Below are 57,671 nucleotides of genomic sequence, written 5' to 3' on the forward strand. Positions count from 1 at the left end.
GAGCCCGGTTCGGTGTGAGCTGGAAACGGGATATGGCCCCGGACTCCAGCTGCAGTTCCGCGTCGAGAGAGTTGAACTGCAGGGCTCCCGATGGCATGTCGGCATAGACGTGCAGATCCGGCCGGGCAATGGCGTGGAAGGCCCAATCCATGCGGGCCGTTCCGAGCCCGGAGGCCACGAGCCCTTCCCTGGCAATGGCCAGGCGGGGATGGGCCCCACTCCATTGCAGGCGCACTCCCCAGCCCGGAAGTTCGGCTGCGGCGTCCGGTCCGGGGAGGCGCCGCATTTCGGTGTCTGCCGCCGCGAACGGCAGCCATTGCACGTACTGCAGCCACTCCCGCGATGCGGAGTCCGCCCGCAGGAACGGCCCGCCCATCTTCTCCAGTTGCCTGCGAACGCCTGCGAGGAACTCGGGCTCGGGTCGCGCGCTTTCCGGCCTGATCAGGCTGGCGCGGAAGATGCCGTTTTCGCAACCCTGCGGAACATGCAGGAGCATCCCCGCGAACTGCTCAGCATTCCCTGGCGTCCTGTCGATACCTTCCGTGGGGAAGTACCGCCGTTGCAGGCGCTTGCCCGATGCTGCGTCTGTCAGGTGGTCGATCCGCGCAGATGGCGAAGTGACGCTGTCGCGCGTGGGCTCTCCCAGGACACGCATGCTGCGCAGGGGCCTGGCTCGGGCCACGTCCGCTTCGTTGCCCTGATAGGAAATCAGGATTTCCGAGAGATGGGGCGCATCGCCCCATCGCGCCCTGTCCGCGAGCGCACTGCCCAGGTGCAGCGATACGCGCGTGCGTGTTCCATCGTCTTCGGTGCGGCTGGTGAATTCGCCACCCGACAGCAACTGATGGGCCTTTCGCCCGGGGCCTTTGGAGATCGACAGGTTCACGCCGCTCAGCACGGTTCCGCCCGGGAACTCCAGTTCGATGGTGTGGGCATCGCGCAGCGGTATGTCCAGGCGCCGCTGGATGACGGTGAACCCTCCGTCCTGTGCGTACCGCCAACGCTGGTCGGGCGCCAGTCCGAGTTCCCGCCTGAAGAGATAGCCGAGGCCCTTCCGGACCCACTCGAGGTGGTCCGGCTGCTCTGCCATGATGACCGTTGCGTCTGCAGCCTGCAGGTCGTCATCGCCGAGCCGAACGATGCGCCGGCTCTGTCCCGGCCCGGCAGACTGGAACTCCATGGACCAGTCCGCTCGGCAACCACGCCGGTCCTCGGTTTCCGCCAGCAGTTCGGTGAAATCCTGCAGTCGGGTGCCGCTGGGTGCCAGGAATTCCTGGGTCACGCCACTCTGGTCCGGCCGGGCAGCGCCGGCAGGTACGAGTGGAATTCCGTCGTCCGGCTTCCCCGCACCGGATATCCTGGGAACGATCTCCGCCCTGACGCGGTAGCTGCCCTGTGGCAGGGGCTCTGCAGGAGCGAGCTGCAGGATTTTCTGCCCCCAGTAACTGGACACCAGGGGATCTCCGAACGTGATTTCCCGCCGCGGTAGCGTCGTTTCGCCGGCAGCCCACGCCATGCCCGCGGCGAGGCCGAGGAGGGCGCCGGCCGCCCGCAGGATTTTGCCCGCCCGCTGCCCGTGGGCCCTGAGGGAGTTCTTCATGCGGGTTTGCGGGACCGCCATTCAGGAGACGACGAAGTTCTCGATGGCAAGGGTGTCCACGCAGCCTTGCCTGAAGGCCCGGATGGCATCCTCGGGTGTGTTCACGATCGGCTCCTCGTGCATGTTGAAGCTGGTATTCACCAGGATCGGAATGCCGGTCAACTTCTCGTAATGGATCAGCACGTCGTGATAGACCGGATGCTTTTCCTTCTTGATCAACTGCGGGCGCGCCGTACCGTCTACATGCACCACGGCCGGTGCGAGCTGCCGGTACTTTTCCTGGACGTCATACGTGATGGTCATGAACTCTGCGGCGAACTCCGAGCCGGCCAGCTTGCCTGCCAGGACATCCCCCGCCCGCTCATGGGGCAATACCGGTGCGAAAGGCATGAATTCGGAGCGCTTCATGCGCTTGTTGAGCGTATCGTTGATCGCGTATTGCTTGGCGGACGCCAGGACGCTTCGGGCGCCCAGGGAACGCGGCCCGAACTCCATTGCGCCGCTGAAGAATCCCACGACCCGGTCCTGCGCGATCAGTTCCGCGATGCGGCGGGCCCGGGCGGAGGGATCATCGATGCGCTCCATTTCCTGGATACCCGCCTGCTGCAGTGCCTGCTCCACCCGCTCGGTTCCGTAGGAGGGGCCGAGGTACATGGTGTCGAGAGTCCTGCCAGCGAAGGCCGGGGAGCGCTGCTTCAGATGAAGGTAGGCCGCACCGACACACAGGCCTTCGTCGCCCATGTAGGGGGCCACGAAGATGTTCTGCACGCCTTCGATGTTGAACAGGCGCTGGTTCAGCTTGACATTGGCCACCACCCCGCCCGCCAGCACCAGGTTCGAGCAGCCGGTCTGCTGGAGATAATGGCGCACGAGCTTCAGCACACTGTCCTCGAGCACGGCCTGCGCTGCCGCGGCCATGTCTTCCTGCGTGTACTGCCTGCCCCCGAAATGCTTCCGGAACGCGGTGCCCGGCCGGTAGTTGTTGAGGGCATCCCTGAACTGCTGCAGCGTGACCTTGCCGCTCAGGAAGCGGGCATAGTTCCTGGCCAGGAACAGGTGCTCGGCGGGGAAGTCCGGCTTGAACATCGCTTCCACCAGGGCCGAACGGATTTCCACATCCCCACCCTCCGTGCTGATCTGGAAAAGGTCGCTCAATTCGGAATACAGCCGGGACTGGTCGCCATAGGCGGCCAGGCCGGTGAGCTTGCCTTCGTGGCGGAAGATGCGGAAGCCGAGGCCGCTGGTGACGGCGCCGTAGAAGAATCCGAGGGAAGCATCCTCCTTGAATTCCTTCAGGCGGCGCAAGGTGCCCTGGCGCCCATGGGATATGGTGAGCGACAGACCGTCGCCGCCGCCATCGATGGTGACCACCAGTGCGTCATCCATGCCGCACGCGTAATACGCACTTGCCGCATGGCATTCATGATGGTCATACCAGTTCGGGGCTGCCGCTATGCCCAATCCCTTGAGGACGCCGTGCCATTCGGTGCGCCCGTCCTTCTTGGAAAGGAAACGGGGAAGCAGCAACGGGTTGCGCAGGCTTCTTTCCTGCTGGTCCGAAGGCAGGAAGTCGATCTTGCGGAACCGGTGGCCGCCGGCGATCGCCACCCCTTCGATGCGCGAGACATCGAAATGGCGTGCCACATGAGAGAGCGCATCCAGCGGGATCGAGTTGTAGCATTTGATCCGGTTGAAGCGCTCTTCCGATGCCGCGAAAAGGATTTTTCCTTCCATGTCTGTCACGCTGACGGACGACGTGTGCTGGGGCGAAATGCCGAGGATGAGTGCGTTGCTGTTCATTTTTCAATAAGCAGGTGCTTCAAGGGCGGCCGACCGGCAAGGGAACGCTTGCGGGCGCAACAACGCCATTGATTCGGTAGATGCTGATGTCGAGTGATTTGCAGACGAGGGAGATGCCGCAATCGCGTTCATCGATGGAGTGGCGGCCCATGAAGGCGACCCTGGGGTTCGAGGAAAGCAATTGGTGGACTGTTTCCGCTCCGTCGATCAGCCGGTTGTACAGGACGATGCGGTTGATGCCGTGGCGCGCCAGCGTTTCGACGGTACGGGGATCGGATATGTCTCCGAACAGGGGGCGCGCCTCGGGATCGCTCTCGAAAAGGCGCAGGTCCTTGGCGCCGGCCAGGGGTTTTTCATGGACCACCTGACCGATGACCTCGAAGAGGGGGGCCGTACCCCAACTCTGGTTGTAGTAGGTCATGGGATAGCTGGCGACGGCGGTCGCCTCGCCATCCAGGGCCAGGCTGCCATAGACGGCAGCCACCTGCGCGAAATCGGTCTTCTGGCGCAGCGTGGGCGACCCGGGGTACACCTCGGCAAGGTACCAGGCCAGCACGGCGGCGACACCCAGCCAAAGACGCGCGGAGTGCTTCCGGTACGTGGACAGATAGATGGCCGCGATGATTCCGCCGAAGAAAGCGGCGAGCTGCACGACCCTGGAGACCCCCCGGAACATGTCGAAGACTGAGAAATACAGGAAATTCACGGCGGTGAGCGCGGGAATGTAGCTCGAGAGGACGACGGCGCCGGCGAAGCACAACAGGCCCGGCTTGAAGAGCGGGTGGTTCCAGGCCGCCTTTCTGAAGCAGGCCAAGGTGAGCAGCAGGAGCAGTGAGTACCCGAGGAATGCCCCGACGTCCATCGGGGCGGAAAAGGGGTAGATTGCCGGAGCAATGCCCGGCATGAACTCTGCGCCTTGTTCGAATATCGCGGACAGTACTTCACCCGGCGGTCGCACCAGTCCTGCCATGGCCGGATTGGTGATCAGGTACCACTGCTGCTGTATGAACTGGATATTGAGCAGGAAAAGGCCCAGACCGCTGAGCGCGGAATACCTGAGCAGGTCCAGGGCTTTTGTCTTCCATGGAAATGGCGTGAATGCAAGGAATACCGGGGTGAAAAGCCATCCGTAGAACGACCAGTACGGATTGATGCGGAACTGTATTCCGGTAAGGATGCAGGAGATAAGCAGTTCGTGCCAGCGTCGGCTCTCGCAGTATCGGATGAAGAAAAGATATACCAGGGGCAACAGCCAGAAATGGTTGTTGGCCATGGAGCCCCGCGACAGCATGATGAAGTAGCCGGAAAAACCGAAAACCACCGCACCGGCCAGGGCCGACAGGTGCCGCCGGGTGATGTGCCAGCAGAGCAGGTACATGGTCATCGCGGCCAGCGGATACGCCACCAGCGCAGACGCGTTGATGACGAATACCGCAGAGCGCCAACCGCCCCCGGACCACTTGACCGCCGCGGAGCGCAGATCGTCGATCAGGTTGTCGAACGGGAACGGGCTCAGGTCGAAGCCGAAGGGGTAGGTGAGCAGCGGCGTCAGCTCGACACTGGTGAAAAGGTGGCCCGAATGGGCTTTCAGCCAGATGAACCACAGCGTTCCGTCCGTATCCACGTCGGGCATCGAGTACACGGAAAAGGGATCGACGCTCCACCAGCGGTGCGAGAAAAGCAGCAGGGTCAGGCAGGAGAAAAGGACCAGCGCAGAGCCGTACCTCCGCAATGCGGAAGGCTCCCGGCCGTAGTTTTCCAGTGGCGCCATGTCTCGATCGATATGCACCATTGATGGTGCTCCCTGTGGCAGGCGGTCCCAGAGCGTCGCCTGCATTGGAATGCATGGTGGAAATCGGAACTCCCACCCCCTCCCGGGGTGTGCCCGGCGCAAAGGCATGCAATGTAACATCCTGTGTTTGCGGTGAGGTCCGACAAGAACTGTGAATTCGGGCTTTTCGCCTCCGTTTTCCCAGGAATGCAGCTGGATCGGCGGCCGTGCCGGCGTGGCCGGGGCCAGGGAGGCCGCCCGTGGATCGGCTGTCTTGCTGCGCGACTACAATCGCTGCCTCCAAAGGAGCGGCGGGGAGCGGTTGCAGCGTTGCGGATGGCCGGCTGTGCGCTCGCCTGCTGGCAGGCCTGCGGTCGCCAGCCGGGGCTTCGCGCTCGAATAAACAACGGAAACCGATGGCTTCACTGCAAGTAACTACCGCTCTGCTGGGCATCGGATTGGCAGCGCTGATTCTCTACCTGATTCGTAGGGACCATCTCTATCTGATGCACGGCCTTTTCTGGGTCGTCGTCGCCTGCGCGGCTGCGCTGCTGGGCGCATGGCCCGGGCTCATCGACCGCCTGGCGCTGGTGGTGGGCATCAGCTATCCCCCGGCATTGCTCCTCCTGCTCGCCTGCATGGTTCTGCTGGTGAAGGCATTGCATGCCGACATGGTGAACACCAGGATCGAAAGGGATGTGCGCAGGCTGAACCAGCGCCTCGCCCTGCTGGAAGCCGACAACGAAAGCCTGCGCCGCGGGTCCGTATCCGATTCTTCGTTTTATGAATGACAAACTGCTTGCCGTCATACTGTGTGGCGGCTCCGGTACGCGCCTGTGGCCCCTGTCCCGGGAAACCTATCCCAAGCAATTCCTCTCGCTCGCGGGAACGCGCACGATGCTCCAGGAAACCGCGTTGCGGCTCGACGGGCTTCCCGCCGGGTGTCCCGTGGATCCAGCGCCCATCGTGGTGTGCAACCGGGAGCACCGCTTCCTGGCCGCCAGCCAGTTGATGGCCGCAGGTATCGGGCAGGCCCGGATCCTTCTCGAATCTTCGGGGCGCAATACGGCCCCGGCCCTCACGCTGGCGGCCCTGCAGGCGCTGGCGGACGGTGGCGACCCGGTCATGCTTGCCATGCCCGCGGACCATGCGATCGCTGACCTTCCCGCATTCCAGGCCGCCGTGGCCTGCGCTTTCCCCCATGCCTGTGCCGGGGCCATGGTCACTTTCGGCATCGTGCCGAGCCGTCCCGAGACGGGATATGGCTATATCGAGCGTGGCGCGGCGCATGCGCCCGGCATCGACCGTGTGCAGAGCTTCGCCGAGAAACCCGATACTCCGCGGGCGCTGCAATACATGGAAGGGGGGCGCCATCTCTGGAACAGCGGCCTGTTCATGGTGCGCGCCAGCGTCTGGCTCAAAGCGATGCGGCATTGCAGGCCCGACATCACCGCTGCTTGCGAAACCGCCATGCAGGAGGCCCAGCGGGATCTGGATTTCGTGCGGCCGGACGGTGCGGCGTTCGATGCCTGTCCTTCGGATTCCATCGACTATGCCGTGATGGAGCGCCTTCCCGCCATGCCCGACCTGGGCATCCCGGCCTGCGTGGTGCCGATGAGCGTGGGGTGGTCGGATCTCGGCGCATGGGACGCCGTGTGGGAAACGCTGTCGCGCGATGGCGAGGGCAACGCCCGGGTAGGCGATGTGGTCGCGCACGACTGCAGCGGCGCACTGCTGTTGTCCAGCAGCCGGCTGGTGGCCGGCGTAGGCCTGGAAAACATCATGGTCATCGAAACCCCCGACGCGGTTCTGGTGGCCGACAAGCGGCGCACCCAGGACGTCAAGCAGATCGTCGCGCTGCTGCGCAAGAATGGACATGCTCTTGCACACAACCATCGCAAGATGCACCGACCCTGGGGTTGGTACGACGCCATCGACAGCGGCGACCGTTTCCAGGTCAAGCGCATCGTCGTCAATCCGGGGGCCAGCCTGAGCCTGCAGAAGCACCACCATCGCGCGGAGCATTGGGTGGTCGTGAAGGGAACGGCTGAAGTCACCAAGGGCGAAGAGACCTTCCTGCTCGGCGAAAACGAATCCACCTACATTCCGCTGGGTCACGTGCATCGCCTTGCCAACCCTGGCAAGGTGCCCCTCGAGATCATCGAGGTGCAGTCGGGCAGCTACCTGGGAGAGGACGACATCGTCCGCCTCCACGACACATACGGCCGCTGAGGCTTCCTTTCCGGGACGGTGGCTCCCGGCCATTGAATTGCGTCGACGAGATGCCTGCAGGAAACGGGTGAAGGGGTTTGGAGCAATGGTGAAAAAAATAGCGATCGTGGTGCCGGTGTTCTGCGAGGAAAAGAACATCGCCAATCTCCACAGAAGAACGGCGAGTGCGGTGGAGAAGATTCCCGACATCTCCGTGGAATTCATCTTCGTGAACGACGGCAGCTCCGATCGTTCCATGGATGTCCTGCGGGAAATGGCCGCGGCCCACGACAACATCAAGGTGATCGATTTCTCGCGCAATTTCGGCAAGGAAGTGGCACTGACGGCCGGAGTGCATTCCACGGATGCGGATGCAGTGATCTGCATGGACGCCGATCTGCAGCACCCTCCCGAATTGATCCCCACGCTGGTGGAGACCTGGCGCAGCAGCGGGGCGGACATCGTCGCCACGATCCGGACCGGCATCGACAAGCAGCCGCTGCTGCGCCGGATCGGCTCGCACGGCTACTACTGGCTGATGTCCAAGATCTCCGGGCTGGACATGGTGTCGCAAACCACCGACTTCCGGCTGTTCGACCGCAAGGTGGTGGACGCATTCCGGACCGTCACGGACCGTCAGCCGATGTTCCGGGGAATCATGGACTGGATGGGGTTCCGCAAGGTGTACGTCGAATTCCATGCCGGCGCGCGCGAGGCCGGCGTGCCAGGCTATTCGTACATGCGCCTGATGAAGATGGCGGTATCCAGCATCACCTCCTTTTCACTGTTTCCCCTGCGGCTGATCGGTTACATCGGCGCCTTCATCACGCTGCTCAGCGGGGGATTGCTGGCGTGGATGCTGACGTCCTATTTCCTGTCCGAGCAGCATGCCTATACGCCGCTGGCCATCGTGGTGGTGGCGAACACTTTCTTCATCGGCCTCGTCCTCATGGCGATGGGGTTGATGTCCCTCTACATCGGCGCCATCCATACCGAGGCGATCCACCGGCCCGTCTACATCATCCGGGAACGGTTGAATTTCGAGCGCGGGTCTGCCGATGAGCGCCAGGGCTGAAAGCAGCTACGTGGCTGAAGGCGTCCTGCCTGCGGCCCGCATGGCTCCTGCACGGGTGCCTGACGCCATGGGGTGGCGATGGCATGTGGCCGTTCTGGTGCTGTTCACCGCCTTCACCGCTGCGCTGTTCGCCCATCGCTGGGTTCTGGTGGACCCTTCCTCCGTCTATTCGATGCCCGATGTGGACACGGACGGGACGCTGTGGTTCATCTGGCTGAAGGTGCATACGGGGCATATTTTCTCGAGCATCGGCATCGCGCACGACCTCAGCTACCCGTTCGGCTACGACCTGTCGCCCTTTCCGTTCGACAACCTGCTCGATGACATCCGCGCATGGATCGTGCAGGTCTCGGGTGGTTCCTGGCGCGACCTGATCCGCGTCATCAACGTGTCGGCGCTCCTTGCCTATCCGTTGTCTGCCTATGCCATGTACCTGCTGTGCTGGCACCTGACCCGCAGGCATGCCGCGGCCTTCGCGGGCGCCGTCGTCTTCGCGTTCTCGGGATACTTCCTGATGCTGTCGCGGGGATCGATGTCGAACAACCACTTCTGGCTGCTGCCGCTGGTGTACCTGTTCTTCCTGAAATACCTGGAAGGCGGTGCCCTGAGGTACCTGCTGGTGTCGTGCGTGTTGAATGCCATCCAGTTCCGCATCAATCCCTACTGGGCGTTCTACGGCTGGCTGTTCACGCCCCTCATCCTGATGATGCAGCCCTGGCCGCTGCGGCAGATCGCGGCTCGCCTGGCGCTTTATTGCGTGCTCAGCGGCGTTTTCCTGTTCGGGCTGAATATCCAGTTCATACAGCAGCAGTGGTTCCTCGTGACGAACCCGGTGCAGTCCAATCTCGTCCGCCCCGCAGGCGGGCTCGAAAGCGCCATCTTCCAGCAGGGCGTGCCCCTCGTGCCGGGAGTGGCTTCCAAGCTCTATCCGTTCTCGGCGCCCGTGGACGTGGGGGCCTTCCTCGGATATTCCCTGGTATCCGTGCTGATCATCGCCTGCCTGTCCAGGGACAGCTGGAGGCACCGGTACTGGGCGCCCTTCCTGCTGTGCTTCCTTCTGGCCGTGGTGCTCTCGTCGGACTTTCCGGCCCTGCGCTTCGTCAATCACGCGTATTTCTTCTTTTTCGACATGTTCCGCGGCGTGTCCCGCATCGTCCAGCTGGCTTCCTTTTTTGCGGGATTGCTGCTCGCGATACTCTGCGCGGGATTGCGCTGGAGGTCTTCCTGGCATCTGCCGGCAGTGGTGGCCGTTTTCTGCGCGTTCTATGTGTGGGAGGTCTTTCCGGGCTCGCCCACCGTCACGCAGAAGACCGACTTCAGCCAGGTGGCCAGCGTCTACAAGTCGCTGGAGGCGGACGAGGATGCGAGCGCGGTGGCGAGCTATCCCATGGTGTATTCGAACCTGAACTGGGGAACGGCCCCGCTGTTCGAGGCGCTGGGACAGGTGGTGCACCGCAAGCCCATCGCGGGTGGGAAGGATCTTCGCCTGTTCTCCAGGGATTCCGAGGCCCGCCCCATTTTCGGAAATATCGGGGATCCCGAAACCGTGGCAAATCTGGCTGCGAACGGCATCAACCGGATCGTCATATACAACCGCATCCTGGAAGATGCCGCCGCCATCAACGAAGGGCTGGCCATGGATCCCCGGCTGCAGTTCCTGGGCACGCACCGCGTGCCTGAACGGGAGTGCGGCAACTCGCTGCTCTGCCGGTCCCTGGACATCAGCGTATACGCCATCAAGGGTGTTCATGCCCGAGCCGTTGCCGGGAAAGGTTGAAGCCGCCGTGAATACTGCCGAACCGGATCTGCACCATGACTGACAACCTGCCGCTCATTACGGTGGTCATCGCCACGTTCAACTCCACCAGGCTCCTGCCCATGGTGATCGGCGCGCTGCGCAAGCAGACCTATCCCGGCGATCGCATCGAGATCCTGGCCGTGGATGGTGGATCGACGGACGCGACCAGGGAGTTGGCACAGAGCCTCGGATGCAGGGTCATCGACAACCCGCAGACGGAACCCGTGCATGCGAAGTTTCTTGGATTCCAGGCGGCTCGGGGCAAGTATCTGATGTACCTCGACCATGACGAGGAAATCGTCAACCCGGAGGCGTTCGAACAGATCGTGGCGACCTTCGGGAAATTCCCTCAGGTGAGGACCATCGACAGCTCGGGATACATCAATCCGCCCGGATATCCCCTCGTCAACGAGTACATCAACGAGTTCGGGGAACCCTTCTCCTTCTTCATGTACCGGCAGTCGAGGGGAATGGGGTTCCACCTGCCGGCGGTCCGCAGGAAAGCCCGCATGGTCGCGGAGACCGAGCATGCCTGCGTGTTTGCAGCGGGAGAGTCCAACAGGGACCTGTTCATCGAGAACCTGGCTGCGGGCGTGGCGACGGACATCGAATACGTGAAAGCCCATCGCCTGATCGAACGGCCGCAGGATCTTTGCCACCTGTTCTTCCTGTTGAACGCCCGGGGCGAGTCCTTCGCCGTGGCCAGGAACAATCCACTGCGCCACTATTCCGGCGATACCTGGTCCAAATTCCTGGCCAAGATACGCTGGAGGATCAAGAACAACATCTTCCATACGGACGGCGTGGGTGCCGCCGGCTTCACGGGGCGGCAGTCGTTCCAGCCGCGTGGTCTCGCGCTGCGCAAGTACCTGTTCCTGCCCTATGCGTTTTCCGTCGTGCTGCCGCTGGCCGACGGACTGTGGCTGGCCATCACCCGCCGCCAGGTGCTCTATCTCTCCCATCCGCTGCTGACGCTCTATACCGCCTGGAAGATATGCTATTACATGGCCCTGAAAGTCGCCGGCCATATTCCTGCCATGAGGAGCTACGATGAAAAGTCCGTCATCGGGAGGAAGTGAGGCCATGCTGTTCTCCCCGCTCGACAGCCACCGGTTTTCCAGAAGGATCGGGAAAGCCAGTATCTCCGATGTTCAGGAGGTGGACACGGCGCTGGCGGCGGCCGAGTCGGAACAGCTCGAACTCCTCATCGCGAGGTGCCCAGCCGATGCGGTCAGCGTATTGCATGCCATGGAGGAGCGCGGCTTCCGGTTGATGGACACCCTGGTCTATCTTCGCCGGCCCGTCGATGCCGGCAACCTGGACGGTGCGCCCAGGTCCGTGCGGCAGGCGTGCGCCGCGGACGCTGCAGCCGTCGAGGACGTTGCGCGCGCGGCGTTTCGCGGCTACGTGGGCCATTATCATTCCGACGCCCGGCTGGACGGGCATGCTGCCGACCAGATCTATCCGGACTGGGCCCGCCGGGCCGTCGAGGAGCCTGGCGTCGCCGACAGCGTCCTCGTGTACGAGGACGAGGCTTCCCGCATCTGTGGATTCGCGGCCATGCGCCGCCTGGATGATGCGCGTTGCGATGGAATGCTTTTCGCCGTGGACCCTGGTTTCCAGAAGCGCGGAATCTTCGGGGCATTGCTGCGGGCGTCCCTTTCGTGGACGGCTGCGAATGGCTATGCGCAGATGGAATATTCCACCCACCTGCGCAATGCCAGTGCATTGCGGGGCGTGGCAGGACACGGGTTTTACATCTACAAGGCAGTGCACACGTTCCACTGCTGGACCAAGGCGCAGTAATGGAATCGATCCCCTTCAACAAGCCGTTCATGACCGGGCGTGAACTGGATTACATCCAGCAGGCGGTCGCGTCCGGCAAGATATCCGGCAACGGCGGATTCACGCGCCGGTGCCATGCATTCATGCAGGAGCGGTTCGGCTTCCGCAGCACCCTGCTGACTTCCTCGTGCACCGACGCCCTGGAAATGTCTGCGCTGCTCAGCGACATCGAGCCGGGTGACGAGGTGATCATGCCGTCGTTCACCTTCGTGTCCACGGCCAATGCGTTCGTCCTCCGCGGTGCCCGTGTCGTCTTCGCCGACAGCGGCTCGCGGGAGCCCAACATGGACTGCGCGACGGTCGAGGCGCTGATCACTCCCCGGACCAAGGCCATCGTTCCCGTCCACTATGCGGGGGTTGCCTGCGACATGGACCCGTTGCTGGAGCTGGCCCGCAGGCACGATCTGATGATCGTGGAGGATGCCGCGCAGGCCATCGATTCCTACTACAAGGAACGGCCGCTGGGAGGGATCGGAGACCTGGGGGCTTTTTCGTTCCACGAAACGAAGAACATCATTTCCGGCGAAGGCGGCATGCTTTGCGTGAACAGTGCCGCGCTGGAACTGCGCGCGGAGATCGTGTGGGAAAAGGGCACCAATCGCTCGGCCTTCTGGCGGGGCGAGGTGGACAAGTACGGCTGGGTGGATATCGGCTCTTCGTTCCTGCCGTCGGATGTCACCGCCGCGTTCCTTTTCGCGCAGCTCGAGCAATTGCGCACGATCCAGGACAGGCGCCTGGCGATCTGGGCGCAATACCGCGACCAGTTGCAGGTCCTGGCGGAGCGGGGCATCCTGTCGTTGCCTTTCGTGCCCGGGTATGCCACCAACAATGCCCACATGTTCTACGTCGTGTGCGGCAGCCTGGAAGAGCGCTCGCGGCTGATCGAGCACCTGAAGTCGGCCGGCATCCACGCCGTCTTTCACTACCAGAGCCTGCACCGCAGTCCCTATTACGCAGGCCTCCACGATGGACGGCCTCTGCCGAATTGCGATCGCTACACCGATGCCCTTCTGAGGCTTCCCCTGTTCTACGAACTGGAAGATGCGCAGGTGGCCCGGATCACTTCCGCGATCCGCGATTTCTATCTCTGAAGCCCAGCACGTGCATTACAAGAACATCTATTTCTTCATTGGAACCACGGCCGAGCTGATCAAGATGATGCCCGTCATGCAGGTGTGCTGGCGGCGCGGCATTCCGTTCCAGTTGGTGGCTTCGGGCCAGAACGACATACGGCACAGTGAACTGCTGGCCCTCGTCGGCAAGAAGGCGCCGGATCTCGTCCTGTTCGAAGGGGAGATCCGCAAGAGCGCGGTCTCGCTGCTGCTGTGGTTCTTCCGCACGCTCCTGCGGTCGGTGGGGCGGCTTCGGCGCCACATGCGGCAACTGCCGGGGGCGAGCGTCGTCGTCGTGCATGGAGACACGGTATCGACGGTCATGGGGGCATTGCTCGCGAAGGTGCTCAGGACGGACGTCGCCCACGTGGAGGCCGGCCTGCGTTCATTCAACTATCTCCATCCGTTTCCGGAGGAGATCGACCGGGTGATCACGTCGCGGCTGGCGGACATCCATTTCTGCCCCAACGACTGGTCGCTGCGCAACCTCGGCCGCCTGGGTGGAGAGAAGATCGACACGGGCGACAACACGCTGCGTGATGCGCTGGCGATCGCGCAGTCGTCCGGCGGCACCCAGGAGAATCCCCTCCAGGAGCTGGAAGGGCCGTACTTCGTTTTCGTGCTGCATCGGCAGGAGAACCTGTTCAACGAGCGCCTGGTCAGGAGTCTTGTCGAGAAGGCCATCCGGCAGTCGCACAAAACGCCCTGCGTCTTCATCCTGCACCACCTCACCGAGGTGGCTCTGGTACGCCTGGGGCTTCTCGACCGGCTGAAGGCGGAGCCCCGTATCCGGCTCGCCAAGCGCATGCCCTACATGGACTTCATGAAGGTGCTGGGCGGCGCGGAATATGTGGTGACCGATGGCGGCTCGAACCAGGAGGAATGCTACTACCTCGGGAAGCCGTGCCTCATCCTGAGGAACGTGACGGAGAGGACTGAAGGCCTTGGGGAAAATGCCGTGCTCAGCAAGCTCGATGAAGCCACCATCGACCGGTTTCTCGAAAATCCTGCGGCCTACGCGCGTGTACCCACGCCGGTGCTGGTCAGCGCGAGCGAAGTGATCGTCAATCGACTGTCATTGCAGGAAACGGATGCCGGCGCCGAGCGCGGAAAGAAAAGCTGATGGCCGATTCACCGGAGCAGGCGCCTCTCGGGCGGAAGCTGCTGAGTTCTTCCGGTTATCTCTTCATCACGTCCATCCTGGGCGGGGTCCTCGGGTATGCCTATTCCGTCGCCATGGGTCGGATGCTGGGGCCGCAGGAGTATGGCCTGCTCGGCGCGCTGATGGCGCTGGTCCCCATCCTCAGTGTGCCGGTCTCCACGATGAACATCGCCATGGCCCGGCTTTTCTCGCGGCATTTGGCGCTCCACGGGAGCGGCGAGGTGCGCGCGATCTTCTGGAGGAACCAGCTGTGGCTGCTCGGATTGGGGCTGTGCGGAATCGGCGCCTTCGCGTTGATGGCGCTGCCCCTGCAGAAAACGCTTCGCTCTCCGAGCCTGCTGCCCGTGGTCTTCATCGGGCTGAACCTGTTCCTGATGCTGCTGCTGCCCGTGGCGAATGCGCTGGCCCAGGCGCGTCACCATTTCGGGTTCATCGCACTGCTGAATGTTCTGGGGCCGCTCGCCAAGCTGATCGGCAGCGCGGCCCTGGTGGCGATCGGCTGGGGCGTGCAGGGGGCGGCGCTGGGCCTGGCGCTGGCCAGTGGATTCCTGGCCGCCTACAGCATCGCCTACTGCTGGCGCAGGCTGGACGTGCCCCTGAGCCTGTCCAATCCCGTGGACCGGGTGGGGCTGGGGGAGTTGTTCCCCGTGCTGCTGGCGACCCTGTCCTTCAATTTCCTGTTCCAGGTGGACGTGCTGCTGGCGAAGGCCTTCTTCGATCCGGAAAGGGCCGGGTACTATGCGGCCGCGGCCACACTGGGCAAGGCCGTGATGTACCTGCCTTCCGCGGTGGTGGTGCCTCTGCTGCCCATGGCCGCGGCCGGGACGGCCCTCAAGAACGAGACAGGCCACCTGCTGGTGAAGGCCATCGGCATGACGCTGGTCATGACGGTGGCCGGGGCCTTCTTCTACTGGCTGTTCGCGGAGCAGATCACGGTGCTGCTTTTCGGCGAGGCCTATCGGAGCGCGTCGGGCATTCTGCGCTGGTACGGATGGGCCATGGTGCCGGTCGCGCTGATCATGGTGCTGGAGCATTACCTGCTCGCACAGGGGCGGCTGCTTTTCGCCTATCTGGTGTTTTCCGCCGCGCCCTTTCTCGCCTACGCGGCGTGGCATTTCAGGAGCGATCCCATCCATCTGGTGTGGGTGATGCTCGTGACCGGCGTGGCGATCCTGGTGCTGGCGGCGGTGTTCTGGATGGCCGCGGGCCGCTCCGGGATCGGCCGGACCGTGGTTTCAATGTTCAGGGGTTCATCGGATGCATGACTTCGCCATAGTCGTCCTGTCGTGCGACAAATACAGCGATCTGTGGGCGCCTTTCATGTCGCAATTGCGGCGGCAGTTTCCCTCCGCGGCCGGACATCCCGTCTATTTCGGGAGCAATGAAGTGGCCTGCCGGGAGGAGGGCGTGATTCCCGTCCTCTCGGGCGAGGATCGGGACTGGTCGTCCAGCTTCCGGTCCATCCTGCAGCAGGTACCTGCCCGCAAGGTCATGGTGCTGCTCGAGGACCTGATGGTGGCCACGCCTGTGGATCCGGACGTGTTCCGCCGTTGCGTGGATTTCGTGGAGCGCCACGACGCCATGCACCTGAAGTACTGGAATCACATCAAGACGGATTCCGAGGCGGACGATCCGCTGTTCGGCATATTGCGGCGCGGTGCGCCCTACCGAGCCACCGTCGCGGCATTCTGGGACCGCGAATATCTGCTCCGATTGCTGCTGGACGGCGAGAATCCCTGGAATTTCGAGATCATGGGTTCCTATCGGACCTCCTACAGCGACGGCTTCTATGGAATGAAGCAGCCCCTTTTCGAGTTCGTGAATCTCGTGGAGAAGGGGCACTGGATCGCCGACTCGCTGCGCTGGGCGCAGAAGGAGGGGGTGGCATTGGAGGTCTCGCGGCGTCCGGCCCTTGCCGGCAAGCGTGGCGCGCTGGCTTCCCTCCAGATGGCGTATTTCGGCTGGATGATCCGTGTCCCCTGGCAGAAGCGCCTGGGATGGATGCAGAAACTGCGCCGTGCCCTGATCTGCTACTGAATCGTATTTCTAGAAAACCAATGGATTGCCAATGAAAACTGCACTCATCACCGGAATCACCGGCCAGGACGGGGCCTACCTGGCGGAGCTGCTGCTCGAAAAGGGATACACGGTCCACGGGATCAAGCGCAGGACCTCGCTCATCAACACGGAGCGGATCGATCACCTCTTCCAGGACCCGCACACGCCCGATCCGAGGTTCATCCTCCACTACGGCGACATGACGGATTCGCTGTCGCTGGTGCGCATCATCCAGAAGATCCAGCCCGACGAGATCTACAACCTCGCGGCGCAGAGCCACGTGGCGGTGTCTTTCGAGGAGCCGGAATACACGGCGAATTCCGACGCGCTCGGCCCGCTGCGTATCCTCGAGGCCATCCGCATTCTCGGGCTGGAGAAGAAATGCCGCTTCTACCAGGCATCCACTTCCGAGCTGTACGGACTGGTGCAGGAGATCCCGCAGCGCGAGAGCACGCCGTTCTATCCGCGCTCGCCCTATGCGGCGGCGAAGCTCTATGCCTACTGGATCACGGTGAATTACCGGGAGGCCTATGGCATCTATGCCTGCAACGGCATCCTGTTCAACCACGAGTCGCCCATCCGGGGTGAGACGTTCGTCACACGCAAGATCACGCGCGCCCTGGCGAGGATCAAGCTCGGGATGCAGGACCAGCTGTACCTCGGCAATCTCGGCGCCAAGCGCGACTGGGGCCATGCCCGGGACTACGTCGAAGCCCAGTGGCTGATGCTGCAGCAGGACCGTCCGGAGGATTTCGTGATCGCCAGCGGCATCCAGTACAGCGTGCGCGATTTCGTGGATGCCGCTGCGAAGGAAATGGGCATGTCGTTGTCCTGGCAGGGCGAAGGTATCGATGAAAAGGGCTACGACGAGGCCGGCCGGCTGCGCGTGAGCGTGGATCCGCGGTATTTCCGGCCCACCGAGGTGGAGACGCTGCTGGGTGACCCGTCCAAGGCCCGCGAGGCGCTGGGCTGGGCGCCTCGCACTTCGTTTGCAGACTTGGTGCGCGAGATGGCCCAGGCGGACCTCAAGATGGCCGAGCGCGACCAGCTGTGCCGGGACCAGGGGTTCCTGCGCGGTGGCAGGGCTTGAGGCGGCCGTCCGGACATCTCCATGCGTATTCTTCTGACCGGATCCACCGGCATGGTGGGGCGCAATTTTCTGGAGCATCCCGCCATCAAAGAGTTCGAGGTCATCGCACCCGGCCGTGATGCGCTGGACCTGCTGGACTACGCCGGTGTCGAGCGCTTCGTCGCCGAGCACCGGCCCGACGCCGTCGTGCATGCGGCGGGCGTGGTGGGAGGCATCCAGGCCAACATGGCCGATCCGGTGCGCTTCCTGCTAGGCAACCTGGACATGGGGCGCAACATCGTGATGGCAGCCCGGGCTGCCGGGGTGCCGCGGCTGCTCAATCTCGGCAGTTCCTGCATGTTCCCCCGCGGGTGGGATACACCGCTGCGCGAGGACATGGTGCTGACCGGCGAACTCGAACCCACCAACGAGGGTTACGCGCTGGCGAAGATCATGGTGGCCCGGTTGTGCGACTACGTCAGCCGGGAGCCGGGCGGCCTTTCCTACAAGACGCTGATTCCCTGCAACCTCTACGGCCGCCACGACAAGTTCTCGCCGAACGTGTCCCATCTGGTGCCCGCCATCCTGCAGAAAATCCACCAGGCCCGGCTCGACGGGGCTGCAGAGGTGGAGATCTGGGGCGATGGCAATGCCCGCCGGGAATTCATGTACGCGGGCGACCTGGCGGACTGCATGGTGGAGGCGCTCCGTCGTTTCGACAGCCTGCCCCCCGTGATGAACGTGGGACTGGGGACCGATCTCACCATCAACGACTATTACCGCGTGGGCGCGGAGGTGGTGGGCTATGCGGGCGGCTTCCGGCACGATCTGACCAAGCCCGTGGGCATGAAGCGCAAGCTCGTCGATACCTCACTGGCCGGGCAGTGGGGCTGGCATGCGTCCACCTCCCTGCAAGAGGGAATGCGCAAGGCCTACGACTACTATCTCGGCCTTTCCTGAAAGAACAGCACGCACCGGGCCGGTGGTCGGGTGCGGCATAGCAGACGAACAGAAGCAAATGACAGCAGCAAACAGCTATCCCCTGGCGAGCACGACCTGGGACGACGAGGAATATGCCTCCCTGCAGGATGTGATCGCGTCCGGCATGTTCACCATGGGCCCCCGGGTGGCCGCCTTCGAGCGGGAGTTCGCGGAGTACGTCGGCAGCCGGCATGCCGTGATGGTGAGCTCCGGATCCGCGGCCAATCTGATCATGGTGGCGGCGCTGTTCTACCGCAAGCAGGGGCGGCGGCTGTCCCGGGGCGACGAGGTGATCGTGCCGGCCGTGTCGTGGAGCACGACCTACTATCCCCTCTACCAGTACGGGCTCAGGCTCAAGTTCGTGGACATCGACAGGGAGACGCTGAACTACGACCTGGAGCAGCTGGAAGCCGCCATCACGCCTGCCACGCGGCTGGTGATGGCCGTGAACCTGCTCGGCAATCCGAATGCCTTCGACCGGATCGCCGGGATGCTGGAGGGCCGGGATATCGACCTGATCGAGGACAACTGCGAATCGATGGGCGCCGTGTTCCAGGGGCGCCAGGCAGGTACCCACGGCCTGATGGGGACGTTCAGTTCGTTCTTCAGCCACCACATCTCCACGATGGAGGGAGGACTGGTGGTGACGGACGACGAGGAATTGCACCACCTGCTCATCTGCCTGCGAGCGCATGGCTGGACGCGCAACCTTCCGAAGTTCAACCATGTCTGCGGCGAGAAGTCGGACGACCCCTTCCAGGAGTCCTTCCGCTTCGTGCTGCCCGGCTACAACGTCCGGCCGCTGGAGATGAGTGGTGCGCTGGGCTCGGCGCAACTGCGCAAGCTGCCGGGCATGGTGCAGGTCCGCCGCGAGAATGCGCGCAAGTTCCAGGCCCTGATGGCGGAGTTCCCGATGCTGGGGACGCAGAAGGAGATCGGTGACAGCAGCTGGTTCGGCTTCAGCATGGTGCTCTCGGAAGACGCTCCGTTCGGGCGCGAGCAACTGGTGGCGGCATTGCAGTCCCACAGCATCGACTGTCGCCCCATCGTCGCGGGCAACTTCGCCAAGAACGAGGTGATGTCGTGGTTCGACCATGAGATCCACGGCCGGCTGGTCAATGCCGACTGGATCGACCAGCACGGGTTGTTCATCGGCAACCACCACTACGCGCTGGATGCGGAATTCCAGCTGCTGCGCGACGCACTGCGCACGCTGGTGCGCTGAGGCGTGCCGTGTCGGGGTCGGCCGAGGTGACGGACCGGCGGGTCGGGGCGCTCCTCTGGGCCCTGGCGGCGACGCTGGTCGGCATGTCGCTGCTCAAGTACCAGGCGCTGTCCAGTAACTGGTTCGACCTGGGGCTGTTCGAGAATGTCTTCCATGCCTACCTCGGGCAGGAGGGCGGCGGGGGACATGCGTTCTTCGGCCATGCCCAGCCCTTCATGGGCGCGTACGCCTATCTGTACCGGTGGACCGGTCCGCTCGGCCTGCTGGCGCTGCAGGGGCTGGCGCTGACCGCTCCGGCCTGGCTGGTCTGGCGCCAGTACGGCGCCTGGCCTGCGGTGGCGCTGCTGCTGTACTACCCGCTCTGGGCCAACGCCCTGTTCGACTTCCACTTCGACCATCTTGCCGTCCCGTTGCTGGCGGGCTTTTACGTGGCGTTCGAGCGTCGGCGCATGGCCTGGGCCATGGCCTGCGCACTGCTGCTGGCTGGTGTGAAAGAGCCTTTCGCGTTGCAGACCACGGCCTGCGGCCTGTTCCTGCTGTGGCAGGCCTGGAGATTGCGCGGAGCGGATGCCCTGCCACGCCGCTGGGTCGCAGCCGGCCTGGTGCTGGCCTGCGGCGGGGTGGCCTGGTTCTATGTGGCCACCCAGTGGCTGATTCCGCGATTCACGGGAACGAGCGGGGGGCTGGATGCGGATGCGTTCACTTGGCTGGGCCACGGCATCGGAGGCATGCTGCGGAACCTGCTGTCGCACCCCTGGCTGCCGATCACCGAGGCGCTGGCGACGCCCGGGAAGCTGATTTATCTGTTCGTCTGTTTCGGCATGCTGGCCTTCGTTCCCCTGCTGAGCCCCGCGTGGCTCATTCCCGCCCTTCCTCCCCTGCTGATCGCGATGCTGGCCCGGTCCGAAAACTACTACAGCTACGGCAACCACTACACCGCAGGGCTCATTGCTCCGGCGATCGTCGCGTTCGCCCATGGGCTGCCCGCGTTCTGGAGGCTCTGCGGGCGCGTCGGCGTGCCTCGGCAAGCGGCCGCCCTTGCGCTGGGCGTCGCGCTCCTGGCCGGCCATGTCCTGCTCGCGCCGTCTCCGCTGGGGCGCCTTTTCTGGAGCGACAAGGTCTGGAGCTACAACTGGCGGGCCTATTGGCCGGATGACCGTACCCGGCGTATCCAGGCGGCTCTGGAGCGGTGGGTTCCCCGGGACGAGGGGGTGAGCGTTGCGACCCAGAACACGGTGAACTGGGGCCACCTGCCCTTGCGCGAGGCGTATTTCGCATTTCCCGATGGTGTGTTCTCCGCCAAGGCCGTGCCTGCATGGACTTCGGACGGCGTTGCCGGGGCGCCGCCGCGTGCGCGCCATGCCGACTATGTGGTGCTGGACGAGCGCCGCCCCTGGTTCCTGCTCGACAAGGGCTGCCTCTGGTTGCGCGGGCAGTGTTCCGACGAGGTCGCCGCCGCACGCTACCGGAGCGCGGTGGCGCAAGTCAGGAAGCTCTATAGCGTCGTTTACGAGGACGACGGCTTCTCCATTCTCCGACGGAGGGAAAACCCATGAAGCGGCTCTGCTTCCGCCTTGAGCGATGCTGCTGGCGCGCGTGGCTCGCCGTCGCGCTGTGCATTCCGATGGCTGTCCCGGCCGCCGATGTGGCGACCGATGTCGCTTTCGGTCCTTCGCCCGTTCCCGGCTATCTGGGCAAGGTGCTGCAACCGTTGTCCGCAGGCGATCCTCTGTTGCCTGGGGCATTCCAGTTGAAGGCACAGCTGGGATTGAAGCAGGTTCCGGCGATGGAGCTGGACTCCAGCGCGCCGCTGGAGCCTGAAGCTGCACCCAGCCGTGCCGCGGCGCCGGAGCACGGCATCCGGCTGAATGCCTCTGCCGGCACGGATCTTTCCGCTTACGACGAGCTCTGGATCGACCATGCCACGCTCGGGCAGTGTTCGGCACAACTGACGCTGCAGACCGATGAGGGATTGCGCGAGGGGCGTCCGAGCAGCACCACCATCATCGGCATGGAGGAAGGCCGCAGCGTGCTTTTTTCCGAGCAGCCCGCGCGCATGCCCTGGGTCGCCAAGGACATGTTCTACCTGCTCGCCCGGCAGTGGGGCAGCCGCGACGATGGCAAATGGCGATATGCCCAGGACGGGGATGCCACGGTGCTTCAGCGGCGCTTGCAGGTATCCCTGGACCGGGCGCAGACCATCGAGATGGAGTTTCCCTCCGGAGCCAGGCTCAATGGCGTGAATCTGTTCATCAGCGTGGGCCATCACCATCGCCCCAGCCGTCTGCTGACGTCCGGGGATTTCACCAGCGAGGTGCAGGACGACGGCCAGCGGACCCGCTTGCGCATCCGCCTGGACCGCGTCCTCGCGGAGTACCGGCAGCGCGGGCAGACCGTGTCGCTTGCGGAACTGCTGGTGTTCTACCGCGGGGCGAGGGAGCGGACGGTGGCCGAACAGCCTTTGCGCCGGCTGACGATCTATAGCCTGGCAGGCACGGGCAGGGCCCCGGATGGGGAGCGCGTATTGCAGGTTCCCATGACAACCGCTCCGTTGACAGCCACCGTCTGGCGCACCAAGCTGGATCTCAGGGACGTCACCGGTCGCTGGGTGGCCCGGATGCCGCTGCGGTCTGCCGAATGGCAGGTTTCGGGAGCCCCTGGCTGCAGGACCGACCTGGTCTCGGCCCATCTGGTAAAGCTGCGGCGCTCCAGCACACCTGCGTTCCTGGACGAGGCCGCTTCCCGCGTCCGTTCTCTGGGAGGGCCCTTCCTGGTCCGGCCCGAAGACCGCAATGGCGTGGAGTGGCTGGATTTCGCGGCCCAGTTGCCGTTGGCCGAGGCGCGGGTGCATGCCAGATTGCCGCGCGGGCAGGGGGGGGAAGTGGAGTTCCCTGGCTGGGGACTGCGCGTGGCGTCCAGCGGCGGCACGGTCCAGGAGCGGGGCGTGGCCGAAGGCATGCTGTTGCCCTCGGGCGCCATGGTGGATATGGACTGGCAGGTGGATTTCCGGGTCCGCCCAGGGCAGCGCCTTTATGTGGGTATCCACACCACGGGCCGCCGCCAGCCGGAGGTGGAGGTGCGCGCCGTAACGGACGACGGACGCGACTACCGCTTCAGGGCGATGCCGAGCCAGCCCGTGCTGCTGGATCGCAGGATCCCCGAAGGGGCGCGGGTGCGAAGCCTGTCCCTGCGTTTCGATGCCCTGGAGGTGGCTGCGCCCTGGACGGTCAAGGACATCTCGGTGTTCCGCCCTTACCGCCTGGACGCTGCCCAGGCCGCCACGGCACCCCGGTTCGGCTGGGGCGTGGTACCCCTGGTCCCACGGGCCGAAGCGACCGATCCGGGTGATGTGTGGCGCAGTGACGGCGTGCGCCTGACAGGCATCCTGCGGGCGCGGCCCGAAGCGGCAGGCGCCACGACGCTGCGCTGGTCCACGCCTGTCGGGCTGCCTGCCAGGGATCTGCTCGAATTGCGCCTGGAATACGACGTGCGGGGCGCCGAGATGGACAGCTGCTGGCTGCAGGCGGAAATCCTCGGCAGCGACGGGCATCGGCTGGAACGGCGGCTCTGTCCACGCGACGGCCATGTCCGCGAGGGGTTGGCCGCAGAGCTGCGGGAGCGGTTCGGCGAGAACGAACGCGTCACGGAGATCCGCTGGAAAGCCGCACTCTACATGGACAGGCCCGTGCAGTTGAGCTTCCTGGCCGAGGCCGGCGTGGGTGCACGTCCCTCCGCGATGGACTCGCTGTCCCGCGGTACCGGACTCCTCGTGGAAGGATCACTGCACATGCCCGAGGCGCTGCCCGGTTCGCTTCGGGATGCCCTGGTGCAGGGGCGTCGCCCGGTGTGGCTCGACTATGGGGTTCTGGAGGTGGGGCAGAAACAGGAGATGACCCCGGTGCTGCTGCAGGATGACGGCCTCTTCGAGTTGAGGCATGTCACGCTGGTGAGCAACCAGGACGAGAAATCGGAAGCCGTGGTGGAGTGGCGCGACATGCTGAGGCCGCCGGCACCCCCTCCCGGAATGGGAAAGCTCAAGAAGCTGGTGCTGGCATTCGCCGCCGGCGCCGGGGCCTGGCTTGCCTGGCGGTTGCTTTCTCCGCATTGGCGCAATGGACGGGTCCGGCTGCGGGCCTTGGCGGTACAGGGGCGCCTCGCGGCCGAGACCGCATGGGGGCTGGGTGAGCGCGTCGCGGCGGGCGTCGGCCGCCATCGCCGGGTGTTCCATCTGGCCAGCATGGTGGCCGCGTTGCCGTGGTTCTGGTGGGCCGGCAGGGGCGACGAAGGGGTGCCCTGGCTGCTGGGTGCGGGTGTCGCGCTGTGGATGACGTCTGCCCTGCACCTGTGGCGCGGGCTGCCTGCCTGGGGCAGGTTCTTCGCCGTCTATCTCTGGCCCTGCATGTGGTTCGCATGGCTGGCATGGGCCCTGGGTGCGTATCCCGCACCTTCTTCGCCGCTTTCTTCGCTGGCGGTTGTTGTGGGATGCCTGTGGCCTGTCGCATCCATGCTGCACCGGTCGCTGGGATGGATGCGGCGGGGGGCTGGCCTGTGGCTGGGCCTGATGCTGCTGCTCGGGGTGGCGAGCTATGGGTTCGGTTTCATGCGCACGGCAGGCTGGGGCGAAAATGTGTTCATCACGCTGGGCGGGCTCTGGATGATCGCTGCGTGGTGGTTCGCCACAGTCAGCGCACGGGATACCCTGGCCCGGCGCCAGCCCCGCCTTGCGCGCTGGATCTACGGTGAGCGTGGAGGCCCCTTTCTCGTCGGCTCCCTGCTGGCGCTTGCGGCCTCGATGGCGCTGCTGATGCTCGGCATGAGCCAGATGGCAGCCCACGTGGTGACGCTCTGCTTCTACCAGCTGTGCATTGGTGTGGCGCTGCAGGCGTCCGTCCACTGGTGGCGGAGATCGTCGTAGATGTGGCTGCGTGGATGGATCAACCAGACCGCCGCCAGCCTGTGGGTGGCGGTGGTTTCCATGGTCCTGGTGTTCGCGCTGGGCCGCCTGCTCGGACCGGAAAGGTTCGGGGAGTACAACTATGTGCTGACCCTGGCCTCCCTGATCGCCATTCTCCAGGACGGCGGTTTCAAGACCCTTCTGCAGCGTGAGTCCGCACATCGCAGCATGGATCTGGATGCGGGCGGGCTGACGCGCTATGCCCTCGGGCACATCCTGTCGGTGAGTTTGGTGGCGGTATGCCTGGCTGCCGTGCTGGGGGCGGATCGGCGGGGCGCGATGGTCTGGGCCATCGTGGCGATGGCTTTGCTTGCGGCGGCCAACATCCTGTCCGCGCGGTGGCGGGGTGTGGGGGAATATGCCAGGGATGCCTTGTGGCAGGCAGGCGTGCGCAGCATCACGGCGATGCTCATCCTCGGCTGCGTGATGCTGTGGAGGCCGGACAGTACGGCGGTTTTCGTGGGCTGGGCCTGCGGTCTGGCGTTGGCGCTGGCTGCGGTGCGGTTCACGGTCCTTCCACGGTGGAATCCTCCGGGAGTCGTCTACAGGACGGCGGCAGCCTTCATGCTGATCGATCTGGCGACCACCATCTATTTCCGCATCGACATCGTCCTGATGGAGCAACTGGGCGTCGCGCCTGCGGACATCGGGCGGTATGCTGCCGCTTACCGGCTCTTCGAGGGGGGCGTGCTGCTGCTGGCGCCCGCTGCCACGGTTTTCTTCCGGGAGCTGCGCCTGCGGTGGCAGGACCGGGATGCGGCCAGGGCGTTACTGCGCCGCGCCCTCGGTGGCGTGCTGCTGCTGGCCGCCGCCGGATCGGTCGTGGTGCACTGGTTCGCCGAGCCCCTGCTGGTGCTGGCATACGGGGATTCCTATGCTGCCGCAGCGCCGTTGCTGTCCTGGCTGCTGGTCGCTTTCCTCTTCCTGGCACCCAACTATGTGCTGACGCAGGCAGCGGTGGCCCTGGGGCGGGAGCGATGGTATGCAGTGACCGTCTGCATCGCCGCTGCCGTCAACGTGGGTTTGAATTTCTGGCTGCTTCCGCGTTTCGGAGCATTGGGTGCGGCGTGGGCCAGCATCGCGACCGAAGCCGTCTTGATGGTGCTTTTGTACAGAGGGGTGCGTTCATGGCTGTGAAGGGCGTGGTGCTCTATGACTTTCTGCATGCGAAAGGCGGTGCCGAGCGCCTCACGCTCGATCTCGTGCGGGGCCTGGAAGGGGCCGAGCTGTGCTTCGGCTACCGGCAGCCGGACGTCTTTCCCGCCAGCGAGCTGGCAGACATCGCCTGCCATGATCTGGAGGCCACCACACCCGTGCCCGGCTGGCGCACGCTCAAGGTACTGCGTGCATTCTCGGGCCGACAGGCACGGTTCCTGGATCAATACGACTGGGCGATCTTCAGTGGAGTGCTCGCCCCGGTCGCCGTGCGGCACCGCCGGGGGCGGCGCAATCTCTACTATTGCCATACGCCGCCGCGCTTCGTGTATGACCTGCGCGCCTATTACCAGCAGAAATTCGCGCCGCCGCTGAGGCCGGCTCTCGCCGTGCTCGCGGCCTACCTGAAGCGGCGCTACGAGTCGTCGGTGGCTGAAATGGACATGGTGATCGCGAATTCGGAGAACGTGCGCGGCCGGCTGCGCGAGTACCTCGGGGTGGACGCTACGGTGGTGCATCCGCCCATCGACGTGGAGCGGTTCCGCTGGCGGCATCGGGGGGATTACTTCCTCTCGCTTGCGCGGCTGGAAGACTTCAAGCGGGTGGACCGGATCGTGGATGCCTTTCTGCGCATGCCGTCCCGGCAACTGGTCGTGGTATCCGGCGGTTCGCAGTTCGAGGCCCTGCGCGCGAAAGCGGCCCAGGCACCCAACATCCGGTTCACCTCGTGGCTCGGGGACGATGCGCTCGCGGAAATGATGGGAGGGGCCCGGGCCTCGATCTACATTCCCCGTGACGAGGATTTCGGCATGTCGCCCGTGGAGAGCATGGCCGCGGGCAAGCCCGTGATCGGTGTGGCCGAGGGCGGGCTGCTCGAGACCATCGTGCATGGGGAAACCGGCTGGCTTCTGCCGGCGGAGCCATCCGTGGAGCAAATCGTCGAAGCGGTATCGGCACTGTCGGGCGATGCGGCCGAAGCCATGCGGCCCGCGTGTGAAAGCCGCGCCAGGGAATTCAGCAAGGATCGCTTCCTGCGGCGCATGCGGGAACTGGTGGCGGGGTGAGGGGCCGCCGGTCTCAGGGGTCGGCGCGACGCTGCAGGGGCCTGGGGCGTGCCGTGGCAAACCGGAAGAGGGTGGTTGCAGCGAGCCGGCGGATGCCGCTCCACCACGGATGGGGCGCTGCTTCCGAGGCTGCAACCGGCTCCGGCGCATGCACTGCAGGGTCGATGCGCACGATGCGCATACCCACGTGCCGCGTGAGCCACAGAAGTCCGAGGTCCGCATCATCCAGCAGAGCGGCTTCCGTGGAGGTGAAGGACTCCATCGCGGCGCGGCTGTAGTACGCGGGGTGTGCCGGGACGGGCGAGGTCTGCAGCACACGTCGCCACCATGGCGCCTCGTTTTCTGGAGCACGCAATACCGCTGCATCCGCGCGCGGAGCATGCTCCAGAAGCTCCTGCCACAGCCGGGGGGCCGGCCGCTGGCTGGAGGAGATCGTGAGGATGCCGCGATGGCCCTCGGCCAGGGCGAGGCGCATTCCGGTCTGGACGGCGCCCCAGCGGCTCATCGGGATCAGGGGGCGCAGCACCCTGGCGCCGGCCTCCTGCGCGAAAAGGCAGGTGCCATCTGCGCTCCGGTTGTCGATCACCAGGGGAATGCCCAGCCCGGCGTCGCGCACTGCGTGCACCAGCGCGGCGATGGAGTCCGAATCGTTGCATGCCGGAATAACCACGAGCGGGCCCCGGGTGTCGGCCGCCGGCCGGCGCTTGGACGTGACATGCCGGTACTCCCGTTCGATCGCGACGGCACCGCTGTGGATGGTGAATGACCGGAGCAGGGCCTGCCTGCCTGCGGCGCCCAGGCGTTGGCGCAGCGGGACATCGTGGCGAAGGCGGGTGATGGCGTTCCTCCAGCCGTCAACGTCCTCGATGGGGACGCGCAGGCCCGCCCTGGCATGGGCGACGAGCCAGGGCATGCCGGACCCGGGCAGGTCGGTGACGATGCACGGCTTTGCATGGAACATCGCTTCCAGGAGCACGATGCCGAATGCTTCGGTACGTTCCCTGGAGGCGAGGCAGAAGATGTCGCAGGTGGCGAGCAGCGAGTGCTTGCGTGCGTCGTCCACGTCGCCCAGCAGCCGGATGCTCCCCCTGCCTGTACGCGACTGCGCCGTCTGTATGCGCGCCTGCAGGCTGTCCCGCAACTCGCCGTCGCCGACGATCAGCAACTCCACGCCCGGCAGCGCGGCAACGGCCTGGATGAGGGTCTCGAAGCCCTTGTAGTAAGTCAGGCGCCCGATGGAAAGCAATTTCAAGGCCGTTCCCGGAGACCATGCGTCGCCAGGGGTGGCGGCGGGCAGGCTGCCGAGGTCGATGCCCAGCGGGACCGTCACGCACTTGCTTCTCCAGTACTGCAGGGCCTTGCTGGCCTCCAGGTAGGGCGGGGACGTCGCGATGATGCGTTCCGCACCGTCCAGCAGCGCATGCTCGAAGGGGCGGTACAGGGCGTATGCCAGTGCGACCGAGAGCTTGATTTCCGACACCACGACATCAGAGTGCCAGTGGACCACCCAGGGAATGCGGCGTGCGCCGGGCAGCGTGAGTGCCCACAGCGCGGAGTTGTTGGGCATGTGCAGGTGCAGCACATCGGGTCGCAACCGGCGTATCGCCCGCGCCAGCGCTGCGCGAAAGCCCAGGGCGAATGGTGCATACACCAGCTGGAATTGCACAGGTACCCGTTCCAGCCAGTGCGGATCGTCGGGTTGAGGTGCGCCGTGGACGAGCGCGTGCGCCTCGATGCCCTGGGCGCGCTGGGCGGCGATCAGGTCGGAAAGGAACACTTCCATGCCGCCGCGGTAGGGCGGATAGAACTTGCCTACATGCAAAACGCGCAGGGCCACGGGGGAGTCGTCTCGTGCCTGTCTTCGGCCTATGGCTTGGCGGCAGCAGCCACTTCGGCCCGGATCTGCGCGTACTGAGGGTTGCGCGGGTCGAGCCGGATGGCCTGGTCGAGATCCTTCAGGCTGGCTGCATACTGGCGGGAGCCACGGTAGGCCATGGCGCGCCCGTAGTAGGCCGCGGCATTGGGGGCGCGCGCGATCAATTGGTCGAACAGCGCGATGGCCTCCTGCGTGTCGCCCTTGCCGACATGCGCCATGCCCAGGCCCAGCAACAGGCGCGGGTTGGACGGGCTGGCCGGAAGCAGGGCATTGAAATCCTTGATCGCGTCGTCGAACCGGTTCGCGCCGATCGCGCTCTCTGCACGGCGAAGATGCATGAGCTGGCGGATGCGGTCCATTTCGGCGGAACTGAGGCCCAGGAGTTCCGTGCGCAATCCCTGGTCGAACTGCGCATAGGCCTGCGCATACCGTCCGAGGGCAAATTCCGATTCACCACGGTGGTAGTAGAGCTGCAGATCCTTGAAGCCCTGCTTCTCCGCATCGTCGAAGGCTGCGATCGCTTCGGTGTGCTTCTTCTGCTGCTGCAGTGCCACGCCCATGTTGAATCGGGCAGCGCCGCGCAGCGCACCCAGCGCCTCGGCCGTGGCGAAGGCTTTCTGGGCCTCCGCCACGGATCCACGGTCCAGGTGGTAGGCGCCAAGGTTGAGGAATGGGCGCCACCGGCCGACCGCATTGGCGGGCGCCTTCACGTCGATTTTTTCAGCCGCATCGCTCCAGGCGGTGTAGTCGTCCCGCAGCGAGGCCGAGCGCTCGAAGGCAAGCAGGGCAAACACCAGTCCGACCATGGCGCCCAGCATGTAGATGGCGCGCGGCTTGAAGCCGGTGAGGGCGATGGCGACCAGGATGGGTACGCCGACGGCCCAGAGGTAGCTTCGGTAGAGAACGAAGGGGTCCTGCACCCAGACGGTGGCGAATTCGGTCACGTAGAGCAGCAAGGGAAAGAGCAGCGCGACGCCCGCGAGGCTGAGCACGCCCCGGCGGCGCAGTACGGCCCATGCTGCGGCCACCCAGAGCGCCACGTAGCCCAGCAGGCCCAGCACTTGCGGGAACGCGGTGAACGAGAGGGGGAAAGGCGGCCGCAGATCCACGGACATCCACATCACGTTCGGCACGAACCACAGGAAACCGTAGGCGAAGAACAGGGCTGCCTCGTTCAGAATGCTGAGCGGGTACATGCGCTGGGTGATGCCCGGGCTGAGCAGTTCCAGCTGCCTCGTGAGGTCGATGGAGCGCTGGTCGAACACCTTGCCGATGAATTCGCCATACACGCCGAACAGGACGGCGGCGGCCACGGCGACCAGCAACGCGGAAATGCCCGCGATGCCTGCCACCGTGCGCCACGCGGGGCGCCTGACATGGATATACAGCGGCACCGCCATGGCGGCCACCATCACCGCATGCTCCTTCGACAGCACCGCCGCCGCATAGGCCACGACGGCGCCGGCATACCAGGCGGCCCCGCGGCCCGACAGGCCGCGCACGAAGCACCAGCACGCCAGCACCGCGAAGAACGTGGCCATGACGATGGAGCGCTGCACGAGGTAGGCCACCGCGTAGACCGCCATGGGGTTGACAGCGAAGAGCGCCACGCCCACGCGCACGGCGGCGAGCCGCGACGCGGTGAAATGCGGCTGGGCTTCGAATTCCTCGGGGAAGCGCGTGTGCGCGAGCAGGTTGCGCACGAGGGCATAGAGCGCCGCCACGGTGCCCAGGTGCAGGGCGATGTTCACCAGGCGCTGCTTCCACCATCCGGCGCCGGCCAGGCCGTCCACCCAGACGAAGCTGCCATAGGACAGCAGGCGCTGCTTGAAGGCGAGCAGGTTCCCGTAACTGCCGAAGATGGTGCCGTCGGTCAGGGCCAGATCGTCGAACAGCAGCGCGTGGTCCCAGGCGGGCAGGTAGATGGCCAGGACGGCCGCCACGACGGCGATACCGAAGACGATGAGTGATACGGATGGTTTGGTGGCCATGGCGGTGTGTGCGTGACGGCGGAAGACGGACGGCGCAGGGCGTGCGGGCGCACCGTGCGACCGCGGGACGCGGAAGTCTAAGCGATGGGGCCGGGAGCGCTGCCGTGGGGCGCTCCGCCCGGCGGGCGCCTCAGGCCGGCGGGGCGCTGTCCGGCGCCAGGCCCGCAAGCACCATGTGGCAGATCAGTGCCTCGGCATGCGCGTAGTCCCGCTCGGTCAGGGCCGGCTTGCCCAGCAGCAGGGCGAACTGCGCCTGCTGGTCGGCGTAGGCCTGGGTGACCGACCAGATGATGAACATCAGGTGCGTGAAGTTGACGCGGGCGATGCGGCCTTCCCGCGCCCAGCGCTCGAACGTGCGCACGTCATTGCGCAGCACCGGGCCCACGCGTTCGGCGATGACGTCGCCGTAGCGCGGCGCGCCGGCGATGACCTCCTTGGCGAACACCTTGGCGGCATTCGGGCGCTCCAGCGACGACCGGAGCTTGGCGCCGATGTAGCGGCGCAGGGCTTCGGAGGGGTCTTCGCCGTGCGACATCTCCTCCATGCCGTCCAGCCACTGGGTGAGCACGTCGTCCAGCACACGGCGGTAGAGGGCTTCCTTGTTCGGGAAATAGTAGAGCAGGTTGTGCCGGCTGATGCCGGCCGAGGCCGCGATGCCCTCCAGCGATGCCCCTTCGAAACCGAACTGGGCGAACTGGCTTTCCGCCTCCGCGAGGATGGCCTGCTCCTTGCGCAGGCGCGCGGCGGACGGAGCGCTGGTGGTGCGCGGACGCACGGGGGCTGGGCGGGACGGCGGCAGGCGGGAGCTCATATGCACCATTGTGGGCCGAAGCAGGGGGCCGGAAACGGTCTTCCCCCGGGGGGCGCTTCTGGCATGGCGTTTGCTGTCCGGGATTTTACCAATAGGTAAGTTTTTACCGGTTGGTAAATTGCAAGCCACAACGGCGCGACATGCATCCGCCACCACGAGCGAGGACCACGATGACCCCTTCGCCTTTCCTGCCGCCCCGGAGCACCGGGCGCGCCGCCGCACCGGCACCGCGGCCCGGATTCCGTCCGGGTGCCCTGGATCTCCGCGCGCTGCCTGCGCGCGCGGAAGCCTTCTCCCTGCCTTCCTGATCCCGATTCTCAGGGATTCACACACCACAGGAGCCTCCGATGGAAACGACGACCGCCGGCACCGGCTGCGGCGTGCATGGTGCACGCCTCGAGCTGGCCCAGTACGCCAGGAATTTCGGCGATGCCCACCCGCCGCTCACCCGTGTCCAGGCCCTGATCGAGGCCGAGCGCTGCTATTACTGCTACGAGGCGCCGTGCGCCACGGCCTGCCCGACGGGCATCGACGTGCCGTCCTTCATCCACCGCATCGCGCAGGGCAACGAGCGTGGCGCGGCGCGGGCGATCCTGGAGGCGAACCCGCTCGGCGGCATGTGCGCGCGGGTCTGCCCGACGGAGGTGCTCTGCGAGCAGGCCTGCGTGCGCAACGTGAACGAAGACAAGCCGGTGGAGATCGGCGCGCTGCAGCGCTATGCGACGGATGCGCATTTCGCGCAGCCGGGGGCGCCGCTGTTCACGCGGGCCGCGCCCACCGGCCTGCGCGTGGCCGTGGTGGGGGCCGGCCCCGCGGGCCTGGCCTGCGCGCATGGCCTGGCGCGGCGCGGGCACGACGTGGTGCTGTTCGACGCGCGGCCCAAGCTCGGCGGGCTCAACGAATACGGCCTGGCGAGCTACAAGACCACCGGCGGCTTCGCGCAGAAGGAAATCGAGTGGCTGCTGTCCATCGGCGGGATCGAGCCGCGCTGCGGGCAGGTGCTGGGGCGCGACATCACGCTCGCGGGGCTGCTGCAGGCCTATGACGCGGTGTTCCTCGGCCTCGGGCTGGCGGGCGTGAACGCGCTGGGCATCGCCGAGCCGCAGGCGGAAGGCCTGCGCAATGCGGTGGACTTCATCGCCGACCTGCGGCAGGCGCAGGACCTCTCCACGCTGCCCGTGGGCCGCCGCGTGGTGGTGGTGGGCGGCGGCATGACGGCGGTGGATGCCGCCGTGCAGGCCGCCAAGCTCGGCGCGGAGGAAGTGACCATGGTCTATCGCCGCGGGCAGGAGAGCATGTCCGCCTCGCTCGTGGAACAGCAGTGGGCGCAGACGAATGGCGTCACCGTGCGGCACTGGGCCGCGCCGAAGGAACTGCTCTGCGAAGGCGGCGCGGTGCGCGGCATGCGGTTCGCGGCCACGGCGGTGCAGGGCGGGCGGCTGGTCGAAACCGGCGAAGTCTTCACGCTCGAGGCGGACATGGTGCTCAAGGCCATCGGCCAGAGCTATCTCTCCGAATACGCGGGCGCCGAGGTGGCGCTGAACCAGGGCCGCATCGCCACCGATGCCGATGGCCGCACGAGCGTGCCGCGCGTCTGGGCAGGCGGTGACTGCCGCGCCGGCGGACGCGATCTCACCGTGGAGGCCGTGGAGCACGGCAAGGTGGCCGCGGTGTCCATCCACGAAGCGTTGCTGGCGGGCTGAAGCCGCTGCCGACCCACGACCCCAGAGAAAGACAACGGAGAAGCACATGGCAGACATCCGCAGCGATTTCCTCGGCATCCGCAGCCCGAATCCCTTCTGGCTGGCCTCCGCGCCCCCGACGGACAAGGAAGTGAACGTCACCCGCGCCTTCGAGGCCGGCTGGGGCGGCGTGGTCTGGAAGACCCTGGGCGAGGACCCGCACGTCGTCAACGTGAACGGACCGCGCTATTCCACGCTCATGTCGCAGGACCGGCGCGTGATCGGCCTCAACAACATCGAGCTGATCACCGACCGGCCGCTGGCCGTGAACCTGGAGGAGATCCGCCGCGTGAAGCGCGCCTGGCCGGACCGCGCGATGATCGTCTCGATCATGGTGCCGTGCGTGGAAGAGAGCTGGAAGCGCATCCTGCCGATGGTGGAGGACACGGGCGCGGACGGCATCGAGCTGAACTTCGGCTGCCCGCATGGCATGAGCGAGCGCGGCATGGGATCGGCCGTCGGCCAGGTGCCCGAGTACATCCAGATGGTCACGCAATGGTGCAAGCACTACACGCACCTGCCGGTGATCGTTAAGCTCACGCCGAACATCACGGACGTGCGGCAGCCGGCCCGCGCGGCACGCGCCGGCGGCGCGGACGCGGTGTCGCTCATCAACACCATCAACTCCATCATGGGAGTGGACCTCGAGCGCATGGCGATGAGCCCGAACACCGGGGGGCAGGGGTCGCACGGCGGCTACTGCGGGCCGGCCGTCAAGCCGATCGCGCTCAACATGGTGGCCGAGATCGCACGCGACGAGCAGACCGCGGGCCTGCCCATCAGCGGCATCGGCGGCGTGAGCACCTGGCGCGACGCGGCCGAGTTCATCGCCCTGGGCTGCGGCACCGTGCAGGTGTGCACGGCCGCGATGGTCTATGGGTTCAAGATCGTGCAGGACATGTGCGACGGACTGTCCAACTTCATGGATGCGCACGGCTACCGGACGATCGATGACTTCCGCGGCCGCGCCGTGCCCACGGTGAAGGACTGGAAGCAACTGGACCTCAACCACGTGGACAAGGCGGTGATCAACCAGGATGCGTGCATCCAGTGCGGCCGTTGCCACGTGGTGTGCGAGGACACCTCGCACCAGGCGATCACCTTCACCCAGGAGGGCGGGGTGCGCAGGTTCGAGGTGGACGAATCCGAGTGCGTGGGCTGCAACCTGTGCGTCTCGATCTGCCCGGTGCCCGAGTGCATCACCCTGCGCAGCCTCGCTCCCGGCGAAGTGGATGCGCGCACGGGCCGCACGGTGACCGGCGAATACGCCAACTGGACCACGCACCCGAACAATCCGAATCGCGTTGCTGCCGCTTCCGTGGCGCCGGCGGGCGCGGCAGTCACTGCATGACCGCAGGGAGGCTGCCATGACGCCATCATCCTCTCCCGCCTCCGGGGCCGCACAGGACCTCTGGAACGACGACCTCGCGCCCACGCAGGCGCACCAGCGCACCTGGCGCTGGCACCACTTCGCCGCCCTGTGGATCGGGATGGTGATGTGCATTCCCGCCTATACGCTTGCCGCGAGCCTGATCGAAGGCGGCATGTCGTGGAGCCAGGCGGTGGGCACGGTGTTCCTCGGCAACCTGATCGTGCTGGTGCCCATGCTGCTGATCGGCCACGCGGGCGCCAAGTACGGCATTCCCTACGCCGTGCTGGCGCGGGCTTCGTTCGGCACGCGCGGCGCCAAACTGCCCGCGCTGCTGCGGGCCCTGGTGGCCTGTGGCTGGTACGGCATCCAGACCTGGTTCGGCGGCATGATGATCTACACGCTGGCTGGCGTGATCATCGGGCATCCGCTGGAAGGCGGGAAGATCGCCGGCCTGGGAATCAACCTCGGGCAACTGGTGTGCTTCCTGATCTTCTGGGCGATCCAGTTCTACTTCGTGGTGCACGGCATCGAGTCGATCCGCAAGCTGGAGACCTGGACCGCGCCCATCAAGATCGTGATCTGCTTCGTGCTGCTCTGGTGGGCCTATGAGAAGGCCGGCGGCTTCGGCCCGATCCTGCACCAGCCCTCGCAGTTCGCGCCGGGCGGGCCGAAGGCCGGCCAGTTCCATGCCGTGTTCTGGCCGTCGCTCACGGCCATGGTGGGTTTCTGGGCCACCCTGGCGCTGAACATCCCCGACTTCACGCGCTTCGCGAAATCGCAGCGCGACCAGGTGGTGGGCCAGGCCATCGGCCTGCCGGTGCCCATGGGCCTGCTGGCGGCGCTGGCGGTGTTCGTCACGTCCGCCACGGTCGTCATCTACGGCAAGGCGCTGTGGGATCCGGTGGACCTGGCCAGCCGCATGACGGGCGCGGCCGTGCTGATCGCGCTCATCATCCTGCTGATCGACACCGTGAGCGTGAACCTGGCCGCGAACCTGGTCGGGCCGGCCTACGATTTCTCGGCGCTGAACCCCGCGCGCATCAGCTACCGCGTGGGCGGCTACATCACCGTGGGCATCGCCATCGCGATGATGCCCTGGAAGATCCTCGAGTCCACCCAGGGCTACATCTTCACGTGGCTCATCGGCTACTCCGCGCTGCTCGGACCGGTGGCGGGCATCCTGATGGTGGACTACTACCTCGTGCGGCGCACGCGGCTGGACGTGCCGGCGCTCTATGCCTACACCGGCCCCTACGCCTATAGCAGGGGCTGGAACCGGGTGGCCGTGGCGGCCTTCGCGCTCGGCGTGGCGCCCAACATCCCCGGCTTCCTGCACGCTGCCTTTCCCGCGGCCTTTCCGAACGTGGGCGCGGTATTCCGGCACATCTACGACTATGCGTGGTTCATCGGCCTGGCCATTGCCGCGGTGGTGTACCGCATCGGCATGTCCGGCCATGCCGCCGCCGCGTCGGCCGCTGCGCCGCTGCGCCGCGCCTGAGCCCGGCGACAACCCATCTTGCAAGGAGACCGACGATGAGCAGTGCACCCCTTCTGATCCGCGGCGGCACCGTGGTGAATGCCGACCGCGAGGAGCGCGCCGACGTGCTCTGCGTGGACGGACGCATCGCGGCGGTGGGCGGCGATGCCGCCAGCCAGGCGCCGGCGGGTACGCAGACCCTGGACGCCAGCGGCCAATATGTGCTGCCCGGCGGCATCGATCCGCACACGCACATGCAGCTGCCCTTCATGGGCACGGTGACGATGGACGACTTCTACACCGGCACGGCGGCGGGCCTGGCCGGCGGGACGACCACCATCATCGACTTCGTGATCCCCGATCCGAAGGAGCCGCTGATGGATGCCTACCGCAAGTGGCGCGGCTGGGCCGAGAAGTCCGCCGCGGACTATTCCTTCCACGTGGCCGTGACCTGGTGGAGCGACCAGGTGCATGCGGACATGGGCACCCTGGTGCGCGAGGAAGGCGTGAACAGCTTCAAGCACTTCATGGCCTACAAGAACGCCATCATGTGCGACGACGAAACGCTGGTGAACAGCTTCAAGCGCGCACTGGAACTGGGCGCCATGCCCACCGTGCATGCCGAGAACGGCGAGCTGGTCTACCTGCTGCAGCAGGAAGTGGCCAAGATGGGCATCACCGGCCCCGAAGGCCACCCGCTGGCCCGCCCGCCCATGGTGGAGGCCGAGGCCGCCAACCGCGCCATCGCCATCGCCGACGTACTGGGCGTGCCGATCTACGTGGTGCACGTGAGCTGTGCCGAAGCGGCCGAGGCGATCGCCCGGGCCCGCGCGCGCGGCCAGCGCGTGTTCGGCGAGGTGCTGGCGGGCCACCTGCTGGTGGACGACAGCGTGTACCGAGATCCGGACTTCGCCACTGCCGCGGCCCACGTGATGAGCCCTCCTTTCCGGCCACGCTCGGGCGGCCACCAGGAGGCGCTGTGGCGCGGCCTGCAGTCTGGGCAGCTGCACACCACGGCCACCGACCACTGCACCTTCTGCGCCGCGCAGAAGGCGATGGGGCGCGACAACTTCGCCAAGATCCCCAACGGCACCGGCGGGGTGGAAGAGCGCATGGCCGCGATCTGGGACGGCGGCGTGAACACCGGCCGCCTCACGCCCAGCGAGTTCGTGGCGATCACGTCCGCCAACGCCGCCAGGCTGTTCAACATCTATCCACGCAAGGGCTTCGTGGGCCCCGGCGCGGATGCCGACCTGGTGCTGTGGGACCCGGAGGGCACCAAGACCTTCTCGGCCAGGACACAGCACAGCAAGGGCGACTTCAATATCTTCGAAGGCCGCACCGTGCGCGGCATCCCCAGCCATACCGTCAGCCAGGGCCGCGTGGTGTTCGCGCGGGGCGATCTGCGCGCCGAGCAGGGCGCGGGCCGCTACGTGCACCGCCCGGCCTTCGGTGCCAACTTCCAGGCCGTGCACAAGCGTGTGCAGGACCTGGCCCCCAGCGCCGTCGCGCGCGCCTGAGAACGGACAAGGACAACCCATGGACACGACGACCACCGACAAGACCGACATCCGCCAGCTGCGCGTGAATGGAGAGCGCCTCTGGGATTCGCTCATGGAACTGGCGCAAATCGGCGCCACGCCCAAGGGCGGTGTCTGCCGCCTCACGCTCACCGACCTGGACAAGCAGGGTCGCGACCTCGTCACGCGCTGGGCGCGCGAGGCGGGCATGTCCATCACCGTGGACAAGATCGGCAACGTCTTCATGCGCCGCCCGGGCCGCGACGACAGCCTGCCGCCCATCATGACCGGCAGCCACATCGACACCCAGCCCACGGGCGGCAAGTTCGACGGCAACTACGGCGTGCTGGCCGGCATCGAGGTGGTGCGCACGCTCAACGACTTTCGTATAGAGACCGAGGCGCCCATCGAGGTCGCCTTCTGGACCAACGAGGAAGGCAGCCGCTTCGTGCCCGTGATGATGGGCTCGGGCGTCTTCGCCAGGGCCTTCACGCTGGAGCACGCCTATGCCGCCACCGATACCGAGGGCAAGACCGTCAAGGGCGAGCTGGAGCGCATCGGCTACATCGGCGATCAGGAACCCGGCGACCATCCCATCGGCGCGTATTTCGAGACCCACATCGAGCAGGGCCCGGTGCTGGAAGACCACGGCAAGACCATCGGCGTGGTGACGGGTGTGCTCGGCATCCGCTGGTACGACTGCACCGTGACGGGCATGGAGGCCCATGCCGGTCCCACGCCCATGGCCCTGCGCCGCGATGCCCTGCAGGTGGCCACGCGGCTCATGCAGGAGGTGGTGGCCTGCGCGCACCGCCATCCGCCGCACGGCCGCGGCACGGTAGGCATGGTGCATGTGCACCCCAACAGCCGCAACGTGATCCCGGGGCAGGTGAAGTTCAGCATCGACCTGCGCAACGCCACCGACGCCGAGTGCGACAGCATGGACCAGGACATCCGCGCCGTGGCCGCCCGGCTCTCGCAGGAAACGGGGCTGCCCATCCAGATCGATCTGGTCTCCAACTACCCCGCCCAGCCGTTCCATGCCGAGTGCGTGGAGGCCGTGGGCCGCGCGGCGGAGCGACTGGGCTATTCCCACATGCCCGCGGTGTCCGGCGCAGGCCATGATGCCGTGTACATGGCGCGCCTGGCGCCTGCGGGCATGGTCTTCATCCCGTGCAAGGACGGCATCAGCCACAACGAGATCGAGGATGCCCAGCCCGAGCACATCACCGCCGGTTGCAATGTGCTGCTGCATGCGATGCTGGAGCGGGCCGGCACCTAGATCGCCGATCGGTGCCGGCAGCCCGGCGCGCTACCTGCGCCGGCTTCGAACCCGGCCCGGCCGGTGCGAATGCCGGCTGGGAAATATGCACTTTGTTGCATATATCCCGCCATGGTCGGGTTGGCGAAGGTGATGTGCTCGCATAACGTCCGACCCTTTGCCATTTCCTTTTTCTTCGCTTCATCATGAATCCGTCCTCGACCCCGTCGCCTTTCCTCTCCCTGCGCGCTGGCACCCTGGCTTGCGCGGCACTGGCCGCCGCCCTGCTGGCGGGCTGCGAAACCACGAACATGCGCATGGGCAGCGCGGAGTCGAAGACGGTGGCGACGGGCGCGGCCGCCGGGGAGTCGTCGGCGAACGCGAACACGCAGCTGGAGCATTGCGCCTCGCCGCTGGGCACGGTGTCGCTGGTGGAAAACCAGGATGCAGGCTGGTACACCATCCTGCGCAACGAGTACCGCCTGCCGCCGACGTCGAACCTGCTGCGCCTGCTGATCCAGCAGTCCAACTGCTTCGTGGTGGTGGAGCGCAGCGTGACCGGCATGGGCGCCATGAACCGTGAGCGCGCACTGATGCAATCGGGCGAGATGCGCGGCGGCAGCAGTTTCGGCCAGGGGCAGATGGTGGCGTCGGACTACGGCCTGTCGCCGGAGATCGTCTTCTCCAACAGCGACGCGGGCGGCATCGGCGGTGCGCTGGGCGCGCTCATCGGCGGCGGGGGCGGGCAGGTGCTGGGCCAGCTGGGCGGATCGCTGAAGACGCGCGAGGCGAGCGCCATGCTGACGCTGGTGGACAACCGTTCGGGTGTGCAGGTGTCGGTGTCGGAAGGCAGTGCCTCCAAGAGCGACTTCGCAGGCTTCGGCAGCCTGTTCGGCAGCTCCGCGGGCGGCCGGCTGGGCGGCTACCAGAACACCTCGCAGGGCAAGGTGCTGACGGCGGCATTCATGGACGCATACAACCAGATGGTCATGGCGCTGCGCAACTACAAGGCGCAGAAGGTGCAGGGCCAGGGCCTGGGCGGCGGCGGCCGGCTGGGCGTGGACGGCGGCGCGGCCCCCTCGCAGACGAAGGCGGGCGCGTCGATGTCGGTGCGCGAGGCGCAGGCGCGGCTCAATGCGCTGGGCTACGACGTGGGCGCGCCGGACGGCGGCATGGGCCCGAAGACGACGAACGGGCTGCGGGCCTTCCAGAAGGACAAGGGCCTGCCGGTGACGGGCCGCCTGGACTCGGCCACCACCGACGCGCTCTCGCGCTGAGCCAGGGGGCGTAACGGCTCCCCTGGCTCCTCCGGGCGTGGCGCTACACTCCGCGCCCGGAGGAGCCTTCGAAAAATGCGACACACCATCACGCGCGTCTCCCGCACGTTGCGCGCTGCACTGGCACTGGCCGGCGTCCTCGCCGCCATCCCCTGCCCTGCAGCGCCCCTGTCCGGAGATCCTGCGTTCACGCGCCCCGATCCCGTCCGCCTGCCCGACCGGCCCATGCTGCGGGCCTTTCTCGAGGAACTGGGGCAGACGCGCCGCGCTAACACCTTCTGCTTCGTGCAGCAACGCCTGTCCCCACCGGAAACGGCCGAAGACGGCACCAGCGTGCTGTCGATGCTCTGGCGTGAAGGCGAGCGCATTTACCTCGTCAATCTCGTCCGGCCGGGCCAGCGCTATCAGCCGGTGGAAGACCCCGTGGGGGAAGGCCGTGCGCTGGCGTCCTCCAGCGGCAGCGTGGATCTCAAGACCGATGTCGTCCCGACCGAAGCCGACGTCGGCTCCAGCACGACCCTGGTGAGCCGTGCCTGGGTCGAGCGCCTGAAGGCCCAGTGCCGGCGCGTGGGCACGACGATCCGGGTACCTGCCTTCACGCCGCGGCGCACGCCGTAGGTCCGCGCCATACAGCCTGCCGCCATCCGGCAGTGCTCCCTTTCCTCCCGCATCCGCCATGGCCTGTTCCTGGTGCCTTCCGGCACGGGGACATGCCGCCCCTGTTTGCCGCCTGCCTCGCCATATGTCCAACGCCCTGTTGAAATACGCCTACGACGCTCCCCTGCCTGCAGCCATCACCCTGGTGGAAGGCAATGCGCTGCGCGTCAAGCTCGAATCCATCGAAAAGCGATACACGCTGGTGGCGGTGAGCGATTTCCCGAACGTGCTGGAAGTCACTGCCACCCAGCACAATGCGCGCGCCGACTCCTGGGCCTTCACCGTGACGGCGCGCAGTGCCGGCAATGCCAAGCTGGCGGTGCAGGTGCAGCGCGGCCCCGGTGTCCCGGCCCTGACGATCACTCCCGCGCTGGTGAGCATTTCCGTGAAGCGCAAGACGGTGCTGCCCGACCCGGACTCGGACGAAGGCCTGCTGGTGCGCCTCTTTCTCGTCGAGGTGCCCGCCCCGCAGGAGTGGCGGGCCGCAGGCATCGGCGGGCCGGAGGATGCGCTGGAAATCATGCGCATGATGCGCCGCGTGATCGTCAACCGGCTGCAGTCCGGCAACACGCGGGAGTTCATGGCGGCGGGCGCGCGCGACATCCGCGGCATCATCACCGCGAGCGATAGCGGCAAAGTGCAGTTCGCGGGGTTCGACAGCTATCCGAACATCGCCGGCGCCAAGCAGACGATGATCGAATCCCGCATGGCCATCGTCAACGATGCCACCAACACCCAGTGGCATGCCAGGTACGCGGCCTTCTACGAGGCGGCGCTCACGGCCGCGACCGAGCCGTTGCCGGCGGACCCCAGTCCCACGGGGCTCTTCGGCTGGCGCACCGAAGGGCGGGGCGCTCCTTCCTCGGAATACCAGGCCTTCCGGTCGCTGGGGCGCAATACTTTCTTCACGCACCAGCGGTACCGCGCCAACGGCCGTTGAGGCAGACGGCCCTCGGCAGCCCGTCCGGCAAATGCACGGATGGCAGGCCCGACCGTCGGGTCCAGCCCACAGTGGCGCCGTTGTTGCAATTTCACAAGCAACTCGGCCGTGGAGTTGACGTATTGTTACGCGTCAAAACCAATACACGAGGGTGCCATGAAATTGCGGACACGGATCCTGCTGCTGTGCGGGGCCACGCTGCTGGGGATGCTGCTTCTTTCCGGGGTGACGCTGACCACGCAGTACCAGACCATGCTGCGAGAGCGCACCAGCCAGTTGTCCACCCTGGTGACGCTCGCGCACGCGGCGGCGCAGAAAGCCTATGAAGAGGAAAAGGCGGGCCGCATGTCGCGCGAGGACGCCATGAAGGCGGCCAAGCAGGCGATCGGCAGCTTCCACAAGGGCGACCTGTATTTCTTCGTTCGCGGCTACACCGATGACGTGAACCTCGTCCACCCCAATCCCAAGCGCATCGGTATCGTCGATGCCAATGTCGGCAAGGCGGCGGGCGAGCGCTACCGCGCGGCGCTGCAGGGCAAGACCATCGGCACCGTGGTGGCCAAGGGCACGCGCCCGGGCGCCAGTCAGGAGGTGGAAAAACTCTATGCCATCATCAAATTCGAACCCTGGGACTGGACCATCGGCTTCGGCGACTACATCGACGACATCGACCATGCGTTCTGGCGCCAGGCGGCCATCCTGCTCTGCATCTGCGGAGTGCTGATGGCGGTCATCGTGGCTCTCGCCTGGGACATGCTGCGCACGCTGGTGCGCCAGCTGGGCGGCGAGCCCCAGTACGCGGCCGAAGTGGTGCAGCAGATCGCCGAGGGCAACCTGGCCGTGGATGTGCAGACCCGTCCAGGCGACCAGACCAGCATCCTGCATGCCATCCGAACCATGCGGGACAACCTGTCCGCCCTGGTGCTGCAGGTGCGGGAGAGCACGGGCTCCATCACCACGGCCTCCGCGGAGATCGCCTCGGGCAACGGCGACCTGTCGTCGCGCACCGAGTCGCAGGCCAGTGCCCTGGAGCAGACCGCGGCCTCGATGGAGGAATTGACGTCCACCGTGCAGCAGAACGCACAGAACGCCCGGGTCGCGAACGATCTGGCCGTGGCGGCTTCCGGCGTGGCCGTCCGGGGAGGTGCCATGGTGGGGCAGGTCGTGGAAACGATGGGTTCCATCGACGCGTCCTCGCGCAAGATCGTGGACATCATCAGCGTCATCGACGGCATCGCCTTCCAGACCAACATCCTGGCCCTGAACGCCGCCGTGGAGGCGGCCCGCGCGGGCGAGCAGGGCCGCGGCTTCGCCGTGGTGGCGAGCGAAGTGCGCAGCCTCGCCGGCCGATCCGCCGCTGCCGCCAAGGAGGTCAAGGGCCTGATCGACGACTCCGTGGCCAAGGTCGGCGAGGGTACCCGCCTGGTGCAGCAGGCGGGCGCCACCATGCAGGAAATCGTCGATGGCGTGCAGCGCGTCACCGCGATGGTGGCCGAGATCAGCGCCGCCAGCGCGGAGCAGAGCGCCGGCATCGCGCAGGTCAATCAGGCCGTATCGCAGATGGACCAGGGCACGCAGCAGAATGCAGCGCTCGTGGAGCAGGCCCTGGCGGCGGCCCAGTCGCTGAGCCAGCAGGCCCAGGCGCTCTCCCATACGGTGGACAAGTTCCGCGTGGACGAATCGGCGCGGGGCCTGCCGGCGCTGGCGTACTGAGGCTGCGGGCCCGGCCGCGCTGCGTGGCCGTTCAGTCGGCCGTGGGCTCGCGCGTCAGTCCCAGGAAATGGTCCAGCATGTGGAAGTGGTCTTCGAAGAAGGCCTCTTCCAGCGCGGCCAGCGCCGTGATGGGAAACCACTCGACCTGCGCCGCGTCGTCATCCGCGCGCACGTCGGGAAAAGGGTCGCCCTCCAGGTCGAAGTAGTGCGCGTGCGTGATGGTGCGTCCGCGCTGGCTGCGGTCCGGGTGGTCGAACACGGCCACCTCCCGCAGCGCGGCGCGCATGCGCGTCTCGGGCAGCGCGCAGTGCGTCTCCTCCGCCAGTTCGCGCAGGCAGGACTGCCAGACGGTTTCGCGCTGCTCGATGAAGCCGCCCGGCGCGGCCAGTTGCCCCTTGCCCGGAGCATGCGCACGGCGGATGAGCAGCACGTGGTCCTGGCAGCGCAGCACGGCATCCACGGTCACGAATACCGGCGGATAGGGCGCCTTCGCCCAGGCTTCGCGGTAGCCCCGCAGCATGCGCCACTCTTCCTGCAGGGCCGCGTAATGCGGGGCCTGGGCGAAGGCGCGCAGGAAGTCGATGGTGCTGTCGGGCATCTGCTCGGCGAGCGGCCCCAGCGCGGCGAGCAGCGTGTCCGGCGTGGCGCCGAAGTACGCATCGCGGATGGCGGTGGCGTCTATGCTGCCCTGCCGCTCCACGGCGATGAGCTGCCAGCCCGGAAACCGCCGCAGGTAGCTGCTGGTGGCGTCCTTGAAGTGGCCCACCAGCCCGATGCGCGCATCGGGCCGCACATGCCGCGACACCGCCTGCAGCACGGCCGCCACCCAGGCGAGTTCGTTGTAGTGGTCGCGCACGGGCAGCACGGTGAGGCGGGCGCGGTCCGCCTCGGGCAGGGCATTGCGCAGCATGGCTTCGCGCTCCTGCCAGGTGAACGGGTTCTTGGGCGAGCGTGCCTGCCAGGCCGAGCCCATGATGACGATGGCATGGTGGGCGCTGTCGAGCGCACGGCGCAGCAGGGCCAGATGGCCGTTGTGGACGGGCTCGAAGCGTCCGATGAGGATGGCGTTGTCGTACATGGATGCGGATGCGATGAGGGAAGCCCGCGGGCGGGACGCGACCGGCGGGGCTGCAGGGGCCATTGCGGCAAATGTAGCCGTGCCGGCGTGGTCAGACGTACTTCGCCGCGATCGGCATCTGCCGGCCGTTGCCGAAGGCCTTGGCACGCACGCGCAGGATGGGCGGCGCCTGGCGGCGCTTGTACTCGTTGCGCGCGATCATCCGGCGCACCCGGTGCACCAGCGCGCGTCCGGCCTCGTCATGCTGCAGGCGGGCGGCGAAGTCGCGCGCGTCGGCGTACTCGGCATGCGAAAGGCCCTCGCCTTCGATGAGGAGCTTGAGCACCTGGTCCAGCACCGGATAGGGCGGCAGGCTGTCCACGTCCCGCTGGCCGGGAGCCAGTTCGGCCGACGGCTCCTTGTCGATGATGGCCTGGGGAATCAGTTCGCGGCCGGCGTGCGCGTTGACGTGGCGGGACAGCTCGAACACCTCGGTCTTGTAGAGGTCGCCCAACAGTCCCAGGCCGCCGTTCGTATCGCCGTAGAGCGTGCAGTAGCCCACCGAAATCTCCGACTTGTTGCCCGTGGTGAGCAGCAGGTGACCGAAGGCGTTCGAGTACTCCATCAGGATGGTGCCGCGGATGCGTGCCTGCAGGTTCTCCAGCGGCAGTCCTTCGAGCGGCTGGCCGAAGCTGGCCTCGAACTGCGCGGCATAGCCTGCCACCAGGTCCGCGATGGGGTGCGTGTGCAGCCGGATGCCGAGGTTGCGGCAGAGCGCCACCGAATCGTCCACCGATCCGCTGGAGGAAAAGCGCGAGGGCATGGTCACCGCCACCACGTTCTCCGCGCCCATCGCCTCGGCGGCGAGCGCCAGGGTCAGCGCGCTGTCGATGCCGCCCGAACTGCCGACCACCACCTGCCCGAAGCCGCAGCGCCGCGCGTAGTCGCGCAGGCCGAGCACGATCTGCTGGCGGTAGAAGTCCATCGTGGGCAGGCCCTCCCGCTGCACCGCGGGCAGGGCGCCGCCGTCCCCGGAACGGAAGCACCCATCCTCCAGGCACAGGGTGCGCACGTCTTCGGCGAACCTCGGCGCCTCGAAGACCACGCCCGCCTCCGGCTCCGCCGCGAACGAGGCCCCGTCATAGATGATCTGGTCCTGGCCGCCGACCTGGTTCACATAGACCACCGGCAGGCCGTGGCGCCGCGCGGCGTCGCCGAAGACCTGGTGCCGGACCTCGCGCTTGCCGATGTGGCTGGGGCTGGCATTGATGCTCACCACCAGGTCGGGCGCGGCATCGGCCAGGCGCTGGAAGGGATTGGTGGCGTAGTCGGCCACGGTGTCGTTCCAGCCGTCCTCGCAGACCAGGAAGCCGATCTGCGCGTGGCCGATGCGCAGCACCCGCGCGACGTCGGGGCCGGGCTCGAAGTGGCGGCGTTCGTCGAAGATGTTGTAGGTGGGCAGCAGCTGCTTGGCGTAGGTGAGGCGGACCGCTCCGTCCTGCAGCACCAGCAGGCTGTTGTGCAGGCGCTTGCCGGGGCCCTGCGCGCGCGTGGGGGTGCCCACCACCCAGTGGAGCCCCGGCGTGGCGCGAGAGGCGTCCTGCAGGGCGGCGATGCCGGCATCCACGCGCTCCATGAAGCCGGACTCTTCCAGCATGTCGCCGGGGTAGTAGCCGCACAGCGCCAGTTCGGTGAACACCACCAGGTCGGAACCTGCCTGCGCCGCCTGCCGGGCGGCATCGGTCATCCGCTGCACGTTGCCTTCGATGTCGCCCACGGTGAGGTTGAGCTGGGCAAGGGTGATACGGAGCATGTCGTTTCCTTGGACGTTGTTGAGGGAAAAGCCGAAGGGCGAAAGGGTTCAGGCCTCGTGCGGCAGGCCGAATACCTGCCGCAGGTAGGCGAGGTAGGTTTCATCGTCGCACAGCGTCTTGCCCGGGCTGTCGGACAGTTTCGCGACCGGCTGGCCATTGGCACGCACGATCTTCATGACGATGTTGAGCGGGCGCGGCCCCAGGTCGTTGCTGAGCTGCGTGCCGATGCCGAAGCCCAGCTGCACGCGGTCGCCGAAGTGGCGGTGGAGCGCCAGCGCACGCTCCACGTCGAGCCCGTCGGAGAACACCAGCCGCTTGCCGTGGGCGTCGATGCGCAGCCGCGCATAGTGCGCCAGGGCCTTCTCGCCCCAGGCGACCGGATCGCCCGAGTCGTGCCGCAGGCCGTCGAAGAGCTTGGCGAAATACAGGTCGAAATCCGCGAGGAAGGCGTCCATGCCGACCGTGTCGGTGAGCGCGACGCCGAGGTCGCCGCGGTATTCCTGCACCCAGTCCTCCAGCGCCGCCTTCTGGAAATCGCGCAGCCGCACGCCCAGGGCCTGGTAGCTCTGCAGGTATTCGTGGGCCATGGTGCCGATGGGCACCAGTTGCAGGTCGCGGGCCAGCAGCACGTTCGACGTGCCCTTGAACCACTGCGGAGCCTGCGCGGCGAAGGCCTGCACCACCTCGCGCTGCCAGGCGGCGCTGTAGCGCCGGCGCAGGCCGAAGTCGAACATCTCGAACGGATGGGCGCGCGGCGCCTCCGCGGCCAGCGCCTGCACCCGCGCGATCTTCGCGGCCAGCCGCCGGCGGCCTTCCTGCAGCACGTCCGCCCCACCGCCGAGCCGGCGGAAATACAGCTCGTTCACGATGGCCAGCACGAAGATCTCGAAGCCCATCACATGCACCTGGGGCCCGCGCGCCACGATCGACAGCTGCTCCCCTTCCGCCCGCGCCTCGATGAAGGCGCGCTGGAACTGGAAGATGCGCAGGAAATCCACGAAGTCGCTCTTGATGTAGCGCAGCCCGCCGAGATAGTCCAGTTCGTCCGGGGAGAAGCGCAGGGCGCACAGGGCGTCGAGTTCCGCGTTGACCTGCGGCAGCAGTTCCGCGAGCGGAAAGGCCGGTGCATTGCGGCAGACGAAGCGGTACTCCGCCTGCGTCTGCGGATGGCGGTGCAGCAGTGCCTGCCACATCGTGAATTTGTAGAGGTCGGTGTCCAGCAGGCTCTGGATGATCGGTGCCATGTGCGCGTGCTCCTGGAATGCGGGGGAGGATGGAAAGGCCGGGCAGTCCGTGCTAAGCCGCGATGTCGTCCGAAACCGCGAGCCGCACGCCCTGCGCGCGCATCGCTTCGAGGAAGGCGTCATGCTGGCTTTCGAAGCCGCGCACCGGGCTCATGCAGTCGGTCAGCAGCACGATGCGCTCCGGCGTCCAGTCCGGCTGCAGGCGCGGCAGGTGCCGCACGATGTGCTCGGTGGTGGCGCGCACGCAGTGGCTGCTGGCCTCCCCGGCGATCACCAGGCACTCCGCTGCGCCCAGGCGCTGCAGCAGCGGCACGTTGAGCGCGGTCGCCGGGTCCTGCGGGTCGGGCACCTCGGCCTCGATCGCGCTGTAGTGTTCTGTCCAGGGGTTCATGCCCTTGAACACGGCATGTACGGCCTGTCCGCGCGCGGACTGCCACTGCGCGCAGGCTGCCAGCACCTCGGCGTGCACGCCGTGGCCCCAGCTTCCTATCTCGCAGTGCACCGGCCACACCATGAGCGTGTAGCGGCCCTGGGCCTCCAGCGCGTCCAGATACGCCAGCACGCGGGGCAGGGCGGCGGCGTCGCGCGGCAGGAAAGTGCCGTCGCGTACCTGCGCGGCAGTGACCGGCGTGAAGGGCTGCACCTCCGTGCCTTCGCGCGTCTTCCAGAAGAGCGGGTGGGCCACGTCGTAGCGCTGGTGCGAATCCAGCGTGACGGTGACGGCGTCCAGGCGGTTGGCGGCACGCCGCACGAACGCTGCCAGCCGCTGCATGTCGTCGTGCGCACCGGCCACGGGCAGCGACGGGGCCAGCCGCGTACCGCTGGCCGGATCGGCGGGGCACCAGTCCGCAGGCAGGTCGCAGAAATCGTTCTGGGGATCGATGGCCAGCAGGTGCAGCGGGGTGGAGGGGTGGGTCATGGCAGTGTCCGTGGGGAAGAAAGTGCGATGAGGCCATTCTAGTTTGTTAGTTTATTTGTGCAACTAACTTGCCGATGGATTGGTAAGAAGGTGCAACGCGCGCCAGTGTCCGGGCCTTCTTTTCCTTATCTGCTCAAGAAGCGTGCCGGCTGCGTCGCCTGGCCGCAAACAGGCATGCCCGGTCCGCGGGCCCCCTGTGGCAGGGGACGACGCGGACCGGGCATGTCGGGCTGGCTGGACCTGGAGCCGCCGTGCGGCCGCAGGAGCGCCAGGGCGGTTACTTCATCACACTGCGCGCCGCGCCCACGCCGAGCACGGCCAGCACGATGAAGATGACCGCGACCACGAGGAACAGGAAGAACAGGATCTTGGCGATGCCCGCCGCGCCCGCGGCCACGCCGCTGAAGCCGAGCGCGCCGGCGATGAGGGAGATGATGGCGAAAATGATGGCGTACTTCAGCATGGTGTCGCTCCGTTGACGATGAAGCCGCCGCCGGGCCGGTGAGGGCGCTTTCGGCGTCGGGTGCATCGATCATCGCCAGCGGCCGTGCATGGCGCCGTCGGCATGCCGTGATTGCGGGTGTAGGAGCGCGCGCAAAGAAAAAAGCCGCCGGCCCTGGCGGGGCGGCGGCTTTTGCGGAGTGCGGTGAATGGCGGGGAGGCCTTGTGGCTCCGGCACGGCCCTGCGGGCCTTCACATCGCTTCGCGATATGAGCCTGCGCCGCAAGGCCGCCGAACCCGCTGCGCGGGTTGCCGGGCTTACAGCCCGGCCGCTGCACGCAGCGCGGCGGCCTTGTCCGTCTTTTCCCAGGTGAACTCGGGTTCCTCGCGGCCGAAGTGGCCGTAGGCGGCGGTTTTTTCGTAGATCGGGCGCAGCAGGTCCAGCATCTGGATGATGCCCTTGGGGCGCAGGTCGAAATGCTCCTGCACCAGTGCGGCGATCTTGTCGTCGGGGATCACGCCCGTGCCTTCGGTGTAGACGGTGACGTTGATCGGGCGGGCCACGCCGATGGCGTAGCTCACCTGGATCTGGCACTGGCGCGCCAGGCCCGCGGCCACGATGTTCTTGGCCACGTAGCGCGCGGCGTAGGCGGCCGAGCGGTCCACCTTCGTCGGGTCCTTGCCGCTGAAGGCACCGCCGCCATGGGGGCAGGCGCCGCCGTAGGTGTCCACGATGATCTTGCGGCCCGTCAGGCCGCAGTCGCCCTGCGGGCCGCCGATGACGAAGCGGCCCGTGGGGTTGATCAGGTACTTCGTGTCCTGCAGCCACTCCTTGGGCAGCACGGGCTTGATGATCTCCTCGATCACTGCCTCGATGAAGCTGGCCTTCATCCTGGTGGCGGTTTCGGACTGGTCGGGGTGGTGCTGGGTGGACAGCACCACCGTGTCGATGCTGTGGGGCTTGCCGTCCACGTAGCGCATCGTCACCTGGCTCTTGGCGTCCGGGCGCAGGAAGGGCAGGCGCCCGTCCTTGCGCAGCTGGGCCTGGCGCTCGACCAGGCGGTGCGCGTAGTAGATGGGCGCGGGCATCAGCTCGGGCGTCTCGTCGCACGCGTAGCCGAACATCAGGCCCTGGTCGCCGGCACCGGTGTTCAGGTGGTCGTCGCTGGCGTGGTCCACGCCCTGGGCGATGTCGTTGCTCTGCTTGTCGTAGGCCACCAGCACCGCACAGCCCTTGTAGTCGATGCCGTAGTCGGTATTGTCGTAGCCGATGCGCTTGATGGTGTCGCGCGCCACCTGGATGTAGTCCACGTGGGCATTGGTGGTGATCTCGCCAGCCAGGACGACGAGGCCGGTGTTGGTCAGCGTCTCGGCGGCCACGCGGCTGCGGGGGTCTTCGCGGAAGATCGCGTCGAGGATGGCGTCGGAGATCTGGTCCGCCACCTTGTCGGGGTGGCCTTCGGACACCGATTCCGACGTGAAGAGAAAGTCGTTCGCCATTTGAATAAACTCCTGTGCTTTTTGGCATTTTGGGCGTTGCCCTCAGCCTTGTGGAGCCGTGGCGAACGCTTTAGCAGAGTTGTTTAACGTCGCCCTGCAAGTTGCTCATTTAACTCAGCGACCCCCTCATTCTACCGACACGGATCTGTCACCGATGCCCGCTGCGTTCCGCTTCTTCGCCCGATGGCCATTGGCTGCGCTCCATGCCCTGGGCGCGATGCTGGGCTGGATCGCGTTCCTCGCGTCGCCCACCTACCGCCGCCGCTTCCTCGCCAACGCTTCCCTGGCCGGCTATCCGTTCGCGCACGTGCGCGGTGCGGTGGCCCATGCGGGCCGCATGGCGGCCGAGTTGCCGCGCCTGTGGCTGCATCCCGAGGCGCCGCCGTTCCGCATGGAGGGTGAGGCGTACGTGGAGCAGGCCTGGGCAGCCGGCCGGGGCATCGTCTTCCTGACGCCGCACATCGGCTGCTTCGAATTGTCCGTGCAGATCGCGGCGCAGCGCTGGGCCCCCGAGCACGGCCCCTTCACGGTACTCTACCGTCCCGCCCGGCAGGCCTGGCTCGCCGAACTCATGCGCACGGCGCGCGACCGGCCCGGCATCCGGGCGGTTCCCACGGCGCTTTCGGGCGTGCGGCAGATGATCAAGGCGCTGCGCCGCGGCGAAGCGGTGGGCCTGCTGCCCGACCAGGTGCCGCCCGAGGGGCAGGGCCTGTGGTCGCCGTTCTTCGGCCAGCCGGCCTATACGATGACGCTGGCCGCCCGCCTGGTGCAGCAGACGGGCGCTGCGGTGATCCTGGCGCGCTGCGAGCGCCTGCCGCGCGGGCGGGGCTACGTGCTGCACTTCGAACCCCTGGCCGAGCCACTTTCCTCCTCCCTCGAAACCGCCGTCCTGCAGATCAACCAATCCATGGAGCGCACCATCCGACACTCTCCCGACCAATACCTCTGGGGCTACGGACGCTACAAGCATCCGCGGGCCGAAGCCTCCATGCCGGCAGCGCCGGGGGCGGACGCATGACGGCGGGGCGCTTCAACCTCGCCTGCATGCGCGTGCTCGCGCGCCTGCCCCTGCCCGTGCTGCGGGCCCTGGGCTGGGTGCTGGGGCAGGTGATTTACATGCTGGCCAGGCCGCGGCGCAAGGTGGCGCTGCGCAACCTGGAGCTGTGCTTTCCCCAGGCAAGTCCCGCGCAACGGCGGGCATGGGCGCGCGAGACCTTCGTGCGCTTCTGCCAGGCCTGGCTGGACCGCAGCTGGCTCTGGATGGCGCCGCAGTCGGTGGTGGAAAAGCGCCTGGAGATCCACGGCGCGCTCGACGAACTCGAAGGCGACACGCCCACCATCATCCTGGCGCCGCATTTCCTGGGCATGGACGCCGCGGGAACCGCGCTCACGCTGCAGACCGACCGGGCCTTCACCTCCATCTTCACGCCGCATCCCGATCCGGACATCGATGCCTGGCTGTTCGCGGGCCGCCAGCGCTTCGGCAACGTGCGCATGCTCAACCGGGGTGACGGCGTCAAGCCCATCCTGAGCGGACTGCGCAAGGGGGGGCTGCTGTACCTGCTGCCGGACATGGATTTCGGGCCCAACGATTCGGTGTTCGTGCCCTTCTACGGCATGTCGGCCGCCACCATCACTTCGCTGTCCCGCTTCGCGCGGCTGGGCCGGGCCAAGGTGGTGCCGCTCATCGGGCGCATCACCCCGCGCGGCTACAGCGCGGAAATGATGCCGGCCTGGCAGAACTACCCCACCGACGACATCGAGGCCGACACCGCGCGCATGAACCGCGAACTGCAGCAGTGGATCGACACCATGCCGGGGCAGTACTACTGGGTGCACCGGCGCTTCAAGTCGCGCCCGGCCGGCGAGCCATCGGTCTATCGCTGAAGCGGCCTGCCGCCGCGGCGTGCCTGGCAGCGGCAGCCGCCGCTAGCACGTCTCCTTCAGGAAATCCCCGATCTCGTGCGCAACGCGGTCCTGCTGTTCGTGCACCAGCCAGTGCGATGCGCCCGGCACCGTGCGCAACCGCAGGGCCGGCACCCAGCGGTCGAGGCCCTCGAGCAGGCCGGGGCGCAGTGCCGGGTCTTCCAGGCCCCAGAGCACCAGGGTGGGCCGGCTGGTGCCGAGCATGCCGTCCGGCAGCTCGATGGCGGCGGCATGCGGCTCGCCTTCGCGTGGCGGGCGCATCGGGCTGGCCCGGTAGTAGTTGCAGGGGCCCGTGAGGCCTTCGTCCCAGGTGGCGCGGTAGCGGCCCCGGAGTTCGGGCGTGAGCCATTCGGGCGCGCTTCCGTCGGGGCGGTCGAAGAAACCGAATAGCCGGCGGTAGCCGTCCTCCGCCAGCAGGGCCTCGGCGTCGGGCCGGCAGAGGAAGTGCATGTATTCGCTGGCCTTCTGCTGCTCCGGGCTGCGCTGCAGTTCCCGCAGGAAAGTGCCGGGGTGGGGCGAGTTCACGATCACCAGGCGCTCCAGCAGGTCGGGGCGCTGATTCGCCAGGTTCCAGGCCACCGCCCCGCCCCAGTCGTGCGCGACCAGGGCGGCGAGCCGGCCGCCGGTCGCGGCGGCGCCGCACTCCGCCTCGATGAGCGCCGCCAGATCCTGCACGAGGTGCCTGGCCCGGTAGGCCTCCACGGCCTGGGGGCTGCTGGAGGGCGCGAAGCCCCGCAGGAAGGGCGCCACGCAGCGGTAGCCGCCGTTCTCGGGGCGCGCGAAATGCTCCAGCATCCCGTCCCAGATGAACGCGCCCTCGGGGAAGCCGTGCAGGAAGACCAGGACCGGGCGCCCGGGCTCGCCGCGCGTGCGGCAGTGCAGGGTGATGCCGTGGGGCAACGGATGGAGCGTGGTGTCGGTCATGTGCGCGGCGGTCCGTGGGGCCACCCGCGCGGATCGTCCACGCGGGTCGTCAGGGGGTTGCGGAATCCTCGGGGCCGGGCGCGGGAGCGTCAGGCGGCTGCGGGCCATCCTGCAGTCCGGCTGCCGCGGGCGGCGTCGCCAGGGGGTGCGACCATTGCCACAGCAGTTGCGCGACCTCGTCCACGCCCTGCTTCTTGAGGGCGGAGAACATCTTGACCTCCCCGCCGCCCGCCTGCAGTCGCGTGATGGACAGCACCTTGGCCTGCTCGGCGCGCGTGAGCTTGTCGGCCTTGGTGAGCAGCACCAGGAATTTCAGGCCGGCTTCCACGCGCGGCCGCACGGCTTCCAGCAGTGCCTCGTCCAGTTCGGTCAGGCCCAGGCGCGGGTCGCACAGCAGCACGATGCCCGTGAGGCTCTCGCGGCTCACGAGGTAGTTCACCATCACCTGCTGCCAGCGCTGCTTGTCCGAGCGCGACACGGCCGCGTAGCCGTAGCCGGGCAGGTCGGCGAGCACCGCGTCGGTCACGCCCTGGCGACCCAGGGCGAACAGGTTGATGTGCTGGGTGCGCCCCGGCTTCTTGGAGGCGAATGCGAGCTGCTTTTGCTGCGTCAGCGTGTTGATGCAGGTGGACTTGCCCGCGTTGGAGCGTCCGACGAAGGCGAATTCGGGGACGTGGATGGCCGGCAGGTGGTGCAGTTGCGCGGCGGTGGTGAGGAAGCGGGCCGTGTGCATCCATCCCACGGCGACCTTGGCGTCGGGTGCGGGCGGAAGCGGGCCAGCAACTGGCGCATGTGATGTAGTCGTCATAAATGGGGGTTAGCAGGGAGACGCCCGCGAAGGGCCGCATTGTAAGATTGACGGGCTTTGCGGCCCCCCTTCTACAACACAGAACCCCCGATATGAAGAAACTGCTTGCTCCCATGCTGATGGCTGCCGCGCTGGCGGTGGCCGCCTTCCCGGCCTCGGCCCAGGCACCCGCGGCGGGACAGAAGGCGGGCAAGCCGGACCTGGCCAAGGGCGAGGCCAGCTTCGCCGCGGTGTGCGCAGCCTGCCATGCGGCCGACGGCAACTCCACCATCGTGGCCAATCCCAAGCTGGCGCAGCAGCACCCCGAATACCTCGTCAAGCAGCTGCAGGAGTTCAAGTCCGGCAAGCGCGCCGACCCGGTGATGCAGGGCATCGCCGCCACGTTGTCGGAAGACGACATGCGCAACATCGCCTGGTGGGCGGCCGGCAAGCAGGCCAAGCCCGGCTTCGCCAAGGACAAGGACCTCGTCGCCCTGGGCGAACGCATCTACCGCGGCGGTATCGCCGACCGCAACATTGCCGCATGCGCGGGCTGCCACAGCCCCAACGGCGCCGGCATCCCGGCCCAATACCCGCGCCTGTCGGGCCAGCATGCCGACTACACGGCCAAGCAGCTGACCGCGTTCCGCGACGGCAAGCGCGCCAACAGCGTGCAGATGACCCAGGTCGCCGCCAAGCTCAACGACCGCGAGATCCGCGCCGTGGCGGACTACATCGCCGGCCTGCGCTGAGATCCGTTCCTCCCCGCGCACCCTGCGGGAATCCCGGGAGCTCCGGCGCTTGATTTGCGTCAAAATCCCCCCGGTTGGCCCCCCGGCCTTCCGGAACCTGCCGCCGATAATCACACCCAAGACGGGCGGGCCCATCTGAACGGATGGCCCGCCTTTTCTGTTTTCAGGGCCCTGCCGCTCCCACCCGCTCCCCTCGCCGCACGCTTTTTTCGCCTGTCCGTTTCCATGTCCGACACCGTCCACGGCCACCCGCATCCGTACCGCACCGCACCCGCGCGGGCCCTGGTCGAGCTGCTGTCGTCCATGCGTTTCGCGATTTCGCTGCTCACGGTGATCTGCATCGCCTCGGTGATCGGCACGGTCCTCAAGCAGCACGAGCCCGCTGCGAACTACGTGAACCAGTTCGGGCCCTTCTGGTCCGAGCTGTTCCTGGCACTGCGGCTGAATGCGGTTTACAGCGCGTGGTGGTTCCTGCTGATCCTCGCCTTTCTGGTGACCAGCACTTCGCTGTGCATTGCCCGCAACGCGCCGCGTTACCTCGCCGACCTGCGCAGCTACAAGGAAAACGTCCGCGAGCAGAGCCTGAAGGCCTTCCACCACCGCGCGCACGCGGTGCTCGGTGCCGAGGCGCCGGAAGCCGCGGCACGGCGCATCGGGGGGCTGCTGGCCGGCGGCGGCTGGAAGGTCCGCCTGCAGCAGCGCGACACCGCCGCGGGGCCGGGAACGGGGTGGATGGTGGCTGCCAAGGCGGGAGCCGCCAACAAGATCGGCTACATCGCCGCGCACAGCGCCATCGTGCTCATCTGCCTGGGGGGCCTGCTGGACGGCGACCTGATCGTGCGCGCCCAGATGTGGCTGGGGGGCAAGACGCCGTACACCGGCGCAGGGATGGTTTCCGAAGTGGGGGCGGAGCACCGGCTCTCCGAACGCAATCCCACCTTCCGGGGCAATCTGTTCGTGGCCGAGGGCACCCAGTCCGGTACCGCCATCCTGAACCAGTCCGACGGCGTGCTGCTGCAGGAGCTGCCGTTTTCCATCGAACTGAAGAAATTCATCGTGGAGCACTACTCCACGGGCATGCCCAAGCTCTTCGCGAGCGAGATCGTCATCCATGACCGCGCAACGGGCGAATCCGTGCCCGCCCGCGTGGAAGTGAACCACCCCGCCAGCTACCGCGGCATCGAGATCTACCAGTCGAGCTTCGACGACGGCGGCTCCCTGCTCAAGCTGCGGGCCGTGCCCATGGAGCCGGGCGTGCAGCCGTTCGAGGTCGAAGGAACCGTGGGCGGCTCCACACGCATCGAGCGCGCCGGCACAGGGGAGAAGGGCGCGGATGCCGTGCAGGCCCTCACGCTGGAATTCACGGGGCTGCGCACCATCAACGTCGAGAACTTCGGCGCCGGGGCCGGCGGCTCCGGCGCGGACGTGCGCAAGGTGGACCTGCGGCATTCCATCGAATCGCGCCTCGGTGCGGGCAACAAGACGTCCACGCCCAAGGAACTGCGCAACGTGGGCCCGAGCGTCACCTACAAGCTGCGCGACGCCGCGGGCCAGGCGCGCGAGTTCCACAACTACATGCTGCCGGTGGACACGGGCGACGGCCAGCCGGTGTTCCTGCTGGGTGTGCGCGAGACCCCGGCCGATCCCTTCCGGTTCCTGCGCGTGCCGGTGGATGACCAGGGCCGCATGGACGGCTTCCTGCGCATGCGCATGGCGCTGGCCGACCCTGCTCTCCGCGGGCAGGCGGTGCGGCGCTACGTGGCCCATGCGGTGGACGGTTCCCGGCCCGAACTGGCCGATCAGCTGGCGCAGTCCACGCTGCGCGCACTGTCGATCTTCGCCGGCGCGGCGGAGCCCGGCAAGACCGCGGCGGGCAGCCCGCAGCGCGGCGGGTTGCAGGCCATCTCGGATTTCATGGAGGCGAATGTGCCGCCCGCCGAGCGCGAGCGGGCCGGCGAGGTGCTGATCCGCATCCTGAACGGCGCGCTGTTCGAGCTCGCCCAGCTGACGCGCGAGCGCGCGGGCCTCGCGCCCCTGCCGCAGGACGAAGCCACCCGCGCCTTCATGACGCAGGCCGTGCTGTCGCTCAGCGACGCCCAGGCCTATCCGGCGCCGATGGCGTTCGAACTGGCGGATTTCAAGCAGGTGCAGGCCAGCGTGTTCCAGGTGGCGCGCGCCCCGGGCAAGAACGTGGTGTACCTGGGCTGCGCGCTGCTGATCCTGGGCGTGTTCGCGATGCTCTACGTGCGCGAGCGGCGCGTATGGGTGTGGCTGGCGCCCGCCGGGAACGGCGACGGGGCCGACGCCACCATGGCCCTGTCCACCAACCGCAAGACCCTGGACGGCGACCGCGAATTCGCCCGGCTCACCGAGAAACTCATCGGGGCCCGGCCCCACCACGGAGGCATCACCGCATGAACACGGCGACCACCACCATCACCCTGAGCGAAGGCTATTTCGCGCGCCGCAACTGGTTCGACTGGGTGTTCGCGGCCATCGTGGCGGCGGGCGGCCTGTATGCCCTGCAGCGCTACGGCGCCTTCATGGATGTGTACGAGAAGGGCATCCTGCTCGGTGCCATCCCCTGCACGGTCTGGCTGGGATGGTTCTGGCGCCCGCTGCGCACGCTGATGCTGGCGGTGGCGGCGTTCGCGTTGCTCGCCATCGGCCTCTACCAGCAGGACGGCGCGGGCAGCCTTGCGCGCGCGGATGCGGTGTTCGGCCTCAAGTACTTCCTCTCCAGCCAGTCCGCCATCCTCTGGATGAGCATGCTGTTCTTCATCAGCACGG

The 57,671-nt window shown here is 66.8% G+C and carries 45 protein-coding genes (2 of these 45 only partly in view); 31 read left to right on the forward strand and 14 right to left on the reverse strand.

All coding sequences use genetic code 11. The features are described 5' to 3' along the window. The 3 genes in view from ACGHC0_RS04785 to ACGHC0_RS04795 are tightly spaced (at most 21 nt apart) and all read right to left on the reverse strand, a layout consistent with a single transcriptional unit that may run on beyond the window. On the reverse strand, positions 1 to 1,600 hold the 5' end (the start) of the coding sequence (locus ACGHC0_RS04785; protein ID WP_415267576.1) for a hypothetical protein. The gene continues 1,784 nt to the left of window position 1, outside the view; 1,600 of the gene's 3,384 nt are visible here — the first part of the coding sequence; its start codon is at positions 1,598 to 1,600; its stop codon lies off the left edge, out of view. Between the two features lie 21 nt (positions 1,601 to 1,621). Then, on the reverse strand, positions 1,622 to 3,400 hold the full coding sequence (locus ACGHC0_RS04790; protein ID WP_368354217.1) for a carbamoyltransferase: 1,779 nt from the start codon (positions 3,398 to 3,400) through the stop codon (positions 1,622 to 1,624). Between the two features lie 19 nt (positions 3,401 to 3,419). Continuing rightward, on the reverse strand, positions 3,420 to 5,192 hold the full coding sequence (locus tag ACGHC0_RS04795; protein ID WP_415267577.1) for a hypothetical protein: 1,773 nt from the start codon (positions 5,190 to 5,192) through the stop codon (positions 3,420 to 3,422). A gap of 395 nt (positions 5,193 to 5,587) precedes the next feature. Here ACGHC0_RS04795 and ACGHC0_RS04800 point away from each other — a divergent pair, with 395 nt between their 5' ends. The 17 genes from ACGHC0_RS04800 to ACGHC0_RS04880 all read left to right on the forward strand — a co-directional run bounded on the left by ACGHC0_RS04800 (position 5,588) and on the right by ACGHC0_RS04880 (position 26,880). Further along, positions 5,588 to 5,962 carry a DUF2304 domain-containing protein gene (locus ACGHC0_RS04800; protein WP_368354219.1) on the forward strand — a complete coding sequence of 125 codons (375 nt, stop codon included), beginning with the start codon at positions 5,588 to 5,590 and terminating at the stop codon, positions 5,960 to 5,962. Then, positions 5,955 to 7,403 (forward strand): mannose-1-phosphate guanylyltransferase/mannose-6-phosphate isomerase, encoded by a 1,449-nt coding sequence (locus tag ACGHC0_RS04805; protein ID WP_368354220.1) that lies wholly within the window; start codon positions 5,955 to 5,957, stop codon positions 7,401 to 7,403. The genes ACGHC0_RS04800 and ACGHC0_RS04805 overlap by 8 nt, the downstream gene beginning before the upstream one ends. An 88-nt stretch (positions 7,404 to 7,491) precedes the next feature. Further along, complete coding sequence (locus tag ACGHC0_RS04810) at positions 7,492 to 8,457, forward strand: glycosyltransferase family 2 protein (protein ID WP_415267578.1); 966 nt, start codon at positions 7,492 to 7,494, stop codon at positions 8,455 to 8,457. Next, entirely contained in the window at positions 8,441 to 10,234 is a 1,794-nt protein-coding gene (locus ACGHC0_RS04815) for a hypothetical protein (RefSeq protein ID WP_415267579.1), read from the forward strand. The genes ACGHC0_RS04810 and ACGHC0_RS04815 overlap by 17 nt, the downstream gene beginning before the upstream one ends. Positions 10,235 to 10,269: 35 nt before the next feature. Continuing rightward, a complete protein-coding gene (locus ACGHC0_RS04820; protein WP_368354223.1) occupies positions 10,270 to 11,334 on the forward strand; it encodes a glycosyltransferase family 2 protein in 1,065 nt (354 codons plus the stop codon). Between the two features lie 4 nt (positions 11,335 to 11,338). Further along, complete coding sequence (locus ACGHC0_RS04825; protein ID WP_415267580.1) at positions 11,339 to 12,061, forward strand: GNAT family N-acetyltransferase; 723 nt, start codon at positions 11,339 to 11,341, stop codon at positions 12,059 to 12,061. Further along, on the forward strand, positions 12,061 to 13,191 hold the full coding sequence (gene rffA, locus ACGHC0_RS04830; RefSeq protein WP_415267581.1) for a dTDP-4-amino-4,6-dideoxygalactose transaminase: 1,131 nt from the start codon (positions 12,061 to 12,063) through the stop codon (positions 13,189 to 13,191). The genes ACGHC0_RS04825 and rffA overlap by 1 nt, the downstream gene beginning before the upstream one ends. A gap of 10 nt (positions 13,192 to 13,201) precedes the next feature. Continuing rightward, a complete protein-coding gene (locus ACGHC0_RS04835) occupies positions 13,202 to 14,335 on the forward strand; it encodes a UDP-N-acetylglucosamine 2-epimerase (protein WP_368354226.1) in 1,134 nt (377 codons plus the stop codon). Then, positions 14,335 to 15,639 carry an oligosaccharide flippase family protein gene (locus ACGHC0_RS04840; protein ID WP_415267582.1) on the forward strand — a complete coding sequence of 435 codons (1,305 nt, stop codon included), beginning with the start codon at positions 14,335 to 14,337 and terminating at the stop codon, positions 15,637 to 15,639. Before ACGHC0_RS04835 ends, ACGHC0_RS04840 begins: the two co-directional genes overlap by 1 nt. Beyond that, on the forward strand, positions 15,632 to 16,411 hold the full coding sequence (locus ACGHC0_RS04845; RefSeq protein WP_368354228.1) for a hypothetical protein: 780 nt from the start codon (positions 15,632 to 15,634) through the stop codon (positions 16,409 to 16,411). The genes ACGHC0_RS04840 and ACGHC0_RS04845 overlap by 8 nt, the downstream gene beginning before the upstream one ends. Before the next feature lie 31 nt (positions 16,412 to 16,442). Next, positions 16,443 to 17,522: a GDP-mannose 4,6-dehydratase gene (gene gmd, locus ACGHC0_RS04850; RefSeq protein WP_368354229.1), complete on the forward strand. Its 1,080-nt coding sequence runs from the start codon at positions 16,443 to 16,445 to the stop codon at positions 17,520 to 17,522. Between the two features lie 21 nt (positions 17,523 to 17,543). Next, positions 17,544 to 18,461 (forward strand): GDP-L-fucose synthase family protein, encoded by a 918-nt coding sequence (locus tag ACGHC0_RS04855; RefSeq protein WP_368354230.1) that lies wholly within the window; start codon positions 17,544 to 17,546, stop codon positions 18,459 to 18,461. A 58-nt stretch (positions 18,462 to 18,519) separates the two neighbouring features. Continuing rightward, on the forward strand, positions 18,520 to 19,707 hold the full coding sequence (locus ACGHC0_RS04860) for a DegT/DnrJ/EryC1/StrS family aminotransferase (protein ID WP_368354231.1): 1,188 nt from the start codon (positions 18,520 to 18,522) through the stop codon (positions 19,705 to 19,707). Positions 19,708 to 19,715: 8 nt separating this feature from the next. Continuing rightward, positions 19,716 to 21,263, forward strand: a complete 1,548-nt coding sequence (locus tag ACGHC0_RS04865; protein ID WP_368354232.1) for a DUF2079 domain-containing protein — start codon at positions 19,716 to 19,718, stop codon at positions 21,261 to 21,263. Continuing rightward, the gene (locus ACGHC0_RS04870; protein WP_415267583.1) at positions 21,260 to 24,622 is read left to right on the forward strand and encodes a hypothetical protein; all 3,363 of its coding nucleotides are present in this window, start codon (positions 21,260 to 21,262) and stop codon (positions 24,620 to 24,622) included. The genes ACGHC0_RS04865 and ACGHC0_RS04870 overlap by 4 nt, the downstream gene beginning before the upstream one ends. After that, a complete protein-coding gene (locus ACGHC0_RS04875) occupies positions 24,623 to 25,798 on the forward strand; it encodes a polysaccharide biosynthesis C-terminal domain-containing protein (protein ID WP_415267584.1) in 1,176 nt (391 codons plus the stop codon). It begins immediately after the preceding gene. Further along, complete coding sequence (locus ACGHC0_RS04880; protein ID WP_368354235.1) at positions 25,789 to 26,880, forward strand: glycosyltransferase; 1,092 nt, start codon at positions 25,789 to 25,791, stop codon at positions 26,878 to 26,880. Before ACGHC0_RS04875 ends, ACGHC0_RS04880 begins: the two co-directional genes overlap by 10 nt. 13 nt (positions 26,881 to 26,893) lie before the next feature. On the opposite strand, the gene ACGHC0_RS04885 is transcribed toward ACGHC0_RS04880, so the two are convergent. The 3 genes from ACGHC0_RS04885 to ACGHC0_RS04895 form a co-directional block, all read right to left on the reverse strand. Further along, entirely contained in the window at positions 26,894 to 28,717 is a 1,824-nt protein-coding gene (locus tag ACGHC0_RS04885; RefSeq protein WP_368354236.1) for a glycosyltransferase, read from the reverse strand. 29 nt (positions 28,718 to 28,746) lie between these two features. Continuing rightward, positions 28,747 to 30,747 carry a tetratricopeptide repeat protein gene (locus ACGHC0_RS04890; protein ID WP_415267585.1) on the reverse strand — a complete coding sequence of 667 codons (2,001 nt, stop codon included), beginning with the start codon at positions 30,745 to 30,747 and terminating at the stop codon, positions 28,747 to 28,749. Between the two features lie 130 nt (positions 30,748 to 30,877). Next, positions 30,878 to 31,558, reverse strand: coding sequence for a TetR/AcrR family transcriptional regulator (locus ACGHC0_RS04895; RefSeq protein WP_107134064.1), 681 nt, complete (start codon positions 31,556 to 31,558; stop codon positions 30,878 to 30,880). A 347-nt stretch (positions 31,559 to 31,905) separates the two neighbouring features. On the opposite strand from ACGHC0_RS04895, the gene ACGHC0_RS04900 reads away from it, so the two are divergent. From ACGHC0_RS04900 to ACGHC0_RS04940, 9 genes are all read left to right on the forward strand, one after another. After that, positions 31,906 to 33,261 carry an NAD(P)-dependent oxidoreductase gene (locus ACGHC0_RS04900; protein WP_415267586.1) on the forward strand — a complete coding sequence of 452 codons (1,356 nt, stop codon included), beginning with the start codon at positions 31,906 to 31,908 and terminating at the stop codon, positions 33,259 to 33,261. A gap of 46 nt (positions 33,262 to 33,307) precedes the next feature. Beyond that, on the forward strand, positions 33,308 to 34,651 hold the full coding sequence (gene preA, locus ACGHC0_RS04905; protein WP_107132250.1) for an NAD-dependent dihydropyrimidine dehydrogenase subunit PreA: 1,344 nt from the start codon (positions 33,308 to 33,310) through the stop codon (positions 34,649 to 34,651). Between the two features lie 16 nt (positions 34,652 to 34,667). Continuing rightward, positions 34,668 to 36,170, forward strand: a complete 1,503-nt coding sequence (locus ACGHC0_RS04910; RefSeq protein ID WP_415267587.1) for an NCS1 family nucleobase:cation symporter-1 — start codon at positions 34,668 to 34,670, stop codon at positions 36,168 to 36,170. A 35-nt stretch (positions 36,171 to 36,205) separates the two neighbouring features. Next, positions 36,206 to 37,669 (forward strand): dihydropyrimidinase, encoded by a 1,464-nt coding sequence (hydA, locus tag ACGHC0_RS04915; RefSeq protein ID WP_368354240.1) that lies wholly within the window; start codon positions 36,206 to 36,208, stop codon positions 37,667 to 37,669. Positions 37,670 to 37,688: 19 nt separating this feature from the next. Next, positions 37,689 to 38,951: a Zn-dependent hydrolase gene (locus ACGHC0_RS04920; protein WP_368354241.1), complete on the forward strand. Its 1,263-nt coding sequence runs from the start codon at positions 37,689 to 37,691 to the stop codon at positions 38,949 to 38,951. Between the two features lie 185 nt (positions 38,952 to 39,136). After that, the gene (locus tag ACGHC0_RS04925; RefSeq protein WP_368354242.1) at positions 39,137 to 40,207 is read left to right on the forward strand and encodes a peptidoglycan-binding protein; all 1,071 of its coding nucleotides are present in this window, start codon (positions 39,137 to 39,139) and stop codon (positions 40,205 to 40,207) included. A gap of 75 nt (positions 40,208 to 40,282) precedes the next feature. Next, positions 40,283 to 40,825, forward strand: coding sequence for a hypothetical protein (locus ACGHC0_RS04930; RefSeq protein WP_368354243.1), 543 nt, complete (start codon positions 40,283 to 40,285; stop codon positions 40,823 to 40,825). 124 nt (positions 40,826 to 40,949) lie between these two features. Beyond that, complete coding sequence (locus tag ACGHC0_RS04935; RefSeq protein ID WP_368354244.1) at positions 40,950 to 41,804, forward strand: hypothetical protein; 855 nt, start codon at positions 40,950 to 40,952, stop codon at positions 41,802 to 41,804. Positions 41,805 to 41,960: 156 nt separating this feature from the next. Further along, positions 41,961 to 43,517, forward strand: coding sequence for a methyl-accepting chemotaxis protein (locus ACGHC0_RS04940; protein WP_368354245.1), 1,557 nt, complete (start codon positions 41,961 to 41,963; stop codon positions 43,515 to 43,517). A 31-nt stretch (positions 43,518 to 43,548) separates the two neighbouring features. Here the strand turns inward: ACGHC0_RS04940 and ACGHC0_RS04945 are convergent, their stop codons facing one another. The 6 genes from ACGHC0_RS04945 to metK all read right to left on the reverse strand — a co-directional run bounded on the left by ACGHC0_RS04945 (position 43,549) and on the right by metK (position 50,492). Then, the gene (locus ACGHC0_RS04945) at positions 43,549 to 44,595 is read right to left on the reverse strand and encodes a bifunctional nicotinamide-nucleotide adenylyltransferase/Nudix hydroxylase (RefSeq protein ID WP_368354246.1); all 1,047 of its coding nucleotides are present in this window, start codon (positions 44,593 to 44,595) and stop codon (positions 43,549 to 43,551) included. A 91-nt stretch (positions 44,596 to 44,686) separates the two neighbouring features. Next, entirely contained in the window at positions 44,687 to 46,387 is a 1,701-nt protein-coding gene (locus tag ACGHC0_RS04950; RefSeq protein WP_368354247.1) for an NAD+ synthase, read from the reverse strand. Between the two features lie 48 nt (positions 46,388 to 46,435). Continuing rightward, entirely contained in the window at positions 46,436 to 47,632 is a 1,197-nt protein-coding gene (pncB, locus tag ACGHC0_RS04955) for a nicotinate phosphoribosyltransferase (protein ID WP_368354248.1), read from the reverse strand. Positions 47,633 to 47,684: 52 nt separating this feature from the next. Beyond that, positions 47,685 to 48,551 carry a cysteine hydrolase gene (locus ACGHC0_RS04960; RefSeq protein ID WP_368354249.1) on the reverse strand — a complete coding sequence of 289 codons (867 nt, stop codon included), beginning with the start codon at positions 48,549 to 48,551 and terminating at the stop codon, positions 47,685 to 47,687. Positions 48,552 to 48,828: 277 nt separating this feature from the next. Continuing rightward, positions 48,829 to 49,014: a DUF1328 domain-containing protein gene (locus ACGHC0_RS04965; protein ID WP_011794134.1), complete on the reverse strand. Its 186-nt coding sequence runs from the start codon at positions 49,012 to 49,014 to the stop codon at positions 48,829 to 48,831. A 296-nt stretch (positions 49,015 to 49,310) separates the two neighbouring features. Further along, positions 49,311 to 50,492, reverse strand: a complete 1,182-nt coding sequence (gene metK / locus ACGHC0_RS04970; RefSeq protein WP_368354250.1) for a methionine adenosyltransferase — start codon at positions 50,490 to 50,492, stop codon at positions 49,311 to 49,313. Between the two features lie 154 nt (positions 50,493 to 50,646). Here metK and ACGHC0_RS04975 point away from each other — a divergent pair, with 154 nt between their 5' ends. Together ACGHC0_RS04975 and ACGHC0_RS04980 are read left to right on the forward strand one after the other, a co-directional pair. Next, entirely contained in the window at positions 50,647 to 51,510 is an 864-nt protein-coding gene (locus ACGHC0_RS04975) for a lysophospholipid acyltransferase family protein (protein ID WP_368354251.1), read from the forward strand. Then, positions 51,507 to 52,379 (forward strand): lysophospholipid acyltransferase family protein, encoded by an 873-nt coding sequence (locus ACGHC0_RS04980; RefSeq protein ID WP_368354252.1) that lies wholly within the window; start codon positions 51,507 to 51,509, stop codon positions 52,377 to 52,379. The genes ACGHC0_RS04975 and ACGHC0_RS04980 overlap by 4 nt, the downstream gene beginning before the upstream one ends. A 42-nt stretch (positions 52,380 to 52,421) precedes the next feature. On the opposite strand, the gene ACGHC0_RS04985 is transcribed toward ACGHC0_RS04980, so the two are convergent. Continuing rightward, the gene (locus ACGHC0_RS04985) at positions 52,422 to 53,342 is read right to left on the reverse strand and encodes an alpha/beta fold hydrolase (protein WP_415267588.1); all 921 of its coding nucleotides are present in this window, start codon (positions 53,340 to 53,342) and stop codon (positions 52,422 to 52,424) included. 49 nt (positions 53,343 to 53,391) lie between these two features. Next, positions 53,392 to 54,150: a ribosome biogenesis GTP-binding protein YihA/YsxC gene (gene yihA / locus ACGHC0_RS04990; protein ID WP_415267589.1), complete on the reverse strand. Its 759-nt coding sequence runs from the start codon at positions 54,148 to 54,150 to the stop codon at positions 53,392 to 53,394. A 92-nt stretch (positions 54,151 to 54,242) separates the two neighbouring features. Between yihA and ACGHC0_RS04995 the strand changes: the two genes are divergently transcribed. From ACGHC0_RS04995 to ccsB, 3 genes are all read left to right on the forward strand, one after another. Continuing rightward, the gene (locus ACGHC0_RS04995) at positions 54,243 to 54,881 is read left to right on the forward strand and encodes a c-type cytochrome (RefSeq protein WP_368354255.1); all 639 of its coding nucleotides are present in this window, start codon (positions 54,243 to 54,245) and stop codon (positions 54,879 to 54,881) included. 225 nt (positions 54,882 to 55,106) lie between these two features. Further along, complete coding sequence (locus ACGHC0_RS05000) at positions 55,107 to 57,299, forward strand: cytochrome c biogenesis protein ResB (RefSeq protein WP_415267590.1); 2,193 nt, start codon at positions 55,107 to 55,109, stop codon at positions 57,297 to 57,299. Next, positions 57,296 to 57,671: the 5' end (the start) of a c-type cytochrome biogenesis protein CcsB gene (gene ccsB / locus ACGHC0_RS05005; RefSeq protein ID WP_415267591.1), read on the forward strand. Its footprint extends 959 nt past the window's final position; only the first 376 of its 1,335 coding nucleotides appear in the window; its start codon is at positions 57,296 to 57,298; the stop codon falls past the right edge of the window. Before ACGHC0_RS05000 ends, ccsB begins: the two co-directional genes overlap by 4 nt.

It is taken from the genome of Acidovorax sacchari (assembly GCF_042847045.1).
Taxonomy (GTDB): domain Bacteria; phylum Pseudomonadota; class Gammaproteobacteria; order Burkholderiales; family Burkholderiaceae_C; genus Paracidovorax; species Paracidovorax sacchari.

What these genes read in the sequence shown, in the direction of transcription:
- ACGHC0_RS04880 (WP_368354235.1), top strand. Translation starts at nt 25,789, where the DNA reads ATGGCTGTGAAGGGCGTGGTGCTCTATGACTTTCTGCATGCGAAAGGC.
- ACGHC0_RS04995 (WP_368354255.1), top strand. Translation starts at nt 54,243, where the DNA reads ATGAAGAAACTGCTTGCTCCCATGCTGATGGCTGCCGCGCTGGCGGTG.
- ACGHC0_RS04960 (WP_368354249.1), bottom strand. Translation starts at nt 48,551, where the DNA reads ATGACCCACCCCTCCACCCCGCTGCACCTGCTGGCCATCGATCCCCAG.
- ACGHC0_RS04875 (WP_415267584.1), top strand. Translation starts at nt 24,623, where the DNA reads ATGTGGCTGCGTGGATGGATCAACCAGACCGCCGCCAGCCTGTGGGTG.
- pncB (WP_368354248.1), bottom strand. Translation starts at nt 47,632, where the DNA reads ATGGCACCGATCATCCAGAGCCTGCTGGACACCGACCTCTACAAATTC.
- ACGHC0_RS04795 (WP_415267577.1), bottom strand. Translation starts at nt 5,192, where the DNA reads ATGGTGCATATCGATCGAGACATGGCGCCACTGGAAAACTACGGCCGG.
- ACGHC0_RS04805 (WP_368354220.1), top strand. Translation starts at nt 5,955, where the DNA reads ATGAATGACAAACTGCTTGCCGTCATACTGTGTGGCGGCTCCGGTACG.
- hydA (WP_368354240.1), top strand. Translation starts at nt 36,206, where the DNA reads ATGAGCAGTGCACCCCTTCTGATCCGCGGCGGCACCGTGGTGAATGCC.
- ACGHC0_RS04950 (WP_368354247.1), bottom strand. Translation starts at nt 46,387, where the DNA reads ATGCTCCGTATCACCCTTGCCCAGCTCAACCTCACCGTGGGCGACATC.
- ACGHC0_RS04855 (WP_368354230.1), top strand. Translation starts at nt 17,544, where the DNA reads ATGCGTATTCTTCTGACCGGATCCACCGGCATGGTGGGGCGCAATTTT.
- ACGHC0_RS04890 (WP_415267585.1), bottom strand. Translation starts at nt 30,747, where the DNA reads ATGGCCACCAAACCATCCGTATCACTCATCGTCTTCGGTATCGCCGTC.
- ACGHC0_RS04840 (WP_415267582.1), top strand. Translation starts at nt 14,335, where the DNA reads ATGGCCGATTCACCGGAGCAGGCGCCTCTCGGGCGGAAGCTGCTGAGT.
- ACGHC0_RS04800 (WP_368354219.1), top strand. Translation starts at nt 5,588, where the DNA reads ATGGCTTCACTGCAAGTAACTACCGCTCTGCTGGGCATCGGATTGGCA.
- ACGHC0_RS04930 (WP_368354243.1), top strand. Translation starts at nt 40,283, where the DNA reads ATGCGACACACCATCACGCGCGTCTCCCGCACGTTGCGCGCTGCACTG.
- ACGHC0_RS04790 (WP_368354217.1), bottom strand. Translation starts at nt 3,400, where the DNA reads ATGAACAGCAACGCACTCATCCTCGGCATTTCGCCCCAGCACACGTCG.
- ACGHC0_RS04940 (WP_368354245.1), top strand. Translation starts at nt 41,961, where the DNA reads ATGAAATTGCGGACACGGATCCTGCTGCTGTGCGGGGCCACGCTGCTG.
- ACGHC0_RS04860 (WP_368354231.1), top strand. Translation starts at nt 18,520, where the DNA reads ATGACAGCAGCAAACAGCTATCCCCTGGCGAGCACGACCTGGGACGAC.
- ACGHC0_RS04895 (WP_107134064.1), bottom strand. Translation starts at nt 31,558, where the DNA reads ATGAGCTCCCGCCTGCCGCCGTCCCGCCCAGCCCCCGTGCGTCCGCGC.
- ACGHC0_RS04825 (WP_415267580.1), top strand. Translation starts at nt 11,339, where the DNA reads ATGCTGTTCTCCCCGCTCGACAGCCACCGGTTTTCCAGAAGGATCGGG.
- preA (WP_107132250.1), top strand. Translation starts at nt 33,308, where the DNA reads ATGGCAGACATCCGCAGCGATTTCCTCGGCATCCGCAGCCCGAATCCC.
- ACGHC0_RS04945 (WP_368354246.1), bottom strand. Translation starts at nt 44,595, where the DNA reads ATGTACGACAACGCCATCCTCATCGGACGCTTCGAGCCCGTCCACAAC.
- yihA (WP_415267589.1), bottom strand. Translation starts at nt 54,150, where the DNA reads ATGACGACTACATCACATGCGCCAGTTGCTGGCCCGCTTCCGCCCGCA.
- ACGHC0_RS04975 (WP_368354251.1), top strand. Translation starts at nt 50,647, where the DNA reads ATGCCCGCTGCGTTCCGCTTCTTCGCCCGATGGCCATTGGCTGCGCTC.
- ACGHC0_RS04980 (WP_368354252.1), top strand. Translation starts at nt 51,507, where the DNA reads ATGACGGCGGGGCGCTTCAACCTCGCCTGCATGCGCGTGCTCGCGCGC.
- rffA (WP_415267581.1), top strand. Translation starts at nt 12,061, where the DNA reads ATGGAATCGATCCCCTTCAACAAGCCGTTCATGACCGGGCGTGAACTG.
- ACGHC0_RS04870 (WP_415267583.1), top strand. Translation starts at nt 21,260, where the DNA reads ATGAAGCGGCTCTGCTTCCGCCTTGAGCGATGCTGCTGGCGCGCGTGG.
- ACGHC0_RS04900 (WP_415267586.1), top strand. Translation starts at nt 31,906, where the DNA reads ATGGAAACGACGACCGCCGGCACCGGCTGCGGCGTGCATGGTGCACGC.
- ACGHC0_RS04985 (WP_415267588.1), bottom strand. Translation starts at nt 53,342, where the DNA reads ATGACCGACACCACGCTCCATCCGTTGCCCCACGGCATCACCCTGCAC.
- ACGHC0_RS04920 (WP_368354241.1), top strand. Translation starts at nt 37,689, where the DNA reads ATGGACACGACGACCACCGACAAGACCGACATCCGCCAGCTGCGCGTG.
- ACGHC0_RS04965 (WP_011794134.1), bottom strand. Translation starts at nt 49,014, where the DNA reads ATGCTGAAGTACGCCATCATTTTCGCCATCATCTCCCTCATCGCCGGC.
- ACGHC0_RS05000 (WP_415267590.1), top strand. Translation starts at nt 55,107, where the DNA reads ATGTCCGACACCGTCCACGGCCACCCGCATCCGTACCGCACCGCACCC.
- metK (WP_368354250.1), bottom strand. Translation starts at nt 50,492, where the DNA reads ATGGCGAACGACTTTCTCTTCACGTCGGAATCGGTGTCCGAAGGCCAC.
- ACGHC0_RS04845 (WP_368354228.1), top strand. Translation starts at nt 15,632, where the DNA reads ATGCATGACTTCGCCATAGTCGTCCTGTCGTGCGACAAATACAGCGAT.
- ACGHC0_RS04935 (WP_368354244.1), top strand. Translation starts at nt 40,950, where the DNA reads ATGTCCAACGCCCTGTTGAAATACGCCTACGACGCTCCCCTGCCTGCA.
- ACGHC0_RS04815 (WP_415267579.1), top strand. Translation starts at nt 8,441, where the DNA reads ATGAGCGCCAGGGCTGAAAGCAGCTACGTGGCTGAAGGCGTCCTGCCT.
- gmd (WP_368354229.1), top strand. Translation starts at nt 16,443, where the DNA reads ATGAAAACTGCACTCATCACCGGAATCACCGGCCAGGACGGGGCCTAC.
- ACGHC0_RS04910 (WP_415267587.1), top strand. Translation starts at nt 34,668, where the DNA reads ATGACGCCATCATCCTCTCCCGCCTCCGGGGCCGCACAGGACCTCTGG.
- ACGHC0_RS04925 (WP_368354242.1), top strand. Translation starts at nt 39,137, where the DNA reads ATGAATCCGTCCTCGACCCCGTCGCCTTTCCTCTCCCTGCGCGCTGGC.
- ACGHC0_RS04820 (WP_368354223.1), top strand. Translation starts at nt 10,270, where the DNA reads ATGACTGACAACCTGCCGCTCATTACGGTGGTCATCGCCACGTTCAAC.